The 57671-nt window shown below is 72.6% G+C and carries 44 protein-coding genes and 1 other RNA gene; 30 read left to right on the forward strand and 15 right to left on the reverse strand.

Annotation, left to right across the window (positions count from 1 at the left end):
• Positions 1 to 196 precede the first annotated feature (196 nt).
• Positions 197 to 646 (reverse strand): Rv3235 family protein, encoded by a 450-nt coding sequence (locus ACFY0D_RS36405; protein WP_373037100.1) that lies wholly within the window; start codon positions 644 to 646, stop codon positions 197 to 199.
• Positions 647 to 948: 302 nt separating this feature from the next.
• On the opposite strand from ACFY0D_RS36405, the gene ACFY0D_RS36410 reads away from it, so the two are divergent.
• The 3 genes from ACFY0D_RS36410 to ACFY0D_RS36420 all read left to right on the forward strand — a co-directional run bounded on the left by ACFY0D_RS36410 (position 949) and on the right by ACFY0D_RS36420 (position 7497).
• Positions 949 to 1467 carry a DUF6912 family protein gene (locus tag ACFY0D_RS36410; RefSeq protein ID WP_390802188.1) on the forward strand — a complete coding sequence of 173 codons (519 nt, stop codon included), beginning with the start codon at positions 949 to 951 and terminating at the stop codon, positions 1465 to 1467.
• Positions 1464 to 2165, forward strand: coding sequence for an HAD family hydrolase (locus tag ACFY0D_RS36415; protein ID WP_390802189.1), 702 nt, complete (start codon positions 1464 to 1466; stop codon positions 2163 to 2165). The genes ACFY0D_RS36410 and ACFY0D_RS36415 overlap by 4 nt, the downstream gene beginning before the upstream one ends.
• Positions 2166 to 2532: 367 nt before the next feature.
• Complete coding sequence (locus ACFY0D_RS36420) at positions 2533 to 7497, forward strand: NAD-glutamate dehydrogenase (RefSeq protein WP_390802190.1); 4965 nt, start codon at positions 2533 to 2535, stop codon at positions 7495 to 7497.
• Positions 7498 to 7651: 154 nt separating this feature from the next.
• Here the strand turns inward: ACFY0D_RS36420 and ACFY0D_RS36425 are convergent, their stop codons facing one another.
• Both ACFY0D_RS36425 and ACFY0D_RS36430 read right to left on the reverse strand, forming a co-directional pair.
• On the reverse strand, positions 7652 to 8440 hold the full coding sequence (locus tag ACFY0D_RS36425) for an ABC transporter ATP-binding protein (protein ID WP_390802191.1): 789 nt from the start codon (positions 8438 to 8440) through the stop codon (positions 7652 to 7654).
• On the reverse strand, positions 8433 to 9344 hold the full coding sequence (locus ACFY0D_RS36430; RefSeq protein WP_390802192.1) for an ABC transporter permease: 912 nt from the start codon (positions 9342 to 9344) through the stop codon (positions 8433 to 8435). Before ACFY0D_RS36430 ends, ACFY0D_RS36425 begins: the two co-directional genes overlap by 8 nt.
• Positions 9345 to 9479: 135 nt before the next feature.
• Here ACFY0D_RS36430 and ACFY0D_RS36435 point away from each other — a divergent pair, with 135 nt between their 5' ends.
• On the forward strand, positions 9480 to 10121 hold the full coding sequence (locus tag ACFY0D_RS36435) for a TetR/AcrR family transcriptional regulator (protein ID WP_390802193.1): 642 nt from the start codon (positions 9480 to 9482) through the stop codon (positions 10119 to 10121).
• A 49-nt stretch (positions 10122 to 10170) separates the two neighbouring features.
• On the opposite strand, the gene ACFY0D_RS36440 is transcribed toward ACFY0D_RS36435, so the two are convergent.
• The 6 genes from ACFY0D_RS36440 to ACFY0D_RS36465 form a co-directional block, all read right to left on the reverse strand.
• Positions 10171 to 11148 carry a 2-hydroxyacid dehydrogenase gene (locus ACFY0D_RS36440; protein ID WP_390802194.1) on the reverse strand — a complete coding sequence of 326 codons (978 nt, stop codon included), beginning with the start codon at positions 11146 to 11148 and terminating at the stop codon, positions 10171 to 10173.
• A gap of 164 nt (positions 11149 to 11312) precedes the next feature.
• Positions 11313 to 13583 (reverse strand): CDP-glycerol glycerophosphotransferase family protein, encoded by a 2271-nt coding sequence (locus ACFY0D_RS36445; RefSeq protein WP_390802195.1) that lies wholly within the window; start codon positions 13581 to 13583, stop codon positions 11313 to 11315.
• A gap of 142 nt (positions 13584 to 13725) precedes the next feature.
• On the reverse strand, positions 13726 to 14766 hold the full coding sequence (locus ACFY0D_RS36450; RefSeq protein ID WP_390802196.1) for a carbohydrate ABC transporter permease: 1041 nt from the start codon (positions 14764 to 14766) through the stop codon (positions 13726 to 13728).
• Positions 14763 to 16028, reverse strand: a complete 1266-nt coding sequence (locus ACFY0D_RS36455) for a carbohydrate ABC transporter permease (RefSeq protein WP_390802231.1) — start codon at positions 16026 to 16028, stop codon at positions 14763 to 14765. Before ACFY0D_RS36455 ends, ACFY0D_RS36450 begins: the two co-directional genes overlap by 4 nt.
• A gap of 82 nt (positions 16029 to 16110) precedes the next feature.
• Positions 16111 to 17469 carry an ABC transporter substrate-binding protein gene (locus ACFY0D_RS36460; RefSeq protein WP_390802197.1) on the reverse strand — a complete coding sequence of 453 codons (1359 nt, stop codon included), beginning with the start codon at positions 17467 to 17469 and terminating at the stop codon, positions 16111 to 16113.
• 128 nt (positions 17470 to 17597) lie between these two features.
• On the reverse strand, positions 17598 to 20498 hold the full coding sequence (locus ACFY0D_RS36465; protein ID WP_390802198.1) for an FHA domain-containing protein: 2901 nt from the start codon (positions 20496 to 20498) through the stop codon (positions 17598 to 17600).
• Between the two features lie 436 nt (positions 20499 to 20934).
• On the opposite strand from ACFY0D_RS36465, the gene ACFY0D_RS36470 reads away from it, so the two are divergent.
• Positions 20935 to 22722 carry a protein kinase gene (locus tag ACFY0D_RS36470; protein ID WP_390802199.1) on the forward strand — a complete coding sequence of 596 codons (1788 nt, stop codon included), beginning with the start codon at positions 20935 to 20937 and terminating at the stop codon, positions 22720 to 22722.
• A gap of 160 nt (positions 22723 to 22882) precedes the next feature.
• Positions 22883 to 24127: a serine/threonine-protein kinase gene (locus ACFY0D_RS36475; protein WP_390802200.1), complete on the forward strand. Its 1245-nt coding sequence runs from the start codon at positions 22883 to 22885 to the stop codon at positions 24125 to 24127.
• Positions 24128 to 24304: 177 nt separating this feature from the next.
• Here the strand turns inward: ACFY0D_RS36475 and ACFY0D_RS36480 are convergent, their stop codons facing one another.
• Entirely contained in the window at positions 24305 to 25306 is a 1002-nt protein-coding gene (locus ACFY0D_RS36480) for an isopenicillin N synthase family dioxygenase (protein WP_390802201.1), read from the reverse strand.
• Positions 25307 to 25622: 316 nt separating this feature from the next.
• Between ACFY0D_RS36480 and prfB the strand changes: the two genes are divergently transcribed.
• The gene (prfB, locus tag ACFY0D_RS36485; protein WP_390802202.1) at positions 25623 to 26732 is read left to right on the forward strand and encodes a peptide chain release factor 2; all 1110 of its coding nucleotides are present in this window, start codon (positions 25623 to 25625) and stop codon (positions 26730 to 26732) included.
• A 116-nt stretch (positions 26733 to 26848) separates the two neighbouring features.
• Here the strand turns inward: prfB and ACFY0D_RS36490 are convergent, their stop codons facing one another.
• Positions 26849 to 27040, reverse strand: coding sequence for a hypothetical protein (locus ACFY0D_RS36490; RefSeq protein ID WP_301370705.1), 192 nt, complete (start codon positions 27038 to 27040; stop codon positions 26849 to 26851).
• Between the two features lie 235 nt (positions 27041 to 27275).
• Between ACFY0D_RS36490 and ftsE the strand changes: the two genes are divergently transcribed.
• The 5 genes from ftsE (at position 27276) to ssrA (ending at position 31187) form a co-directional block, all read left to right on the forward strand.
• The gene (gene ftsE, locus ACFY0D_RS36495; protein WP_030011324.1) at positions 27276 to 27965 is read left to right on the forward strand and encodes a cell division ATP-binding protein FtsE; all 690 of its coding nucleotides are present in this window, start codon (positions 27276 to 27278) and stop codon (positions 27963 to 27965) included.
• 17 nt (positions 27966 to 27982) lie between these two features.
• On the forward strand, positions 27983 to 28954 hold the full coding sequence (gene ftsX / locus ACFY0D_RS36500) for a permease-like cell division protein FtsX (RefSeq protein ID WP_390802203.1): 972 nt from the start codon (positions 27983 to 27985) through the stop codon (positions 28952 to 28954).
• 67 nt (positions 28955 to 29021) lie between these two features.
• Positions 29022 to 30212, forward strand: coding sequence for a S41 family peptidase (locus tag ACFY0D_RS36505; protein ID WP_390802204.1), 1191 nt, complete (start codon positions 29022 to 29024; stop codon positions 30210 to 30212).
• 18 nt (positions 30213 to 30230) lie between these two features.
• On the forward strand, positions 30231 to 30716 hold the full coding sequence (gene smpB / locus ACFY0D_RS36510; protein WP_301370715.1) for an SsrA-binding protein SmpB: 486 nt from the start codon (positions 30231 to 30233) through the stop codon (positions 30714 to 30716).
• A gap of 82 nt (positions 30717 to 30798) precedes the next feature.
• Positions 30799 to 31187, forward strand: a transfer-messenger RNA (tmRNA) gene (ssrA, locus tag ACFY0D_RS36515).
• 64 nt (positions 31188 to 31251) lie between these two features.
• Here the strand turns inward: ssrA and ACFY0D_RS36520 are convergent.
• From ACFY0D_RS36520 to ACFY0D_RS36530, 3 genes are read right to left on the reverse strand one after another with little or no spacing between them, the layout of a single operon-like run.
• A complete protein-coding gene (locus ACFY0D_RS36520; protein WP_390802205.1) occupies positions 31252 to 31554 on the reverse strand; it encodes a type II toxin-antitoxin system RelE/ParE family toxin in 303 nt (100 codons plus the stop codon).
• Entirely contained in the window at positions 31551 to 31868 is a 318-nt protein-coding gene (locus ACFY0D_RS36525) for a type II toxin-antitoxin system Phd/YefM family antitoxin (protein ID WP_390802206.1), read from the reverse strand. Before ACFY0D_RS36525 ends, ACFY0D_RS36520 begins: the two co-directional genes overlap by 4 nt.
• A 20-nt stretch (positions 31869 to 31888) precedes the next feature.
• On the reverse strand, positions 31889 to 33136 hold the full coding sequence (locus tag ACFY0D_RS36530; protein ID WP_390802232.1) for an MFS transporter: 1248 nt from the start codon (positions 33134 to 33136) through the stop codon (positions 31889 to 31891).
• A 94-nt stretch (positions 33137 to 33230) separates the two neighbouring features.
• On the opposite strand from ACFY0D_RS36530, the gene ACFY0D_RS36535 reads away from it, so the two are divergent.
• The 8 genes from ACFY0D_RS36535 to ACFY0D_RS36570 all read left to right on the forward strand — a co-directional run bounded on the left by ACFY0D_RS36535 (position 33231) and on the right by ACFY0D_RS36570 (position 43456).
• Positions 33231 to 34196, forward strand: coding sequence for a LysR family transcriptional regulator (locus tag ACFY0D_RS36535; protein WP_390802207.1), 966 nt, complete (start codon positions 33231 to 33233; stop codon positions 34194 to 34196).
• 96 nt (positions 34197 to 34292) lie between these two features.
• Positions 34293 to 35663, forward strand: a complete 1371-nt coding sequence (locus tag ACFY0D_RS36540; RefSeq protein WP_390802208.1) for a nitrate/nitrite transporter — start codon at positions 34293 to 34295, stop codon at positions 35661 to 35663.
• A 95-nt stretch (positions 35664 to 35758) separates the two neighbouring features.
• Positions 35759 to 36934 (forward strand): uroporphyrinogen-III synthase, encoded by a 1176-nt coding sequence (locus ACFY0D_RS36545; RefSeq protein ID WP_390802209.1) that lies wholly within the window; start codon positions 35759 to 35761, stop codon positions 36932 to 36934.
• A gap of 30 nt (positions 36935 to 36964) precedes the next feature.
• Positions 36965 to 37492 (forward strand): GNAT family N-acetyltransferase, encoded by a 528-nt coding sequence (locus tag ACFY0D_RS36550; protein WP_390802233.1) that lies wholly within the window; start codon positions 36965 to 36967, stop codon positions 37490 to 37492.
• Positions 37493 to 37955: 463 nt separating this feature from the next.
• Positions 37956 to 38516, forward strand: a complete 561-nt coding sequence (locus ACFY0D_RS36555) for a CGNR zinc finger domain-containing protein (RefSeq protein ID WP_390802210.1) — start codon at positions 37956 to 37958, stop codon at positions 38514 to 38516.
• Positions 38517 to 38631: 115 nt separating this feature from the next.
• A complete protein-coding gene (locus ACFY0D_RS36560) occupies positions 38632 to 40938 on the forward strand; it encodes a HelD family protein (RefSeq protein ID WP_390802211.1) in 2307 nt (768 codons plus the stop codon).
• Between the two features lie 491 nt (positions 40939 to 41429).
• The gene (locus tag ACFY0D_RS36565; protein WP_373037128.1) at positions 41430 to 42833 is read left to right on the forward strand and encodes an NAD-dependent malic enzyme; all 1404 of its coding nucleotides are present in this window, start codon (positions 41430 to 41432) and stop codon (positions 42831 to 42833) included.
• 341 nt (positions 42834 to 43174) lie between these two features.
• Positions 43175 to 43456 (forward strand): HU family DNA-binding protein, encoded by a 282-nt coding sequence (locus ACFY0D_RS36570; protein ID WP_007264399.1) that lies wholly within the window; start codon positions 43175 to 43177, stop codon positions 43454 to 43456.
• Positions 43457 to 43908: 452 nt separating this feature from the next.
• Here ACFY0D_RS36570 and murA read toward each other — a convergent pair whose 3' ends face one another.
• A complete protein-coding gene (gene murA / locus ACFY0D_RS36575; RefSeq protein WP_390802212.1) occupies positions 43909 to 45252 on the reverse strand; it encodes a UDP-N-acetylglucosamine 1-carboxyvinyltransferase in 1344 nt (447 codons plus the stop codon).
• A gap of 263 nt (positions 45253 to 45515) precedes the next feature.
• Between murA and ACFY0D_RS36580 the strand changes: the two genes are divergently transcribed.
• The 10 genes from ACFY0D_RS36580 to ACFY0D_RS36625 all read left to right on the forward strand — a co-directional run bounded on the left by ACFY0D_RS36580 (position 45516) and on the right by ACFY0D_RS36625 (position 57667).
• Positions 45516 to 46076 (forward strand): YqgE/AlgH family protein, encoded by a 561-nt coding sequence (locus ACFY0D_RS36580; protein ID WP_390802213.1) that lies wholly within the window; start codon positions 45516 to 45518, stop codon positions 46074 to 46076.
• Positions 46077 to 46105: 29 nt separating this feature from the next.
• Complete coding sequence (locus ACFY0D_RS36585) at positions 46106 to 46390, forward strand: DUF3039 domain-containing protein (RefSeq protein ID WP_215018346.1); 285 nt, start codon at positions 46106 to 46108, stop codon at positions 46388 to 46390.
• A 179-nt stretch (positions 46391 to 46569) separates the two neighbouring features.
• Complete coding sequence (locus tag ACFY0D_RS36590) at positions 46570 to 48207, forward strand: beta-N-acetylhexosaminidase (RefSeq protein ID WP_390802214.1); 1638 nt, start codon at positions 46570 to 46572, stop codon at positions 48205 to 48207.
• Between the two features lie 226 nt (positions 48208 to 48433).
• Entirely contained in the window at positions 48434 to 49411 is a 978-nt protein-coding gene (locus ACFY0D_RS36595; protein ID WP_390802215.1) for an FAD binding domain-containing protein, read from the forward strand.
• Positions 49408 to 51492, forward strand: coding sequence for a (2Fe-2S)-binding protein (locus ACFY0D_RS36600; protein WP_390802216.1), 2085 nt, complete (start codon positions 49408 to 49410; stop codon positions 51490 to 51492). Before ACFY0D_RS36595 ends, ACFY0D_RS36600 begins: the two co-directional genes overlap by 4 nt.
• Positions 51493 to 51545: 53 nt before the next feature.
• Positions 51546 to 53834 (forward strand): xanthine dehydrogenase family protein molybdopterin-binding subunit, encoded by a 2289-nt coding sequence (locus tag ACFY0D_RS36605; protein WP_390802234.1) that lies wholly within the window; start codon positions 51546 to 51548, stop codon positions 53832 to 53834.
• A 168-nt stretch (positions 53835 to 54002) separates the two neighbouring features.
• A complete protein-coding gene (locus ACFY0D_RS36610; RefSeq protein WP_390802217.1) occupies positions 54003 to 54554 on the forward strand; it encodes a hypothetical protein in 552 nt (183 codons plus the stop codon).
• A 35-nt stretch (positions 54555 to 54589) separates the two neighbouring features.
• Entirely contained in the window at positions 54590 to 55999 is a 1410-nt protein-coding gene (locus tag ACFY0D_RS36615) for a hypothetical protein (RefSeq protein ID WP_390802218.1), read from the forward strand.
• 27 nt (positions 56000 to 56026) lie between these two features.
• Positions 56027 to 57196, forward strand: coding sequence for a type VII secretion-associated serine protease mycosin (mycP, locus tag ACFY0D_RS36620; RefSeq protein ID WP_390802219.1), 1170 nt, complete (start codon positions 56027 to 56029; stop codon positions 57194 to 57196).
• Between the two features lie 45 nt (positions 57197 to 57241).
• A complete protein-coding gene (locus ACFY0D_RS36625) occupies positions 57242 to 57667 on the forward strand; it encodes a hypothetical protein (protein ID WP_390802220.1) in 426 nt (141 codons plus the stop codon).
• The last annotated feature ends 4 nt before the right edge of the window (positions 57668 to 57671 follow it).

Raw genomic sequence — 57671 nt, forward strand, 5'->3', positions numbered from 1 at the left:
CGGGGGTGTTGCGCCCCCCGGGGGGGGGGGGGGGGGGGGGCCGGGGGGGGGGCGGGCCCGGGGGGGGGGCCCCCCCCCGGCCGCGTTGTGTCGGGTGCGGCGCCGCTGCTGGGGCTCCGCCCCAGACCCCGCGCCTCAAACGCCGGCGGGGCTGGAAGGGTGCGGCGGGGCTGGGAAGGGGCGGGGCTGGGCTGGGCTACGGGCGGGGGCCCTGGATTTCCACCGCTGCGCAGCGCCAGCGGAGGTCCGGGCCCTGTTCCAGGCGGAAGGCCATCGCGGTGAGGCGGTCGCCCGTGGCGATGCGGGCGAAGGCCTCGATGACTCCCGGGCCCGGGGTGAAGCGGCCGCACTGGCGGACGACCGGGCGGAGGCGGTCGCGGAGGGGGTCCGTGGGAGCCAGGGTGATCAGCTGCTGGTAGGCGGGGCCGATGGTGTGGCCGAGGAGCGAGTGGACCGGGCGCAGGCCGCTGACCACCGCGAGGAGGTGTTCGGCGAACCAGTGGTGCGGGCCGAGCCGCAGGGTGCGCGGGGGGCCGGCCGGGCGCCGCGGGTCGCGGCGGCCGGCGGGCCGGGTGCGGGTCCGGCCCGCCGGCCGCCGGCGGCTGCCGTCGTTGCCGGTCATCGTGCCGCGCATCGTGGTGTCCATCGCGAGCTGCCCCCGAACAGGCCGGGCCCGGAGCGGTACCGGGCGGTAACTTGATGGGGATCTTCTACGGCCGCCGAACACGCTCCGCAACCACGCCCGCGGCCCGCCCGGCCACCGGCCCGCTTCACCTATCCGGGTGGGCGGCAGCCGGTCCCCCGCCCCGGACGGGGCCCGTGCGCGTACCCGGGTGGACGGGCGCGGCTCCCGGTACGGCGCCCCGAAGGGGGACGGAGTCCATCACCCGCCCGGCCCCGTCCGAGTCGTATCCTGAGGGCGTTTCCGACTACCGAAAGCAGCCGGCCATGCGCGTGTACGTCCCCCTGACCCTCCCCGGGCTCGCCGAGGTGCACCGGGCGGGTGAGCTGGGCCCCGCCCCGCTGCCGGCGTACGCCGTCACCCCCGAACTCCGCGAGTGGTACGTGTCGGACGACATCGAGGAGCTGGAGTACGCGGCCCTGAACCGGGCCGCGCTCGCCTCCCTGCGGCTGGTCGCCGCGGACGCGGGCGCCCCCCGCCGGCGCGTCGTGGTCGCCCTCGACGTCGACGACAAGGCCGCCACCGCCGCCACCGCCGCCACCGCCGCCCCCGGGGCCGACGAGGCCGCTCTCGGCCTGGTGACCCTGGCCGCCGCCGTACGGCTCGCCGTGGCCGCCGCCGTGCACGTGGACGCCGATGACGCCGACGAGGACGTGGCAGCCGCCGCAGGGGCCCTGGAGGCCGCCGACGGCGGGGACACGGACGCGCAGCACACCGTCGACGCCGCCGAGGACCACGAACTGCTGTGGTTCGGCGTGCAGGAGATTCCGGGGCTGCTGAAGTGATCGGCACGACCGCCGCGACCGACGCCACCGCCACCACCCGCACGAACCACATCGTCTGGGACTGGAACGGCACGCTCCTGCACGACATCGACGCCGTCATAGCCGCGACCAACGCCTCCTTCGCCGAGCTCGGCTTCGCGCCGATCACCCTGGAGACCTACCGCGACCTGTACGTCGTACCGGTGCCGAAGTTCTACGAGCGCCTCATGGGCCGGCTCCCCACCGAGGAGGAGTGGCTGGTCATGGACGACACCTTCCACCGCCACTACTGGGCCGCCGCCGAGGACGCCGGGCTGGCCGAGGGCGCCCGGGAGCTGCTCCGGGACTGGCAGCTGGACGGGCTCACCCAGTCCCTGCTGTCCCTCGCGCCCCACGACAAGCTCGTCCCCCTGGTCCGGCTCCACCGCATCGACCAGCACTTCCTGCGCGTCGACGGCCGGATCGGCCCCTCGCACACCTCCAAGGCGGGACACCTCGTACGCCACCTGGCCGCCCTCGACGGGACGGGTGTGACGGCGGACCGTACGGTCCTCATCGGAGACGCCGTGGACGACGCCCTCGCCGCCGCCCACGTGGGTGCCCGGGCGGTTCTCTACACGGGCGGCTCGCACAGCCGCAGCAGTCTGGAATCAGCCGGAGTGCCGGTCGTGGACAGCCTGGCCGAGGCCGTCCGGACAGCTCGCGAGCTGTCCGGATAAGCACTGGACAGGCCGCTGCACGGACGGCCGGTCACGTCGCTGGCCAGAGTGTCAAAGTTCCACCCCAAGATTTGTACAGATGCAGCGAATGACGTCCTGGGGGTAGGTCGGGATAGCCTTGTACCCGTGATCAGCGCGATAGTCATCGGGGGCACTGAAGCCTCCGGCCTGCGCCCGGCGCACGACCGTGCCCGGGCCTTCGCTGATCCCCGCCCCCGGGACTTCCGGCCGATCATGGCTCATTCCCTCCCGGTCGGCTCTCTCGACGGCATAGCGTCGATCCCGAACGGACACCCCGCCTCGCGGCGCTATGTCATTCCTTCCTTCACCTACGTCACGCAATGGCGCGCGACAGGAGCCAGAGGACATGCAGACCAAGCTGGACGAAGCAAAGGCCGAGCTGCTCGCACGGGCGGCCCGGGTAGCTGAGCACAGCCCGGCCGGGGGGCTACTTCCGACTGGGTCCGAGCGGGGAGAGCGTCCAGACCAGGACACCGTTCTCTCCTACCTCCAGCGCTACTACCTGCACACGGCGCCCGAGGACCTCGCGGACCGGGACCCGGTCGATGTGTTCGGAGCCGCGCTCTCGCACTACCGGCTCGCCGAGAACCGGCCGCAGGGCACCGCGAACGTGCGCGTGCACACGCCCACGGTGGAGGAGAACGGCTGGACCTCCAGCCACTCCGTCGTCGAGGTCGTCACCGACGACATGCCCTTCCTCGTGGACTCCGTGACGAACGAGCTGTCCCGCCAGGGCCGCGGCATCCACGTCGTGATCCACCCGCAGGTCGTCGTCCGCCGTGACGTCACCGGCAAGCTGATCGAGATCCTCGGTCCCGACTGCGACGCCCACGGTCCCCGCACGGCGCGCCCCCACGACTCCCTCGTCGAGTCCTGGATCCACGTCGAGATCGACCGCGAGACCGACCGCGCCGACCTCAAGCAGATCAACGCCGACCTGCTGCGCGTCCTGTCCGACGTACGGGAGTCCGTCGAGGACTGGGAGAAGATGCGCGACGCCGCGCTGCGCATCGCCGAAGGCCTGCCCGAGGAGCACACCGCCCCCGACCTGCGCGAGTACGAGCTCGAAGAGGCCCGTGAGCTGCTGCGCTGGCTCGCCGACGACCACTTCACCTTCCTCGGCTACCGCGAGTACAACCTCGTCGACGGCGACTCCCTGGCCGCCGTGCCCGGCACCGGCCTCGGCATCCTGCGCTCCGACCCGCACCACAGCGGCAAGGACGACGGCCACCCGGTCTCGCCGTCCTTCAACCGGCTGCCGGCCGACGCCCGCGCCAAGGCCCGCGAGCACCGCCTGCTGGTGCTGACCAAGGCCAACAGCCGCTCCACCGTGCACCGCCCCTCGTACCTCGACTACGTCGGCGTCAAGAAGTTCGACGCCGACGGCAACGTCGTCGGCGAGCGCCGCTTCCTCGGCCTGTTCTCCTCCGCCGCGTACACCGAGTCCGTGCGCCGCGTCCCGGTCATCCGCCGCAAGGTCGTCGAGGTCCTCGACGGCGCCGGCTTCGCGCCGAGCAGCCACGACGGCCGCGACCTGCTGCAGATCCTGGAGACGTACCCGCGCGACGAGCTGTTCCAGACCCCGGTCGACCAGCTCCAGGCCATCGTCACCTCCGTCCTGTACCTCCAGGAACGCCGCCGGCTGCGGCTGTACCTGCGCCAGGACGAGTACGGGCGCTACTACTCGGCGCTCGTCTACCTGCCCCGCGACCGGTTCACCACCGGGGTGCGGCTGCGCCTGATGGACATCCTCCGCGAGGAGCTCGGCGGCATCAGCGTCGACTTCACCGCGTGGAACACCGAGTCGATCCTCTCCCGCATCCACTTCGTCGTCCGCGTCCCGCAGGGCACCGAGCTGCCCGCGCTGACCGACTCCGACGTCGAGCGCATCGAGGGCCGTCTCGTCGAGGCCGCCCGCTCCTGGGCCGACGGCTTCCAGGAAGCGCTGATCGCCGAGTGCGGCGAGGAGCGCGCCGCCGAGCTGCTGCGCCGCTACGGCACCTCCTTCGCCGAGGGCTACAAGGCCGACCACTCGCCGCGCGCGGCCGTCGCCGACCTGGTCCACCTGGAGCGGCTCGCCGCCAGCGACCGCCAGTTCGCGCTCTCGCTCTACGAGCCCGTCGGCGCGGGCCCCGGCGAGCGCCGGTTCAAGATCTTCCGTACCGGCGACCAGGTCTCGCTCTCCGCGGTCCTGCCGGTGCTGCAGCGCCTGGGCGTCGAGGTCACCGACGAGCGCCCGTACGAGCTGCGCCGCTCCGACCGGGTCAGCGCCTGGATCTACGACTTCGGTCTGCGGATGCCCGTCACCGGCAACGGGGACAACTACCTCGGCGACGACGCCCGCGAGCGTTTCCAGGACGCCTTCGCCGCGGTCTGGCAGGGCGACGCGGAGAACGACAACTTCAACGCCCTGGTGCTGAGTGCCGGGCTCACCTGGCGGCAGGCCGTCGTCCTGCGCGCGTACGCCAAGTACCTGCGCCAGGCCGGCTCCACCTTCAGCCAGGACTACATGGAGGACACCCTCCGCAACAACGTCCACACCACCCGGCTGCTGGTCTCGCTCTTCGAGGCCCGGATGGCGCCCGTGCGCCAGACCGCCGGCAGCGAGCTCGTGGACGCCATGCTGGAGGAGCTCGACGGGGCCCTGGACCAGGTCGCCTCGCTCGACGAGGACCGCATCCTGCGGGCCTTCCTCACCCTCATCAAGGCCACGCTGCGCACGAACTTCTTCCAGCTCAACGGCGTGGGCGAGCAGCACTCGTACGTGTCGATGAAGTTCGACCCGCAAGCCATCCCGGACCTGCCGGCCCCGCGTCCGGCCTTCGAGATCTGGGTCTACTCCCCGCGCGTCGAGGGCGTCCACCTGCGCTTCGGCAAGGTCGCCCGAGGCGGCCTGCGCTGGTCCGACCGCCGCGAGGACTTCCGTACGGAGATCCTCGGCCTGGTCAAGGCGCAGATGGTCAAGAACACCGTGATCGTGCCGGTCGGCGCCAAGGGCGGCTTCGTCGCGAAGAACCTCCCCGACCCGTCGGTGGACCGTGACGCCTGGCTCGCCGAGGGCATCGCCTCGTACAAGATCTTCATCTCGGCGCTGCTCGACATCACCGACAACATGGTCGCCGGCGAGGTCCTGCCCCCGAAGGGCGTGGTCCGCCACGACGAGGACGACACCTACCTCGTCGTCGCCGCCGACAAGGGCACCGCGACCTTCTCCGACATCGCCAACGGAGTGGCCGAGTCGTACGGCTTCTGGCTCGGCGACGCCTTCGCGTCGGGCGGCTCGGCCGGCTACGACCACAAGGGCATGGGCATCACCGCCCGCGGCGCGTGGGAGTCCGTCAAGCGGCACTTCCGCGAGCTGGGCCACGACACCCAGACCGAGGACTTCACCGTCGTCGGCGTCGGTGACATGTCCGGTGACGTGTTCGGCAACGGCATGCTGCTCTCCGAGCACATCCGCCTGGTCGCCGCCTTCGACCACCGGCACATCTTCATCGACCCGCACCCGGACGCGGCCATCTCCTACGCCGAGCGCCGGCGCCTGTTCGAGCTGCCGCGCTCCTCGTGGGCCGACTACGACACCTCGCTGATCTCGGCGGGCGGTGGCATCCACCCGCGTTCCGCGAAGGCCGTCCCGATCACCGCGCAGGTCCGTGAGGCCCTCGGCATCGAGGCGGGCGTCACCAAGATGACCCCCGCCGACCTGATGAAGGCGATCCTGCAGTCCCCCGTGGACCTGCTGTGGAACGGCGGCATCGGTACGTACGTCAAGGCCACCGCCGAGACGCACGCGGACGTCGGCGACAAGGCCAACGACGCCATCCGCGTCAACGGCTCCGACGTGCGGGCCAAGGTCATCGGCGAGGGCGGCAACCTGGGCCTGACCCAGCTCGGCCGGATCGAGTTCGCCCGCACCGGCGCCGGCGGCGAGGGCGGCAAGGTCAACACCGACGCCATCGACAACAGCGCGGGCGTGGACACCTCCGACCACGAGGTGAACATCAAGATCCTGCTGAACGCGGTCGTCACGGACGGCGACATGACCGTCAAGCAGCGCAACAAGCTGCTGGCCCAGATGACCGACGAGGTCGGCCACCTGGTGCTGCGCAACAACTACGCGCAGAACATCGCGCTCGCCAACGGCGCGGCGCAGGCCCCGAGCCTGCTCCACGCCCAGCAGCGCTACATGCGGCGGCTGGAGCGCGACGGGCTCCTCGACCGGGCGCTGGAGTTCCTGCCCACCGACCGGCAGATCCGTGAGCTGCTGGGCGGCGGCAAGGGCCTGACCCAGCCCGAGCTGGCCGTGCTCTTCGCCTACACCAAGATCACGGTGGCGGACGAGCTCATCGCCACCGAGCTGCCGGACGACCCGTACCTGCGCCGTCTGCTCTTCGCGTACTTCCCGGCCGCCCTGGCCGAGCGGCTCACCGAGCAGATCGACACGCACGCGCTGCGCCGGGAGATCATCACCACCATCCTGGTCAACGACACCGTCAACACGGGTGGTTCGACCTTCCTGCACCGTCTGCGCGAGGAGAGCGGGGCCTCCACGGAGGAGATCGTCCGCGCGCAGCTCGCCGCCCGCGAGATCTTCGGCCTGGCCGACGTGTGGGACGCGGTGGAGGCGCTCGACAACAAGGTCGCCGCCGACGTCCAGACCCGGGTGCGGCTGCACTCGCGGCGCCTGGTCGAGCGCGGTACCCGCTGGCTGCTGAACAACCGGCCGCAGCCGCTCCAGATCACCGAGACCATCGCCTTCTTCGAGGAGCGCGTGGGCCAGGTCTGGGCCGAGCTGCCGAAGCTGGTGCGCGGCGCCGACCTGGAGTGGTACCAGTCGATCATGGACGAGCTGACGGGTGAGGGCGTCCCGGAGGAACTGGCCGCCAAGGTGGCCGGCTTCTCCTCCGCCTTCCCGGCGCTGGACATCGTCGCGATCGCGGACCGCACGGGTGTGGACCCGCTGGAGGTCGCCGAGGTGTACTACGACCTCGCCGACCGCCTGGCCATCACCCAGCTGATGGACCGGATCATCGAGCTGCCGCGGTCCGACCGCTGGCAGTCGATGGCCCGCGCCTCCATCCGTGAGGACCTCTTCGCGGCGCACGCGGCGCTGACCGCGGACGTGCTGTCGGTGGGCAACGGCACGTCGACTCCCGAGGAGCGCTTCAAGGCGTGGGAGGAGAAGAACACGGCCATCATCGGGCGGGCGCGGACGACTCTGGACGAGATCCAGGGGTCGGACGACTTCGACCTGGCGAACCTGTCGGTGGCGATGCGGACGATGCGGTCGCTGTTGCGCGTGCACAGCTGATCGGTCGGCTTTGCCGAACGGGCCGGGCCCGGGACCAAGTGGTCCCGGGCCCGGCCCGTTGCGCCTCAAACGCCGGCGGGGCTGGATTTTCCAGCCCCGCCGGCGTTTGAGGCGCGGGTCTGGGCGGAGCCCAGGAAGGTCGGGGCGGGGCTGGTCAGCGGCCCGCTGTGAAGGCCTCGTAGGCGTCGCAGACCTCTGCCGAGGGGCCGTCCATGCGGAGGACTCCGGCCTCCAGCCAGATCGCGCGGTCGCAGGTCTCGCGGACCGTGTTGATGCCGTGGCTGACGAGGAAGACGGTGCCGGCGTGCTCGCGGAGTTCCTCGATGCGGGCCTGGCTGCGGCGCTGGAAGGCGGCGTCGCCGGTGGCCAGGGCCTCGTCGATCATCAGGACGTCGTGGTCCTTGGCGGCGGCGATGGAGAACCGCAGCCGGGCGCCCATGCCGGAGGAGTACGTCCGCATGGGCAGGGAGATGAAGTCGCCCTTCTCGTTGATGCCGGAGAAGTCGACGATCCCCTGGTAGCGCTCGCGGATCTGCTGCTTGGACATGCCCATCGCGAGGCCGCCGAGGACGACGTTGCGCTCGCCGGTCAGGTCGTTCATCAGGGCGGCGTTCACGCCGAGCAGGGACGGCTGGCCGTGCGAGTAGATCCGGCCGCGGGCCACCGGCTGGAGGCCGGCGATGGCGGCCAGCAAGGTGGATTTGCCCGAGCCGTTGGAGCCGATGAGGCCGATGGCCTCGCCCTTGTACGCGGTGAAGGTGACGCCCTTGACGGCGTGCACCTCCTTGATGCCGGGGGACGGCTTGCGGGAGAAGACCCGGCTGAGCGCCGCCGTGGCTCCGCCCTTGCGGGCGCCGGTGCCGTGGACCTTGTAGATGACGTGGACCCCGTCGGCGATGACGGTCGGTACCCGGGTGTCGTTCTTCGGGGCGGTGTCAGCCACGTCCGTACTCCTCTTCTGCCTTCCAGAACCAGATGAAGCCGCCGACGCCGGCCAGCAGGGCCCAGCCGATGGCCAGCGGCCACGCGTGGGGCGGGAGCGAGTGCGCCTGGAAGCTGTCGATCAGCGCGAAGCGCATCAGGTCGATGTAGACGGCGGCGGGGTTGAGCTTGAGCAGTGTCAGCACCCAGTGGTGCGGCAGGTGGTCCGACTTGAGCATCTGGTCGATCGACCACATGACGCCCGAGGAGTACATCCAGGTGCGCAGGACGAAGGGCATCAGCTGGCTGACGTCCGGGCTCTTGCTGCCGATGCGCGCCATGACCATCGCGCAGCCGGCGGCGAAGACGGCCATCAGCAGCAGGGCCGGGAAAGCCAGGAACCAGGACCAGGCGGGCCGCTGGCCGAAGGCCAGGAGCAGGATGACCAGGGCGCCCATGGTGACGAGCAGCTGCTGGAAGAGCTGGACGACGGTGGAGATGGGCAGGCTGGCGCGCGGGAAGTGCAGGGCGCGGACCAGGCCGCGGTTGCTGTGGACGGAGCGGGTGCCGGCGTTGACGGAGCTGCCGATGAAGTCCCAGACGAAGATGCCGGTGATCAGGAAGGGCACGTAGTCCGGCACCCCGTGGCTGGCCTTCATCACGATGCCGAAGATGAAGTAGTAGACGGCCGCGTTGAGGAGCGGGGTCACCAGGTGCCAGAGCTGGCCGAGCTTGGCGGTGCTGTACGTGGCCTGCATGCGGGCGGTCGCGTACGCGGTCACGAAGTGGCGGCGGTCCCAGAGTTCCGCGATGTAGCGGGGGAGCGTGGGGCGGGCGCCGCTGAGGGTGAGGCCGTGGGCGGCGGCGAGTCGCGCGAGGTCCGCAGAGGGCGCGGGCTCGGTCTTGGGGGCGGTCGCGGTGGTCACAGGTTCGCTTTCGACGGGGTCAGTACGTCACTGCCAAGGTCGGGACGGGTCCGTATCGTCGCTACGGCGAGGTTAGGGCGTGCCGCGTCGGAACGCAACCGTATCGTCGTGACGGGACGCGGCTATGCTCTCTGCATGACCCCGGACCCCGCCGCCACCGCTTCCGCCCCAGCCCCCGCCCGTAGAGCCCCCGCCGGGGCCGCCGTCCTGCGCGCGGACGTGACCGAGGCGATCCGCGACGCGGTGGTGGAGGAACTGGCCGCGGTCGGCTTCTCGAAGATGTCCATCGAGGGCATCGCCCGGCGGGCGGGGGTCGGCAAGACCGCGGTCTACCGGCGGTGGAAGTCGAAGCTGCACCTGGTGCTGGACCTGGTGGGGGCCTTCGCGGTGGACGGCCTGCCGGTGCCCGCGACCGGCTCCCTGTACGGGGACGTACGGGCCCTGCTGGAGGTCATGTCACACGTGCTGCGGCACCCGGTGGCCTCCGCGGTGATCCCCGACCTGCTCGTCGAGGCGGCGCGGAACCCGGAGATCGCGGACGCGGTGCGCGGCGCGCTGCTCGACGGGCAGCGCCGCATGGCCGAGGGGATCGTCTCCGGGGCGGTCGAGCGGGGCGAGCTGTCGGAGGGAACCGATCCGGGCCTGGCGCTGGATCTGGCCATCGGGCCGCTGTACTGGCGCCAGGTCGTCGTCCGCGACGCCGTGCCGGCGCAGTACCTGGACGACCTGGCCCGGTCGGTGGTGGCGGGCCTGACGGCCACGGCGTCCGCGCCCTGACGCAGCCGGGGGAGACGCCCGCTCCGATGACGCGTGGGGAGCCCCGGGCTCAGTTGCTCCCGTTGACGACGTAGGAGTCCTGCTCTCCCGACACCACGTTCACGATGGACTGGATGCACTTGACGGCCATGGCGTCGCGCGCGTCGTGGGTCAGCGATCCGATGTGCCCGGTGACCAGCAGCTTCGACGCGGGCAGCGCCAGCAGCTCCGCCGTCTCGGGGACGTCCGCGTCGTAGAAGCCGTCGAACGCCGCCGTGTGGATGCGTCCGCTCCGCAGGCCTTGGAGCAGCGCGGCGGGGCTGACCACGCAGGGCCGTGCCGTGTTGACGAGAGCGATCCCGCCGGCCGGCAGCAGGGCGACCTCGTCCGGGCCGATCATGCCGCGCGTCCCGGGGGTGTCCGGAACCATGACGACGAGGTTCTCGGCCCAGGACAGCAGGCCCGGGAGGTCCTTGTACGCGATGCCCAGACGCTCCTCGACCTCGGGCTTGCGGGTCCGGGAGTAGTAGGCCGTCTCCGTCGCCAGCCCCAGTGCGCCGATCTCGGCGATGCGGGTGCCGATCGCGCCGAGGCCGATGATGCCGAGCCGGTGCCCGGCGAGATCGTGCTGCTTCTCCTGCGCACCGGAGCGCCCGGAGCGGTAGTCGTCGGCGTACGAGGGAATCTGCCGGCGCTGGGCGAGGAGCAGGCCGACGGTGAACTCGGCGACGCTGTTGGTGAGCGTCCCGGGGGTGTTGGTCACGGCGATGCCGAGTTCGGCGGCGGCGGCGGCGTCGACGAAGGACTGGTATCCCACTCCGAGGAAGCCGACGACCTTCAGTGACTTGGCCCGGGTGAGCGCCGGGCGGGAGGCGAACTCATCCCCGCCCAGCAGGTAGGCGGTGCACGGTTCCAGCTCGGCGCCCAGTTCGTCCTCGCTGAGCAGGCCCGGGACGGTGCGCACCCGGAAGCCGGACTCGGACAGGCGATCGAGGTGCTTCTGGGCCACGCTGCTGCCCGTTACGAGGATCTTTCCCAGATCGGCCACGCGTTCCCCCCAACGTCGGATCGTGCGCGATCAGCTCGGATGCTATATGCGTGATGAGGTCGGAGTGCTCCGTTTCCTCACAGACGTCGGCGTTCGGGAATCGCCGTGCACGGCGAAGAGCGGATGCCGCTCGCCGCCGCTCCCGGGACCGGCGGACGGACCGGCTACTGCCAGAGGCTCGGTGTCGCCAGGGGGGCCAGGGAAGGTTCCGGGACAGTGGCCGGGGCCGCGGGCGTGGGACGGCGGTCCTCCAGGGGGATGACCGCCGGGATCGGGGCCGTCTGCCCCAGGAAGACCCGGCGCACCACGCGCTCCGCCGCGTGGCCGTCGTCGTGCGAGCAGAAGCGCGCGCGGAAGGCCGCCCGCAGCTGCGCGGAGCGCGAGCCCTGCCAGTGGCCCGTGCTGAAGATGTCCACCAGCTCGTCCTCGGTCCGGGCGATCGCGCCCGGCGGGCACGACCGCAGGTCGAAGTAGGTGCCCCGGGCCGCCTCGTACGCCTCCCAGTCGTCCGCGTGGATCACGATCGGCCGGTCCAGCGCCGCGTAGTCGAACATCAGGGACGAGTAGTCCGTCACCAGCGCGTCCGAGGCCAGGCAGAGCTCCTCCACCGAGGGGTGGGAGGAGACGTCGATCAGGCGCGGGTGCGTGTCCGGGGAAGGCGGGACGTCCGCGTACGTGAGGTGGGTGCGGGCCAGGATCGTGAAGCGCGGGCCCAGGTCCCGCAGCACCCGCTCGAAGTCCAGGTGGTCCGGCCGGCTGCGCCGGTAGTCGCGGTGCGTGGGCGCGTACAGGACGGCCGTCGAGCCCGCCGGGATGCCGAGGCGTTCGCGCAGCTCCAGCACCTCGGCCGGGCCCGCCCGGTGGAAGAGGTCGTTGCGCGGGTAGCCGTACTCCAGCGTCGTGTAGGAGGACGGGACGGCCTTCTCCCACACCAGGGTGGAGTGCCGGTTCGACGAGAGCAGGTAGTCCCACTGGTCGGCGCCGCGCAGCAGGCCCGCGAAGTCCGTCGTCGGTGTGGCCGCCGGGCGGTCCTGGAGGTCGAGGCCCACGCGCTTGAGCGGGGTGCCGTGCTGGGTCTGGACGAGGACCTGGCCCGGGCGCTTGACGAGGGTGCGGTCGAAGTTGACGTTCGTGACCAGGTAGCTGGCCCTGGCCAGGGCGGTCCAGTACGCCGCCGAGCCCGGGCGCAGCGCCGTCGTCTCGCGGGGCAGGGTCGGGGCGTGCTCCGGATCGCAGATCCATGCCGTGCGCATCTGCGGCGCGAGCTCCCGCAGTTTGGCCTCGATCGCCGCCGGGTTGCAGGCGTAGCCGCCGTGCCAGTACGCGGAGAAGACCGCGAGCTCCGGGCGCAGGGGCAGGAGGCGCTGGGTCCGGTAGTGCAGGCGCAGGGCTGATTCGCGCAGGCCCCGCCACAGGGCCGAGGCCGCTCGGCCCAGCGCCAGCCCGGCCGTGCGCAGCGCCGACAGCAGCCGGTAGGTGCGCCGGGTGCCCAGCCGCATCAGGGTGTGCCGGACCCGGTCGGTCCGCGACAGGGACAGCGGCAGGGCGCTGCTGCCGCCGGGGACGCGGTAGCGGCGCAGCAGGGCGCAGGCCCGGGCGAAGAACTCGGCCCGGGCGGCGCGCGGGAGGCGGCGCGGGTCGGCGTACAGGGCGCAGAAGTGCTCGGCCATCCGGCGGTGCAGGACGGGGCGCCAGCGCTCCAGCTCGGGGCGGCCGGCGAGGTAGCCGAAGACCCGGTCGTACTGGTCGAAGATGTCGAGGTGGCGGCGGCTGGTGGTGGTCAGGATCGAGCCGGTGCGCCGCTGCCGGTAGTGGACGCAGACCCGGTCCAGGACGGCGACGGACTCCGCGGCCAGCAGGGCCGGGTAGGTCCAGGGGGTGTCCTCGTAGAAGCCGGGCGGGAATGCGAGGCCCTCGCGCTCCACGTACTCGCGGCGGTAGGCCTTGTTCCAGACCACCATCAGCATGCCGAGGAGGGCCGGGCGGTCGGCGAGGCGGAAGCTGGCCGGGCCTTCCTCGGACAGCCGGTGGGAGAGGCTGTTGCGGACGCGTTCGCCCGTCCAGAAGGTGCGCGCGTAGTCGTAGACCAGGACGTCGGGGGAGCCGGTGGCCTTCAGCCGGTCGGTGATGGCCTGCAGGGCGCCGGGAGCGAGGGTGTCATCGCCGTCGAGGAAGATCAGGTAGTCGCCGCTCGCCCGCGCCAGGCCCGCGTTGCGGGCCGGCCCCAGGCCCAGGTTGTGTGCCAGGTGGACTGCCGTCACCCGCGGGTCACGCGCCGCGTACTCGTCGATGATCGAACCGCAGGCGTCCGGAGAGGCGTCGTCGACCGCGATCAGCTCCAGATCCGGGTACGACTGCGTCAGGACCGAGTCCAGACTCTCCTGGAGGTAGGCCTGGATCTTGTACGCGGGCACGATGACGCTGAACCGGGGCACGGCACATCCAGGGGTCGGCGCGGGCATATGGCCCAGGAACCCCCGGCGTGGCGATCGGGTTACGCGGTGTGTGGCATTCGGGTTACGCAGCGTCAACGGAGCACGTCATGTGCCGTGCGGAGGGGAAGTTGCTTCATCGAAGTCACTTGATCGCCCCGGCCATCACCCCCGAGACGAACTGCCGCTGGAAGGCGAAGAAGACGACGAGCGGGACCGCCATCGACAGGAACGCGCCGGGCGCGAGCACGTCGATGTTGTTCCCGAACTGCCGTACCTGCTGCTGGAGCGCGACCGTGACCGGCGGGCTGGCCGAGTCCGCGAACACCAGCGCCACCAGCATGTCGTTCCACACCCACAGGAACTCGAAGATGCCGAGCGAGGCGATCGCCGGCGCGCCGAGCGGCAGCACCACCCGTGCGAACAGCCGCAGTTCACCCGCCCCGTCGAGACGGGCCGCCTCCAGCAGCTCGCGCGGGATCTCCGCGAAGAAGTTGCGCAGCAGGAACACGGCGAAGGGCAGTCCGAAGGCGGTGTGGAAGAGGACCACGCCCGCCGTGGTCTCGAACAGCCCGATGGCGCCGAAGAGTTCGGAGACCGGGATCAGGGCCACCTGTACGGGGACCACGAGCAGTCCGACGACGAGGAGGAACAGCCAGTCCCGGCCGGGGAACTCCAGCCAGGCGAAGGCGTATCCGGCGAAGGCGCCCAGGACCACGACCAGCAGGGTGGCCGGCACGGCGATCGCGAACGTGTTGAGGAGGGAGCCGGTGATGGTGTCGTTCGCCAGCAGCCGCTCGTAGTTGTCGGCCGTCAGCCGCGAGGGCGCCGTGAGCACCTGCCACCAGCCGCCGCTGTTGAGGTCGGTGGGGGAGACCAACGAGGAGAGCAGCAGCCCGAGCGTGGGCAGCAGCCAGAAGAGCGCCGCCACGACCAGGAAGACGCGCAGGGCGCCTGCGGCGAACTTGGCGGAGACGAGGGTGGCGTACGAAGGCCTGGCGGGGGCGGGGGCGGGGGCGGGAGCGGGAGCGGAGCGGGCGGGCCTGGCGTGCGAGGGCCTGGCGTACGCGGGTTCGGCGTCCGCCGGCTCCGCCGTCGCCGGCCCGGCCACCGTGGGCCTCCCCGTGTGCGGATCGGCTCCCGCACTGCCCGCCGTCGGGTCCGGCGTCGCGTCGGTACCGCTCATCGGGACCCCTCCTTGCGCAGCCGACGGATGTTCACGAGCATCACCGGGATCACCAGCAACAGCAGCAGCACGGCGATGGCACTGCCCAGCCCCGGATCGGCGTCCGTGCCGAAGGAGGTCCGGTACAGCTGGAGCGCGAGCACGTTCGCGTCGTCCTGGACCGCACCCGGCGCGATCACGAAGACCAGGTCGAAGATCTTCATGACGTTGATGACGAGGGTGACGAGCACGACCGCCAGGACGGGCGCGAGCAGCGGGACGGTGATCCGCCGGAACACCTGCCACTCGTTCGCCCCGTCCACGCGCGCCGCCTCCAGCAGCTCACGCGGTACGGCGGCCAGCCCGGCCCCGATCAGCACCATCGCGAAACCGGCCCACATCCATACGTACGCCCCGATGACCGCCGGGGTGACGAGCGCCGGGCCGAGCCACTGCACCCCCGCGTACGCCTCCCGGAAATTGGCCGCGGGCAGCCGCAGCAGGGCCCCGTCGGCCTTCGCGGACAGGGTGAAGGTGCCGTCGCCGGCGGCCGTCGCCGTATCGACCACCCGGCCGTCCTTGACCGCCTCGATCCGCATCCCGGCGAAGCCCTGCTCGGTCGGGTCGACCACGTTCGCCGCACCGCCCCCGCCCCGGGTGAAGTCCTGCCAGACGGTGCCGGTGACCTTCCCCGGCACGGCGTCGGACCTGCCCGCGGTCCGGGTCCCGTCCGGCAGCGCCTCCGGTGCCACCCCGACCAGCGGGAGCAGCACCGGGGTACCCGCGCGGACGGGGTCGCGGGTGATGAAGGCGCCCCCGCCGGCGTCCGCGAGCGGCGAGTCCCGGCCCGGGCGGGCCTTGGGGAAGGCCGAGGACTCCGCGAAGGTGTCGTGGACCCCGACCCAGACCGCGTTGGCGACCCCGCGGTCGGGATCGTGGTCGTAGACGAGCCGGAAGATGATGCCCGCGGCCAGCATCGAGATCGCCATCGGCATGAAGACCAGCAGCTTGAACGCCGTTCCCCAGCGCACCCGTTCGGTGAGCACCGCGAAGATCAGGCCGAGGGCGGTGGCCGTGGCCGGGGCGAACACCACCCAGAGCGCGGTGTTCTTCAGGGCGGTGCGGATCGTGTCGTCGCTCAGGATCTCCCGGTAGTTGTCGCCGCCGACGAAGGTGTCGCCGGACCGGTCGAAGAAGCTGCGGTAGAGGGAGTAGCCGATGGGGTGCACGACGAGCGCACCGAGCAGCACGAGCGCCGGGAGGAGGAACGCCGCCGTGATCAGCCGGCGGCGCCGGGCCTCCGCGGAGACGACGCCCTTGGCGGCAGGGGCATGGGCAGCGGCCGGGGCAGGGGCCCGCACGGGATCAGTTCCCGTAGGCCTTGGCCGCGTCCGCCTCCAGTTTCGCCTGGGTGCCCGCCACGTCCGACGGGTTCGCCAGGAAGTCCTGGAGCGCCTTCCACTCACCCGCGCCCGGGGTCCCGCCGAAGGCCGCCGGGGCCTGGTCCGACATGTCGAAGCGGAAGTCGTCACCCGCGGCGATCAGCGCCTTGGCGATGTCCCGCTGGATGGCGTTGGGATACGCGCCCGGGTCCACCGCCTTGTTCGGGGAGACGAAACCGCCCTGACGGGCGTGGATCTCCGCCGCGTCCGCCGAGGCCAGGAAGGTCAGCAGCGCCTGCGCTCCCTTCGACGGCTTCAGGGCGACCGCCACGTCGCCGCCCGAGACCACCGGAGCCTTCTCGCCGACCGCCGGGAAGGGGAAGACGAGGGCGTCCTCGCCCACCTTCGCCTCCGTCTGCGCGATGTTCACCGCCACGAAGTCACCCTCGAACACCATCGCGGCCGCAGGCCGGTCACCGCCGGTGAAGGTCTGCGTCACCGACTTCGGGAACTCGGTGGCCAGCGCCCCGCTCACCCCGCCCGCCAGGAAGTCCTTGCGGCCGAACAGTTCGCCGAGCGTGGTCAGCGCCTGCTTGACGCTCTCGTCCGTCCACTTGATCTGATGTTTGGCCAGCTGGTCGTACTTCTCCGGCCCGGCCTGCGAGAGATAGATGTTCTCGAACCAGTCGGTGAGGGTCCAGCCGTCCGCACCCGCCACCGAGACCGCCGGGGTGCCGGAGGCGGACAGCGTGTCGGCCGCGGTGATCAGTTCCTTCCAGGTCTTCGGGGGCTTGACCCCCGCCGCCTCGAAGGCCTTCGCGTTGTACCAGATCAGCGACTTGTTGGCGGCCTTGTAGTACACGCCGTACTGGGTGTCGCCGACGGCGCCGAGCGTCCGCCAGCCCTTCGAGTAGTTCGCGTCGAGCTGGGCGGCGGCCTCCGGGCCCAGCGGCTGCGCCCACTTGTTCTCCACCGCCGCCTTCAGCGCCCCGACCTGCGGGAGCAGCGCCACGTCCGGCGGCGCACCGCCCGCGATCTTCGTGCCGAGGAAGGTGACGATCGGGTCCTGGGCCGGGACGAAGGTGACGGAGGCACCGGTCCGCTTCTCGAACTCCTTCAGGACCTTGGTGAAGTTCTCCTGCTCCGGGCCCGTCCAGACCGCGGCGACCTCCAGCTTCTCGCCGGGCAGCTTCGGTAACTGCACCCGGGGTACGGCCGTGCTGCCCTCGGGACCTTGCGGTTCCTCCGTCCCGCCGTCCCCGCACGCGCAGAGCGTGAGGGCGGCCGCCGCGGCGAGCGCCGTCCAGGTGAGTGTCGTACGGCTCGTTCCGTGCCTTCGCATGGCTCTGCCCCCGATGCCCGTGATGTGTCCCGGACCACAAGGTCTACGCCGAGCCGTGCGCCCCCGCAATACCGCCTCGCGGGGGCCAGGGGGTGTCCTGGGGTGTCCTGGGGTGTCCCGGCCGGGCGTCAGGGCGCGGGCGGGAACAGCACGGGTATCGCCGAGACCAGGTGCGAGGCCCGGTCCAGGGCGCTGGCCAGCAGCGCGAGGTCGGTGGGCCCGTTGCCCAGCTCACGGACCGGGCGGCGGGCCGGCGGATCACCCATCCGCTCCCACTCCACCGGGACCACGGTCGGCCGCTGGGTCGCCGTCCGGGGGATCCGGCCGGTGACCCGGCCCGCCTGGAAGGGGACCGTCCGGCCGTCGCCGAAGCGGAGCAGCCCGCGCCCCGGGCCCGGCTGGTCGGGTGCGTCGAGCTCCACGCGCAGGGTGGCCAGCCGGGCCAGTCCGGTGTCCGCCGTACGGTCCGGGCGGGCGCTGGTGGCCACCAGGTGCACGCCGAGCCGGGCGCCCTCGCGGGCCACCGCCTCCAGTGCACGGACCACCGAGCCCGCGGCGGGGCGGCCCGTGGCACCCAGCCCCGGCGCGACCAGCGCGTCCAGGTCGTCCACGAGCACCACCAGACGGGGCAGCGGGCTGGGCCCGGCCGGATCCGTACGGGTGGTCGCGGCCCGCAGCCGCAGCGTGCCGGTGCGCTGGGGGTCGAGGTCGCCGCGCTGCTCGCCCGGGGTGGGCCGGCGCGGCGCGACCATGCGGTCGGACACCTCGCGCTGCGCGTGCCACTCGGCGAAGGACAGCTCCTCCAGCAGTTCGGAGCGGCGCTTGAGCTCCGCGCCCAGGGCCTGCGCGAACTCCCGCATGCGCAGCGGATCGGAGGCGACCAGGTGGGCGCAGACGTGCGGGAGTTCGGTGCAGGGCAGCAGTCCGTCGCCGCGCTCGCCGCCGGCCCCGTCGAGGAGGAGCAGCCCGAGCCGGTCGGGCCGGGCGGCCGCGGAGAGCGACGCGGCCACCGAGCGCAGCAGCTCGGTCCGCCCGCTCCCGGCGGGCCCCTCGATGAGCAGGTGCGGGCCGTCGTGGACGAGCTCGGTGCCGACGGGCCCGCGGCGTCCGCTGCCCAGCACGATCTCGGCGAGGCCGCCCATGCCCTGCCCCTGGTCGGTGGCGGCGGCCCAGCGGGCCATCAGGGAGGCCGGGGTGGCCCGGGCCAGCCCCAGCTCGTCCAGCAGCCGCGCGGTGGCGGGCAGGGCGGCCGTGGTCGGCCGGTAAGGCTCGGCGGAACCCCCCTCGGCGGTGCGCAGCGGGGCCAGGGCCCGGGCGAAGCGCTCGGCCCAGGCGGCGGAGACGGCGTCGGCGGTGGCGGTGCCCCCGGACGGGACCGGCCTGCCACCGCTGATCGTGAAGGTGCGTACGGCCGTGGCCACATCGCCGCTGAGCAGGGCGACCGCGCCGCAGTCCCGGAAGGCGGGGGAGCTCGCGCAGGCGGCCTCGTACGTCTCTTCGACCGGCGAGGCGGGGGTGGCGGCCGGGGCCTCGGCGAGCACCAGCACGTGGATCCCGGCGGCCGGGCCGTGCGAGGCGAGCCGGCCGGTGACGTCGCGCAGCGGGCCGGCTCCGGGATCGCCGTCGAGGACGACGAGCGTGTACGGGCCCTCGTAGACGGCGGCGGCCCGCCGGACTTGTCCGGCGTCGGCGGCGGCCCAGTGCGTGCCGAGCGGCCCCTCGTCGAGCCGCCGGGTCAGCTCACCGGTGCGGGCGGCGGCCTGGTCGCGGTCGTACGCGAGCAGGAGCCGGCAGTCCTGGCCGTGCGCGGGGCGTACGTGGGGCAGCCAGCCGAGCCAGCCCCAGTCGCGCCGCCGGTCGGCGAGGCCGCGCGCCCGGTCGGCGGAGATGAGCACGATCTCCAGCTGCCCCGGCGCGTGCAGTGCCGCGAGCCGCGCGACCACCCAGCGGGCGGCCCCGGCCAGCCGGGGCCGCGGGCCCGCCAGCCCGAGGGCGCCGACGGCGGGCAGGGACACCCGGCTCCCGGCGCCGAGCCCCACGTCCAGTACGGCGGGATGCTCGGGCGTACGGGACCACAGGCGCTCGGTGGGGCCCAGCGCGGCCAGCAGCACCGCGGCGGGATCGTCGGGGTCGGGCGGGGCGGCCACCGGTTCCTGCGGGGCCTCGGCGGGCTCCTCGCCGCGCACCCACTTGCGGGCCCAGGCGCCGAGGCCCTTCCGCCGCCCGGGGCCGGGGCTCGGCGGTGCGCCCTCCGGCCCGGCTTCGCGGGAAGCGCCGGCGGCGCCGGGGAGGTCGGGGGCCTCCGGTGCGTCCGGCGCCGGCCCGGGTACGGCCGGATCCGCCCCGGGGAGCGGGCCGGGAAGCGGGTCGGGGGCGACGGGCCGGGCGGAGACCGAGAGGTGGCCCTGGAGGTCCGGGGTCACCGGCAGCGCGGGAGCGCCCGCGGGGGCCAGCCGCAGGGTGGACTCGCCGACCCGCAGCAGCGCCCCCGGGGGCAGGGCGACGGGCTGTGCCCCCACCGGGGCGCTGTCCAGCGTGGTGCCGTTCGTCGAGTTCAGGTCGGCCACCGCGACACGCCCGTCGGGGAGGACCGTCACCGCGCAGTGCAGCCGGGAGACGTCGGGGTCGTCGAGAGGGACGTCGGCGTCGGCGGAGCGGCCCACCCGGATCTGCCCGCTGTGCAACAGGTGCACTCCGCCCGCGTCGGGTCCGGCGACGACGTGCAGCTGGGCCGCGCCGAGGCCGTCCTCCGGCAGGACGTCCGGCACGGGCCCGTGCAGCGCCAGTACCGCGCCGTCCACGAGCGGCGGCTCGCCGAGCACCCGCCGCTGGAGGTCGAGGCGCTCGGAGCCGGCGTACAGCACGACGGTGCCGCCGGTGTCGGGTCCGCCGACGGTCGCCGCGAGCCCGGAGGCGACCGCGGCCAGCGCGGTCCCGACGGGTGCGGTGACGAGCACGTCACAGCTCGCGGGGGCGGTCGCGGTCTGGTGGCCGCTGCGCGACCCAAGGACGGTCAGCCGGATCTGCATCGCCGTCAGCGGTCCCTTCTGCGCGGTGCGCGGTGTATGCGCCCGGCAGGGGAATCCCGTGACATGACCGTCCGGTCGCCCCCCACCCGGCACGGACGCGTCGTCCGGTCAGGTCTGCCCGGAAGGCGGGGCTCCCGTCCCGTGCCGTCCGTACATGTGCATCCTCGCACCTGTCACGGACAACACGCCCGGCACCCGGCAACAAATGATCTTGATGTGCCGGGACCCGGGCCGGACCCCGGCCGGATCCGGACACCAAGGCGGCGGAAGACGGGGAAAATCGCCTCCGGCATACCCCGCAAACATCACCCTCCGTACATATGTGCGGCAACCAACCTCCGGGGACCGGCGTCTTCCCGGGGGACACCCCCTAGAGTGGGCCGGAAAACCAATCAGCGGATCGACCACATCCGACGACAGCAGGGGAGCGCGAGACGTGCGGCCAGTCGGCAGCAAGTACCTGCTCGAGGAGCCGCTCGGGCGCGGCGCCACGGGCACTGTCTGGCGTGCCCGCCAGAGGGAGGCCGCCGGCGCGGAGGCAGCCGTCGCGGGGCAGCCCGGGGAGACCGTGGCCATCAAGGTCCTCAAGGAGGAGCTGGCCCAGGATCCCGACATCGTCATGCGCTTCCTGCGGGAGCGCTCGGTCCTGCTGCGCCTGACCCACCCCAACATCGTGCGCACCCGCGACCTCGTCGTCGAGGGCGATCTGCTGGCCCTGGTCATGGACCTGATCGACGGCCCGGACCTGCACCGGTACCTCCGGGAGAACGGCCCCTTCACGCCCGTCGCCGCGAGCCTGCTGACCGCCCAGATCGCCGACGCCCTCGCCGCCAGCCACGCCGACGGAGTGGTCCACCGCGACCTCAAGCCGGCCAACGTGCTGCTCGACGAGCGCGGCGGACAGATGAAGCCGATGCTCACCGACTTCGGCATCGCCCGCCTCGCCGACTCCCCGGGCCTGACCCGCACCCACGAGTTCGTGGGCACCCCGGCCTACGTCGCCCCCGAGTCCGCCGAGGGCCGCCCGCAGACCTCCGCCGTCGACATCTACGGCGCCGGCATCCTCCTGTACGAGCTGCTCACCGGCCGCCCGCCGTTCGCCGGCGGCACCGCCCTCGAAGTGCTCCACCGCCACCTCAGCGAGGACCCGCAGCGGCCCTCGACGGTGCCCGAGCCGCTGTGGACGGTCATCGAGCGCTGCCTGCGCAAGGAGCCGAACGAGCGTCCCAGCGCCGAGAGCCTGGCCCGCGGACTGCGCGTGGTGGCCTCCGGCATCGGCGTGCACTCCTCGGCCGCCGAGGTGGAGGCCGCGCTCGGCGTGGGCGCGCTGCTCGCGCCCGACCCCTCGCCGGCCCCGGTCCCCGAGACCCCCGGCGCGGGCGCGCCCACGGGCGCGTACGACCCGAACGCCATGACGAGCGTCATGCCGCCGGTCGGCGCGGCCGACGCCACCTCGGTGCTGCCCATGGGGTCTCCCCGGCCCGGAGGGCCAGGGGAAGCCGCGGGCCCCGGGGCCGACCCGACCTCGGTGATGCCTCCGGTGCAGCGGCCCGACTCGCCGCACCCGTGGCAGTCGCAGATGCAGGCCGCCCGTGACCGCAACGAGCAGACGCAGATCCAGTACCTCGACCCGAACGAGGACCCGCTGCGCCGCCGTCCGCAGCGGCAGGCGCCTCCGCCGCCGCAGCACCGGCCCCAGCAGCAGCCGCCGCAGTACCGGCAGGGCCCGCCGCCCCCGCAGCAGCAGTACCAGCAGCCTCAGCAGCCGCAGTACCGCCAGCCGCAGCAGCCGCCTCAGCAGCAGTACGCGCCGCCCCCGCCGCCGCAGCATTACCAGCCGCAGCAGCACCAGCCCCAGCCGTACCAGCAGCAGCCTCAGCCGCAGCAGCCCCAGTACCGCCAGCCCCAGCCGCAGCAGCAGCCCCCGCAGCCCCCGCCGCAGCAGCGGCCGGCCCCCCGGGAACCGCGCGAGCCGCGCCGCCGCAGCGCCAACCCGGTGCGGATCCCCGGCCTCGGCTGCCTCAAGGGCTGCCTGGTGCTGATCCTGGTGTTCTTCGTCGCCGGCTGGCTGGTCTGGGAACTGACCCCGCTGCAGGAGTGGATCGGCACCGGCAAGGGCTGGTGGGACCAGGTCTGGACCTGGGGCGGCGACGCCGTCGACTGGGTCAGCTCGATCGGGGACTCCGCGAGCTCCTCGGGCTCGACGGGCTCCACCAAGCCCTGAGACGAGCCCCCGTAGCTCCGACTTCGTGGATTTGTCGACTTCTGGGACATGATTTCGCTCGCAGAAGTGAAGGTCGCCGCGAATCCGGACCCCTGCTGGCCTCCAATGCCCACCCGGCCGCGTAGCTTTGGTGCGTACGCCAGCCGCTGAGGGAGCAGTCGTGGCACGGAAGATCGGCAGCCGGTACACCGCGCACCAGATCCTGGGGCGCGGCAGCGCGGGCACGGTGTGGCTGGGCGAGGGGCCTGACGGGCCCGTCGCCGTCAAACTGCTGCGCGAGGACCTCGCGTCCGACCAGGAACTCGTCGGACGGTTCGTCCAGGAGCGCAGCGCGCTGCTCGGCCTGGAGCATCCGCACGTCGTGTCCGTCCGCGACCTCGTCGTGGACGGCAACGACCTCGCCCTCGTCATGGACCTGGTCCGCGGTACGGACCTGCGCACGCGCCTCGACCGCGAACGGCGGCTCGCCCCCGAGGCGGCCGTGGCGATCGTCGCGGACGTCGCCGACGCGCTGGCCGCGGCCCACGCGGCGGGCGTCGTCCACCGGGACGTCAAGCCGGAGAACGTCCTGCTGGACATGCAGGGCCGGCTCGGGCCCGGCGGCTCGCACCCGGCGCTGCTGACCGACTTCGGCGTGGCCAAGCTGATCGACTCCCCGCGGCGGGCCTCCGCGGGCCGGGCCTCGGCCCCGACGACCCGGATCATCGGCACCCCGGACTACCTGGCGCCGGAGATCGTCGAGGGTCTGCCCCCGCGGGCCGCGGTGGACATATACGCCCTGGCCACGGTCCTGTACGAGCTGCTGGCCGGCTTCACCCCCTTCGGCGGGGGCCACCCGGGCGCGGTCCTGCGTCGGCACGTGACGGAGACGGTGGTCCCGCTGCCCGGGATCCCCGACGAGCTGTGGCAGCTCATCGTGCAGTGCCTGGCCAAGGCCCCGGCCTCGCGGCTGCGGGCCTCGGAGCTGTCGGTCCGGCTGCGGGACCTGCTGCCGCTGCTGGCCGGAATGCCTCCGCTGGACGTGGACGAGCCGGACGACGCGGATCCGGACCCCGAGCCCTCGGAGGAGCCGGCGGCGGACCCGGTCCGGCGGCGGGGCGTGGTCCCGCTGGTGCCGGGCTCGGCGACCGACTCCAACCGGGACACCCACACTTCGATGCGCGTGCCGGGGCCGGACGAGCTGGCGGGCGGGGCGCTGGGCACCGCCCGCGTCCCGCGCCCCGCGGGCGGCCACCGCCCCGGCTCCGCCCGCCACCGCGCGGAGGCGGCCCGCAAGCGCCGCCTGGTCCTCTCGGCATCGGCCCTGGCCCTGGCCGCGGCCGTCGGTCTGGGCACGTGGCTGGTCTCGGGCGACGAGGCCCCGCCCCCGCAGGACAGCAAGCAGTCGGTTCCGCGGGTTCCGTAACGCAGTGCGGCGCCGCGGTCGGGGGCTCCGCCCCCGAACCCCCGGTCCTCAAACGCCGGACGGGCTGGAAAACCAGCCCGTCCGGCGTTTGAGGACCGGGTCCGGGCAGAGCCCGGGAAACGGCGGGGCGGGGAGAAAGCTCCGCGCAGCGGCCACGCGCGGCCGGTCCGGCAGGGGCTACACCGAGGCCAGTTCCGGGTGCCAGCGGCGGGCCACCGCGGGGTGCGCGCGGACCCAGCCCTTCAGTTCGTTGCGGCCGTACTCGGCGTGCAGCGGGTTCGACTCGTCGTGCGCGACACCGGGCGCGGAACGCAGGTAGTCGCCCGGGACGGTCTCGATCACCGCGTCCAGCCGCGGGTTGTAGAAGAACGGCACCGAGTACCGCTCCACCGCGCCGGGCGGGCTGACCACCCGGTGGTCCGTCGCCGTCAGGTAGCCCTCGGTCGCGATCTCCAGCAGCTCGCCCAGGTTCACCACGAAGGCGCCCGGCATCGGCGGTACGTCCACGTAGCCGCCGTCGCGCACCACCTGGAGGCCGCCCACCGAGTCCTGCAGCAGGAGCGTCAGGAAGCCGTAGTCCTTGTGCGCTCCGACCCCCTGGTCGGCGCCGGAGGGGGCCGATCCCGGGTAGCGGATCAGCTTGGTGTGCAGGTGCGGGCGGTCCGCGAAGGCCTCGTCGAAGAAGTCCGCCGGGGCGCCGATCGCCACGAGGAGCTCCTGGAGCAGGCGGTGGGCGACGGCCGCGAGCCGCGACTGCCAGTCCAGGACCACCGTACGGAGCTCCGGGAGGGCGGCGGGCCACTGGTTCGGGCCCTCCAGCCACAGGAACGCCGGGTCGTCCGGCCCCACGACCGGCGCCGGGCGCTCCGCGCCGACGTCCAGCTGGTCCCGCCAGTCGGAGGCGCCGCCGGTCAGCTCGTGGCCGATCCGGGTGTAGCCACGGAAGTGCGGGGAGTTCAGATTGCTGACGGCGAGCCGGTCGGCTTCCGGGAGGGCGAAGAAGGCCCTGGTCACTTCAAGGATGCGGGCGCTCTCGGCGGCGGTGACGCCGTGCCCGGTCAGGTGCAGGAAACCGGTGTCCCTGGCGGCTGCGTGCAGCTTCTTCAGGAAATCGGCCCGCTGGGCCGGGTCGTCGGCCTGGGAAAGGTCCAGGACGGGGAGAGTGTGCGCGGACGGCATGACGGCTCCGTTTCGGATGTCACGGGGTCCTGTTCCCCAGAGGTGGTGGGGGCCGCGGGCGGGGGGAGGGTCTCCGACAGGGGTGGTGCCGGGACCACGGGGGCCGCGTACAGGACCAAGTCGGATCGTGGTGGATCAGGCTTGGGTTCGGTCCGGCGGCGGACAGCTCGTCGTCGTGACACGCATGTGGTCGACATGGCGGCGCTTGACGAGGAGAACGGTCATACGGAGAGGGTACGCCCGTACGATCCATCATCAGAACGGGTGATTCGGCCTGCCCGGACGGCGTTGTCCGGGGACCGGCTACGCTGGACCCGTGGCAGTCGTCGATGTTTCCGAAGAGCTGAAGTCCCTCTCCTCGACCATGGGGTCGATCGAGGCCGTCCTGGACCTCGACAAGCTGAGGGCAGATATCGCCGTGCTTGAGGAGCAGGCCGCCGCGCCGTCCCTGTGGGACGACCCGGAGGCCGCCCAGAAGATCACGAGCAAGCTTTCGCACCTCCAGGCGGAGGTCCGGAAGGCCGAAACGCTGCGGGGGCGCATCGACGACCTCGGGGTGCTCTTCGACCTCGCCCAGGAGATGGACGACGCGGACACCCTGGCCGAGGCCGAGGCCGAGCTGGTCTCCGTCCGCAAGGCGCTGGACGAGATGGAGGTCCGGACCCTGCTCTCCGGCGAGTACGCCGAGCGCGAGGCCCTGGTCAACATCCGCGCCGAGGCCGGCGGCGTCGACGCCTCCGACTTCGCCGAGCGCCTGCAGCGCATGTACCTGCGCTGGGCCGAGCGGCACGGCTACTCGACCGAGATCTACGAGACCTCGTACGCGGAAGAGGCCGGCATCAAGTCGACCACCTTCGTCGTCAAGGCCCCGTACGCCTACGGAACGCTCTCCGTCGAGCAGGGCACCCACCGCCTCGTGCGCATCTCGCCCTTCGACAACCAGGGCCGCCGCCAGACCTCCTTCGCGGGCGTCGAGGTGCTCCCGGTCGTGGAGACCAGCGACCACGTCGAGATCGACGAGGCCGAGCTGCGCGTCGACGTGTACCGCGCCTCCGGCCCCGGCGGCCAGGGCGTCAACACCACCGACTCGGCGGTCCGCATCACGCACCTGCCGACCGGCATCGTGGTCTCCTGCCAGAACGAGCGCTCGCAGATCCAGAACAAGGCGAGCGCCATGAACGTCCTCCAGGCCAAGCTGCTGGAGCGGCGTCGCCAGGAGGAGAAGGACAAGATGGACGCCCTCAAGGACGGCGGCAGCTCCTGGGGCAACCAGATGCGGTCCTACGTCCTGCACCCGTACCAGATGGTCAAGGACCTGCGGACGGAGTTCGAGGTCGGCAACCCGCAGGCGGTGCTCGACGGCGAGATCGACGGCTTCCTGGAGGCCGGGATCCGCTGGCGCAAGCAGCAGGAGCAGACCGCGTAACCCCCCAGCACACGCGCACGCGCGGAAGGGCCCGGACACCAGGTGTCCGGGCCCTTCTCGCGTGTGTGATCGGTACGTGGCGCGGGGGGCTGCCGCGGGCACCGTGGCCGGGCGGTCTAGGCGGTGTGCTGGGCCACCAGTACCAGAGCCGTCACGAGGATCACCATGAGCACGATGAGCGTCACGGGGTTCAGGCCGGAGAAGGGGCCCTCCTGCTGGAGGCGCTCCCGGTTCGCCCGGCACACCGGGCAGCGGCCCTGGCTGACGGGTGCGGCGCAGTTCGCGCACACGAGCCGGTCATATGTCATGCGCTCCTCCTCTCATCCCCTCGGTCTTCTGCTGCCTATAACGGCGCGGGGAACCGGAGCGTTCCCCCTACCACTGTGCCAGCTTCGCCGACATTCGGCGCGGCCCGTCCGGGCAATCGCGGTCCCGGGCGCCCGCGCCCCGGGATAAAACGGGCAAGTCCGGAGGCAGGGTCCACACCTCGCGCCCGTTCGCGTATGGTCACGCACACCTACTCCCGGCGACCGTGGTGCACCCGTGATCCGATTCGACAGTGTCTCCAAGTCCTACCCGAAGCAGAGCCGACCCGCACTCAGAGAAGTCTCCCTCGACATCGCGAAGGGTGAGTTCGTCTTCCTGGTCGGCTCCTCCGGCTCCGGCAAGTCCACCTTCCTGCGGCTCATCCTGCGCGAGGAGCGGGCGAGCCACGGCCAGGTGCACGTCCTGGGCAAGGACCTCGCCAAGCTCTCCAACTGGAAGGTTCCGCAGATGCGGCGCCAGCTGGGGACCGTCTTCCAGGACTTCCGCCTGCTCCCCAACAAGACGGTGGCCGAGAACGTGGCCTTCGCCCAGGAGGTCATCGGCAAGCCGCGCGGCGAGATCCGCAAGGCCGTCCCGCAGGTCCTCGAACTCGTGGGTCTGGGCGGGAAGGAGGAGCGGATGCCCGGCGAGCTCTCCGGCGGCGAGCAGCAGCGCGTGGCCATCGCCCGCGCCTTCGTCAACCGCCCCGCCCTGCTGATCGCGGACGAGCCCACCGGCAACCTCGACCCGCAGACCTCGGTCGGGATCATGAAGCTGCTGGACCGGATCAACCGGACCGGCACCACCGTGATCATGGCCACCCACGACCAGCAGATCGTCGACCAGATGCGCAAGCGCGTCATCGAACTCGAACAGGGCCGACTCGTGCGCGACCAGTCGCGCGGCGTCTACGGCTACCAGCACTGAAAGGTCCCTGAGACGCAATGCGCGCCCAGTTCGTCATGTCGGAGATCGGCGTCGGCCTCCGTCGCAATCTCACCATGACCTTCGCGGTCATCATCTCGGTGGGCCTCTCCCTGGCCCTGTTCGGCGGCTCCATGCTCATGAGCGAGCAGGTGAGCAAGATGAAGGGCTTCTGGTACGACAAGGCCAACGTCTCGATCTACCTCTGCAACAAGCAGGACGCCGTGGAGGCGAGCGAGGCCGCCGCCAAGAAGGCCGACGGTTCGCCGGCGGTCTCCACGGGCGTCACCACCTGCGCCAAGGGCGCGGTGACCGACGAGCAGAAGAAGCAGATCGAGTCCGAGCTCAAGCAGATGTCCCTGGTGAAGTCCGTCGCCTACGAGTCGGCGGACGAGGCGTACAAGCACTACCAGGAGCGGTTCGGGAACACGGCGCTCGCCTCCTCCATCACCCCGGACCAGATGCAGGAGTCCTTCCGGGTCAAGCTGAAGGACCCGGAGAAGTACAAGGTCGTCACCTCCGCCTTCGTCGGCCGCGACGGCATCCACACCGTCGACGACCAGCGCCAGGCCATCGACGACCTCTTCCGGATCCTCAACTACCTGAACATCGCGGCGCTCGCCATCATGCTGATCATGCTGATCGTGGCGCTGCTGCTGATCGTCAACACGGTGCGCGTCTCGGCCTTCAGCCGACGGCGTGAGACCGGGATCATGCGGCTGGTGGGTGCCTCCAGCTTCTACATCCAGGTCCCCTTCATCATGGAGGCGGCGGTCGCCGGCCTCATCGGCGCGCTCTTCGCCTGCGGCATGCTCGTCTCCGGCCAGTACTTCGTGATCGACCACGGCGTCGGACTGCGGGACAAGATCCAGCTCATCGACTTCATGGGCTGGGGATCCGTGCTGGCCAAGCTCCCGTACGTACTCTTCATCGGCCTCCTGATGCCCTCCATGGCCGCCTTCATCGCCCTGCGCAAGTACCTGAAGGTGTGACAAGCGCCCCGCGAGCAGTCCGGTCAACCACCCGTACCGACGCGGGGCTTGTCCTAGACTCGGCGCCATGCTGGGCTTGCCGAGTATTCCCACCTTCTGTCTCCGGCCCCGCGACCTGCGTCGCGGGGCCGTTTTGACGATCGCCTTCCTCACCGCCGTCGGCGCCGGCGCGTACACCGGCTGCTGGGACCGCGAGGAGGGCGCCTCGGCCGCCGCGGCCCTGACCGGCGCCCCCGCGGCCGAGACCCCGCGCGAGGCGGGCACCGCCGACCGGGAGGCCGTCGCCCGCGCAGTCGCCGAGGCCGTCGCCGAGGGGAAGTCCGGCAAGAAGGCGGCCCAGGAGGTCGTCAGCCGCAGCGGCGACCGCTGGGGCACCGTCTACGACCAGGGCGAGTACGCCGCCTTCACCGAGGGCCTCGACGGCCACTGGACCGGCGTCGGGGTGTGGGCAGGGCGAGCCGCCGACGGCATGATCAAGGTCGACAAGGTCCAGCCCGGCAGCCCCGCCGCCCGCGCCGGACTGCGCGCCGGGGACCGGCTGCTGAGCGTCGACGGGCACGCGGTGACCGGCCTCGCCGTGACCGCCGTGGTCGCCCTGCTGCGCGGCGATGCCGGCACCCCCGTCGTGCTGAACCTGAGCCGGGACGGCGCCGACCTCACCGAGACCGTGCGCCGCGAGCAGCTGCGCACCGAACCGGTGACCGTACGGCAGCGCCCGGACGGGGTCACGGTCATCAAGGTCGTCTCCTTCACCCGCGGTTCCGGCGATCGCGTCAAGGCGGCCGTCCGCGCGGCCCCGCCAGGCGAGGGGGTCGTGCTCGACCTGCGCGGCAACCCGGGCGGGCTGGTCACCGAGGCCGTCACCGCCGCCTCCGCCTTCCTCGACGGCGGGCTCGTGGCCACGTACGACGTACGGGGCGACCAGCGGGTCCTGTACGCGGCCGAGGGCGGGGACACCACCCGGCCGCTGGTGGCCCTGGTCGACGGCGGCACGATGAGCGCGGCCGAACTGGTGACGGGCGCCCTGCAGGACCGGGGCCGGGCGGTGGCGGTGGGCAGCCGGACCTTCGGCAAGGGCTCGGTGCAGATGCCGACCGAGCTCCCGGACGGCTCGGTGGCCGAGCTGACGGTGGGCACGTACCGCACGCCGGCGGGCCGCAGCCTGGACGGCGCCGGCATCACCCCGGACGTGCCGGCCGGCGAGGCGGTCGAGGAGCGGGCCGTCACGGTATTGGGTGGCCTCGGGGTGGGTCCGTAGTGCGAAAATGACCGCACTATGGCTAAGGAAAAAGGGCGCAAGCTGATCGCCCAGAACAAGAAGGCGCGTCACGACTACGCGATCCTCGACACCTACGAGTGCGGTCTCGTGCTCACGGGCACCGAGGTCAAGTCCATGCGCCAGGGCCGGGCCTCGCTGGTGGACGGCTTCGTGTCGGTGGAGAGCGGGGAGGCCTGGCTCTACAACGTGCACGTGCCGGAGTACAGCCAGGGCACCTGGACCAACCACAGCGCCCGGCGCAAGCGCAAGCTCCTCATGCACCGCGAGGAGATCGACAAGCTGGAGCGCAAGGCGGACGAGTCGGGTCACACGATCGTGCCCCTCTCGCTGTACTTCAAGGACGGCCGGGCGAAGATCGAGATCGCGCTGGCGAAGGGCAAGAAGGAGTACGACAAGCGGCAGACGATGCGGGAGAAGCAGGACACCCGCGAGACGAACCGGACGATCTCGGCCATCCGTCGCAAGCAGCGCGGCACGGTTTAATCACCTGGCACGCGGTGGTCGACTTCGCGTACCATGGCGTCAGCACCGCCCCCCGGGGTGGAGCACTTTGTTAAAAAAACATGGGGATGATCGGTTTCGACAGCGGATGTCGATGCAGGGGAAGCGAGCCGAGGAAGCGGCAATGATCTCGCTAACCATATGTCGCAAACAATAATCGCCAACTCCAAGAGCGATAACTCCCGCTTCACCCTCGCTGCCTAATAACAGTGAGCTGAAGCCTCTGTGAGGAGCGTCAGCCCGGAAGTGGTCCCGGTCCGGATCCTGGCGTCAATTAGGGATCTAAACCTCTAGCCCCGGTCACGGGGGTTGGAGGGAAACCAAACAGTGACTGAGCCCGTCGGAGACTTGTCCGTGTGATCTCCGGGGCTGAGAAAAGCGCAGCGGACTGCGCTCGGAGAAGCCCTGCTTCTGCACCGTTGGACGCGGGTTCGATTCCCGCCATCTCCACTCATCCCATGTGGGCACAGGCCCCGCGGCCTCTCGGCTGCGGGGCCTTTGTCATGGGTGCATGCGGTCAGACGGTTCGGTAGATCTCCCGGCGGTGGCCGACGGCCACGACCCACACCGTGACGACGAGCGCACCGTCCGGTCCCTCGTCAAGCGTGTACACGGCGCGGTAGTCCCCGATGCGGAGCCGCCAGTGAGCCTGGTGCCCCTGGAGGGCCTTGATGTCGAACGCGTTCGTGTCGTCGGCGTCCAGAGCCTGTTGGAGCTCGGCGAGACGACGCAGGATCCGGATCGCGTCGGGCTGGGGGATCTTGCCGAGGTCGCGGCGGGCGGCGGTCCTGAACCGGGTCAGGTGTCGGCGTTCGGTCACGCATCGCCGCGCAGGATCTCGGCGGTCATTTCCTCGATGCTGAGCGAGGATCCGTCATCGTCGGCGCGGGCGGCGTCGACCAGCTTCGACAGCCATGAGTCCTCGGCTGCTTCCTCGATCGCCTTGAGGCGTCGGTACTCGTCGATGTCGAGGACGATGCCTTCTGCCTTTCCGCGTCTGGTGACGATGGTGGGGGTGTCTTCGCGGCGGGCGCGGTCAAGGACGTCGGCCAAGTGGGCACGCACCTCGGCCATTGATTCGATCACTGGCTCGCTCATGTAATGAATGTACTGCATGTACTGCATGTACTGCATGTACATGAGCGTCGGCCCGGCTACCGCGTCACTGGGCTCGGGGGGACCGCCACGGACAGGAGCAGGGCGACCGTGGCCGCCGCGGCCGGGAGGGCGTAGGCCGTCGACGGGCCCAGGTGGTCGACCAGGGATCCGGCCGCGGCCGCGCCCAGGGCGATGCCCGCGAAGATGGCGGTGACCGCGAGGGTCATGCCCTCGTTGAGGCGGCCCTCCGGGGTGAGCGCGTGGACCCGGGACATCGCCGTCACCATCGTCGGAGCCGTGGCCATGCCCGCCAGCAGCAGCGCGCAGGCCAGCGGGAGGAGCGCGCCCGTGCTCGCCGCGAGCCACGGCAGCGTCATCGCGGCGGCCATGGCGAGCAGGCAGGTGCGCAGGCCGCGCGGGCGCATCGTGCCGTAGAGCAGGCCGGCCGCGCAGGAGCCCGCCGCCTGGAGGGCCAGCACCGGGCCGGAGGCGGCGCCCAGGCCCAGGGCGTCGAGGTGCGCGATCGAGGAGATCTCCATCGAGCCGAAGACCACACCCGTGGCGAGGAACAGCGGCAGCAGCGGGCCGAGGGCGCGCAGCGGTGAGCCGCGGCGCGGACCGGCCGTCACCGGGGGCTGGGTGGCGCGGCAGGAGGTGAAGACCAGCATGCCGGTCAGCAGCAGGGCGGCCGCGGTGAGGGTGCCGGCCTCGGGGAGCACGACCGAGCAGAGGAAGGCCGCGAGGACCGGGCCGAGCATGTAGCAGAGCTCGTCGGCGGCCTGCTCGAAGGACATCGCGGTGTGGTGCGCGCCCGGGGAGTCCCGCAGCAGGTGCGTCCAGCGGGCGCGGGACATGCCGCCGATGTTGGGGGTGGTGGCGGTCGCGGCGTACGAGGCGAAGAGGGTCCAGGCGGGGGCCCCGGTCCGGACGCACACGACCAGGGACAGCGAGCCGAGGACTGCGACCAGGGTGGCCGGGACGGCGATCCGGGCCTGGCCGTGCCGGTCGATCAGCCGGGCCGTCCACGGCGCGACCAGCGCGGTGGCGGCCAGGCCGGTCGCCGTGACCGCGCCGGCGAGGGCGTACGAGCCGCGCTGGCCGGCGATCATCATGACCGCGCTGATCCCGAACATGCCCATCGGGAGACGGGCGAGGAGGTTCCCGGCGGTGAAGCCGCGGGCGCCGGGCAGCGCGAACAGGCGCCGGTAGGGGCCCTGCGGGCGCGGGGGAGTGCGGGCGGGGACGGGCGAGGCGGGCGAGGCGGGCGGGGCGGCCAGGACGAGGGTGCTGCCGGTGACGGCCATGAGGGGCATGACCACCACCCTCGGCCGGGACCGGGCGAACCGTCCAACACCTGTCCGGAGGCCATTCACGCCGATCTGTTGTTAGTCTCCCGGGATGATGCCCCGTGATGTGGATCCCCGGCTGCTGCGCGGGTTCGTCGCCGTGGCCGAGGAGTTGCACTTCACCCGCGCCGCCGCCCGGCTGTACGTCGCCCAGCAGGCGCTGAGCCGGGACGTACGGCGGCTCGAAGAGGCCCTCGGCACCACGCTGTTCGTCCGTACGACCCGCGCCGTCGAGCCGACCCCCGACGGGGAGCGGCTGCTTCCGCTGGCCCGGCGGGTGCTCGCCGCGCACGAGGCGGTCGCCGCCGCCTTCGCCGCGCCCCGGCCGCTGCTCGTCGACCTGAACACCGACGGGCCGAGCACCGCGCGCGCCGTGCTGGAGCGGGCCCGGGAGCTGGCCCCGGACTGCGAGCTGATGGCCCGCTGGGAGAGCGGCCTGACCCATGCCGCCGCCGAGATCGCCGCCGGGCGTCTCGACGTCTCCTTCGGGTACGCCGACGGGCTGGACCCGGTCACGCGCTCGCGTCTCGCGCACCGGCCCGTGCGCTACGAGCCGCTCGCCGTGCTGCTGCCCGAGGGGCACCCGCTGGCCCGGCGGGCGGCCGTACCACTGGACGCGCTGGCCGGGGAGACCGTGTACGCGGGCGCCGGGAACCCGCGCACGCTGGAGTGGACGGGGCTCGCCCGCGAGCTGTTCGCCGGGCGGGGGATCGTGATGGCGCCGCCCGCCCCGGTGGCCATCGGCAAGGACGAGTTCGGCCGGGTCATGGCCAAGACCGGCAATGCGGTGCTGGTGACCGTCGACTTCGTCGACATGCCCGGGTCCGTGAAGCGGCCGCTGGTCGACCCCGTACCGCTGTCCCCGCTGTCCATGGTGTGGCGCAAGGGTTTCGGCCACCCCGGACTCGAAGCGCTGCACCGGGCCGTGGCCGGGCTCGGCGGCGAACGCGGCTGGCTGGAAGTCCCCCCGGCGAGCTGGCGCCCGGCCGCGCTCACAGGTGTCCCCGGCGGCGGGTGAGAGCAAGGTTTCCCGGCGGTCATCAGGCGGTGACCGGGGCCGAAACGCGCCGTTCCTACGGTCGTGCCACGGACGCGAGAGCTGTGGAGGCGTGTGATGACCGGTACGACCGCACCGCGCAAGGGGGGCCGCTGGATCGAGCAGTGGGATCCCGAGGACGAGACCTTCTGGAAGGAGACCGGGGAGCGGACCGCCCGCCGCAACCTCGTCTACTCCGTGTTCTCCGAGCACATCGGGTTCTCCATCTGGTCGCTCTGGTCCGTGATGGTCCTCTTCATGGGACCGGCGTACGGGATCGACCCGGCCGGGAAGTTCTTCCTGATCGCCACCGCGACCTGCGTGGGCGCGCTCGTACGGGTGCCGTACACCTTCGCCGTGGCCCGCTTCGGCGGCCGGAACTGGACCGTCGTCAGCGCGCTGCTGCTGCTCGCGCCGACGGTCGCCGCGATCGTGGTGATGGAGCCCGGGACCTCCTACGGGACCTTCCTGGTCGTCGCGGCCCTCACCGGCGTCGGCGGCGGCAACTTCGCCTCCTCCATGACCAACATCAACGCCTTCTTCCCGCTGCGCAAGAAGGGCTGGGCGCTCGGCCTGAACGCCGGCGGCGGCAACATCGGCGTGCCCGTGGTGCAGCTCGCCGGGCTGCTGGTCATCGCCACCGCCGGGGCCGCGCACCCCCGGTACCTGCTGGCCGCCTACCTCCCGCTGATCGTGATCGCGGCGGTCCTGGCGGCCGTACGCATGGACAACCTGGCGCCCGTGCGCAACGACACCGGCGCGGTCCGCGAGGCGCTGAAGGACGCGCACACCTGGATCATGGCGTTCCTCTACATCGGCACCTTCGGGTCCTTCATCGGCTACAGCTTCGCCTTCGGCCTGGTGCTGCAGACCCAGTTCGGCCGCACCCCGCTCCAGGCCGCCTCGCTGACCTTCATGGGACCGCTGCTCGGATCGCTGATCCGGCCGGTGGGCGGGGCCCTCGCGGACCGGTTCGGCGGGGCGCGGATCACCCTGGGGACGTTCATGGCGATGGCGGCGGCCACCGCAGTGGTGGTGTTCGCCTCGCAGCGGTCCTCGCTGCCGGTCTTCCTCGTCGGCTTCGTGGCCCTGTTCGTCCTGAGCGGGCTCGGCAACGGATCGACGTACAAGATGATCCCGGGCATCTTCCAGGCGAAGGCACTGGCGCGCGGCATGAGCGGCGAGAGCGCGGCCGCGTACGGGCGGCGGCTCTCCGGCGCCTCGATGGGCCTCATCGGGGCGGTCGGCGCGCTCGGCGGACTCGGCATCAACCTGGTCTTCCGGGAGGCGTTCCGCACCTCCGGCTCCGGGACGGCCGCCTTCGTCACCTTCCTCGGCTTCTACGCCCTGTGCTGCGCGGTCACCTGGGCGGTATACCTTCGCCGCCCGGTGGCCCCGGTGATCCACACGGTCGGGGTCGAGACGAAACCGCAGCTCACGTCGGTGTAACCGGGGCGAAATACGGGTGAACCGAGTCCGACACGACGTGTGGGCAGACTCGGTCCACCCGTACCGCCCCCACATGCGTCACTAGGCAGGTCACGATGGACGACACGAACACCGGCCCGCTCGCGGGCTTCACCGTCGGGGTCACGGCCGCCCGGCGCGCGGACGAGCTCATCGCGCTGCTGCGCCGTCGCGGGGCGCAGGTGCTGCACGCGCCGGCACTGCGGATCGTGCCGCTCGCCGACGACAGCGAGCTGCTGGCCGCGACGAAGGAACTGATCGGCCGCGCGCCGGACGTGGTCGTGGCCACCACCGCCATCGGCTTCCGCGGGTGGATCGAGGCGGCCGACGGGTGGGGCGTCGGCGAGGAACTGCTGGAGCGGCTGCGGGCCGCCGAACTGCTGGCGCGCGGGCCGAAGGTGAAGGGCGCCATCCGGGCCGCCGGGCTCGTGGAGACCTGGTCCCCGGACTCGGAATCGCTCGCCGAGGTACTGCAACGGCTTCTGGCGGACGGGGTGGACGGCCGGCGGATCGCACTCCAGCTGCACGGGGAGCCGCTGCCCGGCTTCGTCGAGGCGCTGCGGGCCGGCGGGGCCGATGTGGTGGTGGTCCCGGTGTACCGGTGGATGGCGCCGGAGGACCTCGCGCCGCTGGACCGGCTGCTGGACGCGATGATCGGCGGCGGGGTGGACGCCGTCAGCTTCACCTCGGCTCCGGCGGCGGCCTCGCTGCTGTCCCGGGCCGAGGAGCGGGGGCTGCGGGAGGCCGTGCTGGACGCGCTGCGCGGCAGGCTGCTGTCGGCGTGCGTCGGGCCGGTGACCGCGCTGCCGCTGCAGGCGCACGGGGTGGACACGGTGCAGCCGGAGCGGTTCCGGCTGGGCCCGCTGGTGCAGTTGCTCTGCCAGGAGCTGCCCGGCCGGGCCCGGGTGCTGCCGGTGGCCGGGCACCGCGTGGAGATCCGGGGGCACGCGGTCCTGGTGGACGCGCACCTGCGGCCCGTACCGCCCGCCGGAATGGCCCTGCTGCGGGCGCTGGCCCGGCGGCCGGGCTGGGTGGTGCCCCGCGCGGAACTGCTGCGGGCGCTGCCGGGCGCGGGGCGGGACGAGCACGCGGTGGAGACGGCGATGGCCCGCCTCCGGGTGGCCCTCGGGGTCCCGAACCTGATCCAGACGGTGGTCAAGCGGGGGTACCGGCTGTCGCTGGACGCGGGCGGGGAGGCCAAGTACGGGGAGCTCCCGGCCGACGCCGTGACGGCCAGGGGCGTCCTCGGCTAGCGTGCCGGGGTGATCATTGACGGGGTGGAGATGAGGGGCGTCGTGCTCCGCGACGCCGCCGGGCTGGCCGAGGCGTTCGCACGGAACCGGGCCTACATGGCGCGCTACGAGCCGGTCCGGCCGGACGCCTTCTACACGGAGGACGGCCAGCGGGAGCGGCTTGAGGGCGTGCTCGCGGAGCGGGACGCGGGGCGCATCGTCCCGTACGTGTTCGTCGAGACGGCCACGGGGACGCCCGTCGGCGCGATCAACCTCGGCTCGATCGCGTACGGGCCGCTGTGCAGCGGCGGTCTGGGGTACTGGGTCGACCGGGCCTGGCACGGCAAGGGGCTGGCCACCGCGGCCGTGGAGGAGGTCTGCCGGGTCGCGCGCGACGAGCTGGGCCTGCACCGGGTGGAGGCGGGCACGCTGGTCGACAACCTGGCCTCGCAGCGGGTGCTGACGAAGGCGGGCTTCGAGCCGTTCGGCCTCGCGCCGCGCTACCTGCACATCGACGGCGCCTGGCGCGACCACCGCCTCTTCCAACGCCTCCTCCACGACAACCCTCCTGGGGCCTAGGGCGTGTTTTAAAAGTCCCGCCTGGCTCGCGGCGTCTGGCACCGCGCCTCGCCGCGTTGTCGGAACGCCCGCTTACGTCCAGTAGGCGGGCGATCCTCCGCCTTGCGATGCACGGCACCAGACGCCGCGAGCCGCGCCCTTCGGGCGCCCGGCGCTACTTTTAAAACACGCCCTAGCCAATCCCGCCTCGCCGCCACTTGCAGCCTCGCCGGCGTTTGAGGCGCGGGGTCTGGGGCGGAGCCCAGGAAACCCGGCTCCGCCGGGCACCGGGCTCCGCCCGGACCGGCGCCTCGAACGCCGGCGAGGCTGGAATGGGCCGGCGCAGCCCGAAATGGCCGACGGGGCAGAATCGGGCCGGCGCGCGCAGCGCGGGCGGGAGGACGACCCACCGGTTCGGGGGCTTCCGCTGTGACCCGCCGGGCGGCAATCTGGTACGGCACCCCCACGACGGGAGGCTGACGGCATGCGGTTCGATTCCGGGCGGGTCTGTCTGGACCTGGTGGCCACCTTCGCCCCCTACGAGGGGATCCCGGACGGTGACGAGCTGCGGCTGTGGCTCGCCGGCGCCGGCCTGGTACCCGACCGGACGCCCCTCGCCCGGGTGGGGCCCGACTGGGCCGCGGCCTTCCGGTCCCTGCGCGCCGACGTGGAAACCCTCGTACGGGCGGAGCTGCTCGGCACCGACACGGACGAGCACGCCCTCGCCCGGGTCAACGCGCTGGCCGCCGGACCACCCCCGGGGCTGTGCGCCGTCCGGGACCAGGAGGGCCACCTCGTACGGGAGTTGTGCGGCGGCGTGGAATGCGGTGCGCTGCTCGCCGCCGTCGCCCGGGACGCCGTCGAGCTGCTGACCGACCCCGGCGACCGGGCGCTGCTGCGGGCCTGCGCGGGCGACGGCTGCACCCGCGTCTACCTGGACACCTCCCGCGGCCACCGCCGCCGCTGGTGCTCCAGCGAGCGCTGCGGGAACCGGGAGCGCGTGGCCCGGCACCGCCGCCGGGTCCTGGCGGCCGGGGCAGGGTAAGGGTCCCGGTGAGAGGCGTACCACCCTGCGAGACCGGTTCCGGAACGGGCGTGCGGACAGGGGGCCGATTCGCGTACCTTTGACGGTCGCCCATGCACGTCAGAAGGGGGCCTTGGTGGCCGCGCAGAATGCCGCTGTCGACAGCACGGCGGATTCCGTCCGCGATCGGGAGATCGCGGTCGAGCAGACGCATCTCGACCAGGTGTACCGACGCCTTGAGGAGAAGATCCACGAGGCCGAGTTCCTCATGAACGACGCCGCCAAGCGCGGCCAGGTGGGTACGCCCGGCGCGCTCGCCGAGCGCGACGCGCAGGTCTTCCGGGCGGGTATCCACCTGAACCGGCTGAACAACGAGTTCGAGGACTTCCTCTTCGGCCGCATCGACCTGGTGCTCGGCAAGGACGGGGAGCGCGGCGCCGACGGCGCGTACACCTCCGTCGAGCCCGCCGACGACGCGATCCGCGAGGACCTCACCGCCGACATCGCCGAGACGCTGCACATCGGCCGCATCGGGGTCCTGGACTCCGACTACGCGCCGCTCGTCATCGACTGGCGCGCGCCGGCCGCCGCACCGTTCTACCGCTCCACGCCCAAGGAGCCCGGCCGGGTCGTGCGCCGCCGCGTCATCCGCTCCAAGGGCCGCAAGGTGCTGGGCGTCGAGGACGACCTGATGCGCCCCGAGGTCACCGCCTTCCTCGACGGCCGGGAGCTCCCCGCCATCGGCGACGGCGCCCTGATGGCCGCCCTCGGGCGGGCCCGTACGCACTCGATGCGCGACATCGTCTCCTCCATCCAGGCCGAGCAGGACCTGGTCATCCGGGCCCCCGCCGCCTCCGTCGCCGAGGTCGCGGGCGGCCCCGGCACCGGCAAGACCGCCGTCGCCCTGCACCGCGCCGCCTACCTGCTCTACCAGGACCGGCGCCGCTACTCCGGCGGCATCCTGATCGTCTCGCCGACCCCGCTGCTCGTCGCGTACACCGAGGGCGTGCTGCCCTCGCTCGGCGAGGAGGGCCAGGTGGCCATCCGGGCGCTGGGCTCGCTCGTCGACGGCGCGGAGGCCACCACCTACGACTCCCCGGCCGTGGCCCGCGTCAAGGGCTCCTCCCGGATGCTCAAGGTGCTCCGCAAGGCCGTACGCGGCGCACTGGAGCTGGGCGGTGCCCCCGACCGGCTGCGCGTGGTGGCCTTCGGCCGCCGCCAGGAGCTGGAGGCAGACGAGCTGAACCGGATCCGGCAGAACGTGCTCAGCGGCACCGCCCCGGTCAACCTGCTGCGCCCGCGCGCCCGCAAGCTGCTCCTCGACGCCCTCTACGCGAAGTCCGGCGGCGCCGGCCGGCACAGCGACCCGGAGCTGGCCGCCGAACTGCGCTCCGCCTTCGACGAGGACATCTCCACCGAGGACGCCTTCATCGGCTTCCTCGACGCCTGGTGGCCCGAGCTGACCCCGCGGGCGGTGCTCGCCGCGCTCGCCGACGAGCGCCACCTCGGCCGCTGGTCGCGCCGCGACCTCAACCCGCGCGAGAGCCGCCAGCTGGCCCGCTCGCTGCGCCGGGTGGGCCCGGACGGCAAGGGCCCCCTGTCGGTGCACGACGTGGCGCTGCTGGACGAGATCCAGCTGCTGCTGGGCGCCCCGGCGCGGCCCAGGCGCAGACGGGAGATGGACCCGCTCGACCAGCTCAGCGGGCTGGAGGAGCTGATGCCGACCCGCGAGGAGACCCAGTGGGAGCGGGCCGAGCGGCTCGCGGCGGAGCGCACCGAGTACGCGCACGTCATCGTGGACGAGGCCCAGGACCTGACGCCGATGCAGTGGCGGATGGTGGGCCGCCGCGGCCGGCACGGCACCTGGACGGTGGTCGGCGACCCGGCGCAGTCCTCCTGGACGGATCCGGAGGAGGCGGCCGCGGCCCGCGACGAGGCCCTGGGCTCCCGCCCGCGCCGGCGCTTCACCCTGACGGTCAACTACCGCAACCCGGCCGAGGTCGCCGAGGTCGCCTCCCGGGTGCTGCGCCTGGCGATGCCCGGCATGGAGCCGCCGTCGGCGGTGCGCTCGACGGGCCTGGAGCCGCGCTTCACGGCCGCCGGCGGCGATCTGGGCACCGCGGTCCGGGAGGAGACCCGGCGGCTGCTGGACCAGGTGGACGGCACGGTCGGCGTGGTCGTGGCGATGGACCGGCGCGCGGAGGCCGCGGGCTGGCTCGCGGACCTCGGCGAGCGGGCGGTGGCGCTGGGCAGCCTGGAGGCCAAGGGCCTGGAGTACGACGCCACGGTGGTCGTCTCCCCGGCGGAGATCGCGGACGAGTCCCCGGCGGGCCTGCGGGTGCTGTACGTGGCGCTGACGCGCGCGACACAGCAGCTGACGGTGGTCTCGGCCGACCGGGACAAGCCCGACGCGCACGGAGTGCCGGAGCTGCTGCTGCCCTGAGGGGTGTCTGTCGATCGGCCCGGCGGTGGCGGTTCATCGCCGGGGTCCCGGCCCGCTCAGGGCCCCGTACGGCCGGATGGGCGGCGGCCGGGAGCGTGGTGCTCGGATACGAGCGCGAGCAGGGGGATCACTTTCGGCGATCCTTTGTTAGCCTGGTTACGGCACCGACTCGATCCAAGCCCCCGGGCCCAACCTTCGTCGCTCAGAGCGACCACTTGCCGCGAGGCGAGCATGGCGGGTCGGTGTCGTCAGCGTATGAATCACCAGGTCCGCGTCCCCCACCAGTGGGGGGCGCGGACCTGTTTCGTATGACCCCACCATTCCGAACGCCCCTGGTATCTCGTATGGTGGAAGAGTCTTTCCGAATTTTGTAGCTGGTTACCTTGTACTGGCTGGTAGGTGGGACGATCGGACAACAGGTCCTGCCGCACCTGCTGTGCAGCGGGGCTCTGTGTGTTACAGCGAACCAGGGACAGAAGAGGAACACGGCCATGGCAACGGCGCCCAGCGTCTCGTATTCGATGACGGTCCGTCTGGAAGTGCCCGCGAGCGGAACCGCGGTCTCCCAGCTCACCACCGCCGTGGAGTCCTCCGGCGGATCCGTCACCGGCCTCGACGTGACCGCATCCGGCCACGAGAAGCTCCGGATCGACGTCACCATCGCCGCGACCTCCACCGCGCACGCGGACGAGATCGTCGAGAAGCTGCGCGGCATCGAGGGCGTCAGCCTCGGCAAGGTCTCCGACCGCACCTTCCTGATGCACCTCGGCGGCAAGATCGAGATGTCGTCCAAGCACCCCATCCGCAACCGTGACGACCTCTCGATGATCTACACCCCGGGCGTGGCCCGCGTGTGCATGGCGATCGCCGAGAACCCCGAGGACGCGCGCCGCCTCACCATCAAGCGCAACTCCGTCGCAGTCGTGACCGACGGCTCCGCCGTACTGGGTCTCGGCAACATCGGCCCGATGGCCGCACTGCCCGTCATGGAGGGCAAGGCGGCCCTCTTCAAGCGCTTCGCCGGCATCGACGCCTGGCCGATCTGCCTCGACACCCAGGACGCCGACGAGATCGTCGCGATCGTCAAGGCGATCGCCCCGGGCTTCGCGGGCATCAACCTGGAGGACATCTCCGCGCCGCGCTGCTTCGAGATCGAGGCCCGGCTGCGCGAGGCCCTCGACATCCCCGTCTTCCACGACGACCAGCACGGCACCGCGATCGTCGTGCTCGCGGCGCTCACCAACGCACTGCGCGTGGTGGGCAAGGCAGTTGGCGATGTCAAGGTCGTCATGTCGGGTGCCGGCGCGGCCGGTACCGCCATCCTCAAGCTGCTCCTGGCGGCAGGCGTCAAGAACGCGGTGAGCGCCGACATCCACGGCGTCGTGCACGCGGACCGCCCCGACCTCGTCGACGCGGCCGCGGACTCCCCGCTGCGCTGGATCGCCGACAACACCAACCCCGAGGGCTACACGGGCACGCTGAAGGAGGCCGTGGTCGGCGCCGACGTGTTCATCGGCGTCTCGGCCCCGAACGTGCTGTCCGGCGAGGACGTCGCCGCCATGGCCGAAGGCGCGATCGTGTTCGCGCTCGCGAACCCGGACCCCGAGGTGGACCCGGCCATCGCCCGCCAGACCGCCGCCGTCGTGGCCACCGGCCGCTCCGACTTCCCGAACCAGATCAACAACGTGCTGGTCTTCCCGGGTGTCTTCCGCGGTCTGCTGGACGCTCAGTCCCGCACCGTGAACACGGAGATGATGCTGGCCGCCGCGAGCGCGCTGGCGGACGTCGTGGGCGAGGACGAGCTGAACGCGAACTACATCATCCCGTCGGTGTTCAACGACAAGGTCGCGGGTGCGGTCGCGGGCGCCGTCCGCAAGGCGGCCTCGGGGGCCTGAGCCCCGCTGTGACGGCCCTCACGGCGCTCCGATACCGGCGCGTCGCGAGATGCGGGCCCGACGGGCCGCCTCTAGGGTTTGCGGGGATGCCCGCGAGGTCCGCGGTCCGCGGCGGCGCGTGAGCGAAGGCGTGGACGGAGCGTCACCGCGGCGTGACTGTGGCGCTTTTCGTGTGACCCCGACGGGTGCCGGATTGGCTTTCCCGCCGCTGGTGGGGGCAGGATGCGTAACCGGGCGAGAGGGTCTGACGTTCAGACCCGGGTCCGGGGACTGTCCTAGGGCCCTGGCAGCATCGGCTTCGATCTCACGCCTCTAAGGCAAGTTGAACACGGGAGTACAACATGAACCGCAGTGAGCTGGTGGCCGCTCTGTCCGAGCGCGCCGAGGTGACCCGCAAGGACGCCGACGCCGTTCTGGCCGCGCTCGCCGAGACCGTCGGCGAGATTGTCGCCAAGGGCGACGAGAAGGTCACCATCCCCGGCTTCCTGACCTTCGAGCGCACCCACCGTGCCGCTCGCACCGCGCGCAACCCGCAGACCGGCGACCCCATCCAGATCCCGGCCGGCTACAGCGTGAAGGTCTCCGCGGGCTCCAAGCTCAAGGAAGCCGCCAAGGGCAAGTAAGTCCTGCCCCGGCGCCGAGGGCCGCACAGGCCTTTGGAACGGCAGTAGTACGCAGAACGACGATGGGCGGTCACCCCCGGGCGGGGTGGCCGCCCTTCGGCATGTCCGGGGCCGGACGCGGCCCGGTGGGCCCGGACGGGCGGGGGACCGCCCCCGGGCCGCCCGGCGGGCCTGGCAGGCCCTGTGAGGGCCCGTCAGGGGCCTGGCGGGGCCCAGGTATGCCACCGGCACGTCCCGCCGGACCCCCGTGCGGCTCCGTACGGCTCCGTGCGGCTCCGTACGGGCCTGCGCGGGCCGTGGTTGGGCCTGGGCGGGCCTCGGCCGGGCATCCGGTCGGGCAGCGGGTCGGTCGGGGTCTTGTCCCGGGCCTCGGCCGGGGCACGGGAAAGCCCCCCGGGCCCTGTGCGGGGCCCGGGGGGCTTTCTGCGTACGTCCGGGTGTCCGGGTACGGCTCAGGCGAGGTCGCCGCCCGGGAGCTCGACCTTCGCGCCGAGTTCCACGAGCTTCTCCATGAAGTTCTCGTAGCCGCGGTTGATCAGGTCGATGCCGTGGACCCGCGAGGTGCCCTCGGCGGCCAGGGCCGCGATCAGGTACGAGAATCCGCCGCGCAGGTCGGGGATGACCAGGTCGGCGCCCTGCAGCTTGGTGGGGCCGGAGACGACCGCCGAGTGCAGGAAGTTGCGCTGGCCGAAGCGGCAGGCGCTGCCGCCCAGGCACTCGCGGTACAGCTGGATGTGAGCACCCATCTGGTTGAGCGCCGAGGTGAAGCCGAGCCGGGACTCGTAGACCGTCTCGTGGACGATCGACAGGCCGGAGGCCTGCGTCAGGGCCACGACGAGCGGCTGCTGCCAGTCGGTCTGGAAGCCGGGGTGGACGTCCGTCTCCAGCGCGATGGCGTTGAGCGGGCCGCCCGGGTGCCAGAAGCGGATGCCGTCGTCGTCGATCTCGAACGCCCCGCCGACGCGGCGGAAGGTGTTCAGGAACGTCATCATCGAGCGCTGCTGGGCACCGCGCACGTAGATGTTGCCGCCGGTGGCAAGCGCCGCGGAAGCCCAGGAGGCGGCTTCCAGACGGTCCGGGAGGGCCTTGTGGTTGTAGCCGCCGAGGCGGTCGACGCCCGTGATCCGGATGGTCCGGTCGGTGTCGACGGAGATGATCGCGCCCATCTTCTGCAGGACGCAGATGAGGTCCTCGATCTCCGGCTCCACCGCGGCGTTGCTGAGCTCGGTGACGCCCTCGGCCAGGACGGCCGTCAGCAGCACCTGCTCGGTCGAGCCGACCGACGGGTAGGGGAGGCGGATCTTGCAGCCGCGCAGGCGCTGCGGGGCTTCCAGATACTGGCCGCCCTCGCGCTTCTCGATGGTCGCGCCGAACTGGCGGAGCACGTCGAAGTGGAAGTCGATCGGCCGACCGCCGATGTCGCAGCCGCCCAGGCCCGGGATGAAGGCGTGGCCGAGCCGGTGCAGCAGGGGGCCGCAGAACAGGATCGGGATGCGCGAGGAGCCCGCGTGGGCGTCGATGTCCGCGACGTTCGCGCTCTCGACGTGGGTGGGGTCGAGCACGAGCTCGCCCGGCTCCTCGCCGGGACGGACCGTCACCCCGTGCAGCTGGAGCAGCCCGCGGACGACGCGCACGTCACGGATGTCGGGAACGTTGCGCAGCCGGCTGGGTCCGCTGCCGAGCAGAGCGGCGACCATGGCCTTGGGCACGAGGTTCTTCGCACCACGGACACGGATCTCGCCCTCGAGCGGGGTACCGCCGTGGACAAGCAGTACATCGTCACTGATGCCGGTCATGAATCTCGCGTTCCGGAGAGGGGTGGGCAGGGGGCCAGGGAAAAGGGTAAGGGCCACCACCCCCTTGTTCGTAAGGCCGACGTGGCCGTAGGACTGTCATGAATTCGGCACAACACCCTCCGTATCCACCACATGGCGGAGTGTTGCGTTCCGCCTACGCCGTCCGTGCGCGCTCCTCGCTGCTGCCGTGCGCCCTGAGCTGCGATCGATCCGATCTTCCCGCCCGCTCCCCGGAATCGGCCGATGTGCGGGATCATGGCGGCATGACCGAGGTGTCCTCCCTCACAGGGCGGCTGCTCGTGGCCACCCCCGCCCTCGCGGACCCGAACTTCGACCGCGCGGTCGTGCTGCTGCTCGACCACGACGAGCAGGGCTCCCTCGGCGTGGTCCTGAACAGGCCGACGCCCGTGGGCGTCGGTGACGTCCTGCTGTCCTGGGCGCCCCTGGCCGGCGACCCCGGGGTGGTCTTCCAGGGCGGCCCGGTGGCCATGGACTCGGCCCTGGGCGTGGCGGTGATCCCGGGCGAGGAGGGTCCGCTCGGCTGGCGCCGCGTGTACGGGGCGATCGGACTGGTCGACCTGGAGACGCCGCCGGAACTGCTGGCCGCCGCCCTGGGCGGGCTGCGGATCTTCGCGGGCTACTCCGGCTGGGGCCCGGGTCAGCTGGAGGCGGAGCTCGGCGAGGGCGCCTGGTACGTGGTGGAGTCGGAGCCCGGGGACGTGTCCTTCCCGGATCCGGAGCGGCTGTGGCGGGCGGTGCTGCGCCGCCAGCGCAGCGAGCTCGCGATGGTCGCCACCTATCCGGACGACCCGTCGCTCAACTGACGGGCGCGGGGTTAAGTACCCTGGGTTCCATGAGCACTCTTGAGCCCGAGCGCGGGACTGGCACGGGGACCCTCGTAGAGCCGACGCCGCAGGTGTCGCACGGTGACGGCGACCACGAGCGCTTCGCCCACTACGTCCAGAAGGACAAGATCATGGCGAGCGCGCTCGACGGGACCCCCGTCGTCGCGCTCTGCGGCAAGGTCTGGGTACCGGGCCGGGACCCGAAGAAGTACCCGGTCTGCCCCATGTGCAAGGAGATCTACGAGTCCATGGGCCCCGGCGGGGACAAGGACAAGGGCGGCAAGGACAACTAGTCCACCCGGCCCTCCGTCTTCCGCGGGACCGAGACCGACCGAGACCCCCGGTGCGCCACAGTGCGCCCGGGGGTCTTTGCCGTGCCGGTGGGGCGCGTTAGGGTCGGCGCGACGAGCGCCCTGCGGAACGAGCGTTGCGCAGGGCGCAACACGCGCACGCCGTCGTGAAGGGCTGACGCATGGACCTGATCCCCGCACCCCTGGTCGCCGTTCCCGACGGGGGCGGGCGGCGCTTCGCGTTCGGGCCCGAGCCGGTCCTGGACGCCGGGCCGGGAGCCGCGGCGGTCGCGCGCTGGCTGCGGCGCGAACTGGGCGCGGCCACCGGCTGGGAGCTGCCCGCCGCCCGGGCCGGCGTGACCGCCGAGCTGCGGCTGCGCGTCGACCCGGACGGCGCCGGAGACCTGGGCCCGGAGGCGTACCGCATCGAGATCGGCCCGGACGGGGCGGAGCTGACGGGCGCGACGGCGGCCGGGCTGTTCTGGGGCGCCCAGACGCTGCGTCAGCTGCTGGGGCCCGACGCGTACCGCAGGGCGCCGCTGCCCGGCCGCGCGTGGAGCCTGCCGTACGCCTCCGTCGTGGACGGCCCGCGGTTCGGCTGGCGCGGGATGATGCTGGACGTGGCCCGGCACTTCATGCCCAAGGACGGCGTGCTGCGCTACATCGACCTGCTCGCCGCGCACAAGCTCAACGTGCTGCACCTGCACCTGACCGACGACCAGGGCTGGCGGATCGAGATCGAGCGCTACCCGCGGCTGACCGGGGTCGGCGGCTGGCGCCCGCGCAGCCGGTGGGGCCACCGGGCCTCGCCGCTGTGGAACGAGACCCCGCACGGCGGCTTCTACACGCAGGACGACATCCGCGAGATCGTCGCGTACGCCGCCGAGCGGCATGTCCGGGTGGTCCCGGAGATCGACGTACCGGGGCATTCGCAGGCCGCGATCGCCGCGTACCCGGAGCTGGGCAACACCGACGTCGTCGACACCGCCGCGCTCGGGGTCTGGGAGGACTGGGGGATCACCGAGAACGTGCTCGCGCCCACCGAGGCCGTGCTGCGCTTCTACGAGGGGGTCTTCGAAGAGCTGCTGGAGCTGTTCCCGGCCGAGGTCTCACCCTTCGTGCACGTGGGCGGGGACGAGTGCCCCAAGGCGCAGTGGAAGGCCTCCGCGGTCGCCCAGGCGCGGATCCGCGAGCTGGGCGTGGACGGGGAGGACGGGCTGCAGTCCTGGTTCGTCCGGCACTTCGACGGCTGGCTCGCCGCGCGCGGGCGGCGGCTGATCGGCTGGGACGAGATCCTGGAGGGCGGGCTCGCGGACGGCGCCGCCGTGTCCTCGTGGCGCGGCTACGCGGGCGGGATCGCCGCCGCCGAGGCCGGGCACGACGTGGTCATGTGCCCCGAGCAGCAGGTCTACCTCGACCACCGGCAGGCGGGCGGCGCGGACGAGCCGATGCCCATCGGGTACGTGCGCTCGCTGGAGGACGTCTACCGCTTCGAGCCGGTGCCGCCGAAGCTGTCGCCGGAGGCCGCCGCCCGGGTGCTGGGGGCGCAGGCCAACGTGTGGACCGAGGTGATGGAGAACCAGGGCCGGGTCGACTACCAGGTGTTCCCGCGGCTGGTGGCCTTCGCCGAGGTGGTGTGGTCACGGCAGCCGGCACCCGAGGAGCGCGACTTCGCGTGCTTCGAGGGGCGGATGGCCACGCACTACGCGCGGTTGGCCGCGCAGGGGGTCGATTACCGGCCGCCGGGCGGGCCGTTGCCGCGGCAGCGGCGGCCCGGTGTGCTCGGGCGTCCGATCGAGGGCGCGCCCCCGAACGTGTGACAAGTGGATGACGGCGCCGACCCGAACCGAAAGGGAACGGGAGTGGAACTCTGCCTCAATTTCCCCCGATACAGGGAAAATCGGGCAATCGGGGAGGAGAGTCGCCGAAGGCGGTGCGACAGGGCCGTACGGCCCGTACGGGGCACCGCGCCCGGGGCGGGCCGCAGCGGGCGGACCCTCGCGCCGGGCGGCCCGGAAGATGTGCCAGAGTTGCCACGTCCCGGCGGTGAGGACGTACCGTACGGCGGAACAGGCGCGAGCGCCGGAACCGGGACATCGGGAAGGGGCAGCTGGGTTGACCACGCACGCACCGCACGCACTGGATTCACCTCAGGGGCCGCAGGGCCCGCAGGCGGCGCAGTCCGTGACGCTGCCGGCCTCGCTCGACGAGGCCGTGGCGGCGCTCACCGCCATGCCCGCCGCCGTGCCGGTCGCGGGCGGCACCGACCTGATGGCCGCCGTCAACGCCGGGCTGCTGCGGCCCGCCGCCCTGGTGGGCCTGGGCCGGATCAACGAGATCCGCGGCTGGCAGTACCAGGACGGCCACGCACTGCTCGGTGCGGGCCTCACGCACGCCCGGATGGGACGGCCGGATTTCGCCGCTCTGATCCCCGCGCTCGCGGCCGCGGCCCGGGCCGCCGGCCCCCCGCAGATCCGCAACGCGGGCACCCTCGGCGGCAACATCGCCACCGCCGCGCCCACGGGTGACGCACTGCCCGTGCTGGCCGCGCTGGAGGCCGTACTCGTCATCGTCGGCCCGGGCGGGCAGCGGGAGATCCCGGTGTCGTACCTGCTGGCCGGGCGGGAGATGCTGCGGCCCGGTGAGCTGATCGGCTTCGTGCGGGTGCCGCTGCTGCACGCACCGCAGGTGTTCCTGAAGGCCACGGGCCGTACCGGGCCGGGGCGTGCCGTGGCCTCCGTGGGGCTCGTCCTGGATCCCGCGCGCCGGGGCGTGCGCTGCGCCATCGGCGCGGTCGCCCCGATGCCGCTGCGGCCGCTGGAGGCCGAGCAGTGGGTGGCCTCACTGATCGACTGGGACGGCGGGCGGACCCTGGCCCCCGAGGCGCTGGAGGCCTTCGGCGAGTACGTCGCGGCCGCGTGCGTGCCCGACCAGGGCGAGCCGGTGGCTCCCGGAGTACTGCATCTGCGGCGGACGGTGGCCGTGCTGGCGCGCAGGGCCCTCGGGAGGGCGCTGACCTCATGAGCGAGAACGAGAACGAGAACGTGACCCAGGGGAACGGCACGGCGGGCTGGGGCTGGGAACCGGTCCCGCAGGGCGGCGAGTACGACTCGGACGCCACGGCCTTCGTGAAACTGCCGCAGGACATGCTGGACGCGCTCGGCACCGGGGAGCCGCTCGCGGCGCCCGGGCACGGCTACGTGCCGCCGCCGATGATCGTGCCGCTCGGCTCGGCCAGTACGGATCCGGCGGCCACGGGGACGTGGGCGATTCCGGTGCAGTGGCCGGAGGCGGGCGGCCCGGCGGGTGGTGCCGGTGCAGGCGCTGCTGGTGCTGCCGGTCAGGGCCCGGGCCCGGGTCAGGGCCCGGGCTCCGGGTCGGTGGGCGGGCCGATCCCGGCGTCGATCCCGATCCCGGCGTCGGTCGCGGCGGCGTTCGCCGAGGCCGAGCCGGAGCCGCCGGTGACCGATCCGAGCGCGACGGCCGAGTGGCGGTTCCCGGAGGCGGCGCAGGAGCCCGAGCAGGCCGGTCCGGCGACCGGGCAGTGGGCCGTGCCCGAGTTCAACGAATTCCCCGAGCAGTCGAACGACTACCGGCCGGGCGCTCTGGACGCCGACTGGAGCCAGGCCCCGGCGACGCTGCCGGGCGGCGCCCCGGCGCCCTGGGCGTACCTGACGCAGCAGCCGGCCGGGGACCCAGACGCGGCCGCCGCCGGTGCCGCCGGTGCCGCTGCCGGCGTGCTGCCCGGCACGGACGAGGCCGCCGCCGCTTCGGCCGCCGCCGCCGCGACCGCGCATGCCGCCGGACGGCTGGTCGGCGGCCCCGGAGTGGGCGCCGCGGGACGTGGGCCGCGCGTGCTGGGCGGGCCCGGGGTGGGCACCCCCCTGCCCGAGGGTGAGCCGGTGCACCCGGCCCCGCACGACATCGAGGCCGCGCACGGCCCGGCGGCGGAGCACGCCGAGGGCGCCAGGGCCACGGACCACGCGGGACAGGGCGAGTACGCCGGGCAGGGCGAGTACGCGGGGCAGGGCGAGCACACGGGGCACGCCGGGCACGCAGGCCACGCAGGCCACGGGGAGTACGCCGGGCAGGGCGAGTACGCCGGGTACGCAGAACAGGCCGCCACCTCCGCCGCTTCGGCCGCGCCCGTCGCCGCCGCCCAGCCGCCGGTGGCCCCCGCCGACCTGGATCTCTTCGGCGGGATCCGTCTCCAGGCACCGGCCGCCGAGCCCGCGCAGCCCGCCGGCACCGACGGCCACGGATTCACCGCGTTCGGACACGCGCCGGAGCCCGGCCCCGAGGCCGCGCACGGGCCCGCGCACCAGGCGGAGCCCGCCGCCGCGGAGTCCGACTCCGGGAGCGGGGACGGGCCGGCCGCGCAGAAGCCCCCGGCCGACCCCACGCCGACCGATGGCACCGCCGACAGCGGGGACGCACTCCCGGACGAGGGCACCACCGAAGGTTTCCCGGCCGAGGTGGCGACGTACGAAGAAGCCGCGACCGCCGGGGCCGTCGCCCATCACGAGCACCCGTCGGCCTCCTACGTCCTGCGCGTCAACGGCGCCGACCGGCCCGTCACCGGCGCCTGGATCGGCGAGTCCCTCCTGTACGTGCTGCGCGAGCGCCTCGGCCTCGCGGGCGCCAAGGACGGCTGCTCGCAGGGCGAATGCGGTGCCTGCGCCGTACAGGTCGACGGCCGGCTCGTCGCCTCCTGCCTGGTACCGGCCGCCACGGCCGCCGGCAGCGAAGTGCGTACCGTCGAGGGTCTCGCGACGGACGGGGAACTCTCGGACGTCCAGCAGGCGTTGTGCAGGTCGGGTGCGGTGCAGTGCGGGTTCTGCGTACCCGGCATGGCCATGACCATCCACGACCTGCTGGAGGGCAATCACGCCCCCAGCGAGCTGGAGACCCGTCAGGCCCTGTGCGGCAACCTCTGCCGCTGCTCCGGCTACGCGGGCGTCGTCGACGCCGTGCGCGAGGTCGTGGCCGAGCGCGAGGCGGCCGCCGCGGAGCCCGCGGCCCCGGGCGCAGGTGCACCGGAGCCGCGCATCCCGCATCAGGCAGCGCCCGGCGAGGGCGGCATCCACCACGGAGGCACGGCGTGAGCGGGCAGGACGCGGCGACGGCGACCACAACGGTCAACACCACGGTGACGGCCATGGCCGCCCCCGGTTCCGAGGCCTCCGAACAGCAGGCCCCGCGCGGAATCGGAGCCTCCGTCCCGGCCGCGGACACCCGCGCCAAGACCGAGGGCACCTTCCCCTACGCCGCCGACCTGTGGGCCGAGGGCCTCCTGTGGGCCGCCGTGCTGCGCTCCCCGCACGCCCACGCCCGGATCCTCTCCATCGACACCACGGCCGCCGCCGAGATGCCCGGCGTCCGCGCCGTCGTCACCCACGCCGACGTGCCCGGCGCCACCACACACGGCCGCCGGATCGCCGACCGGCCGGTATTCGCGCACGACGTCGTACGCCACCACGGCGAGGCCATCGCCGCCGTCGCCGCCGACCACCCCGACACCGCACGGCTCGCCGCCGCCGCGATCGCGGTCGAGTACGAGCTCCTCGACCCCGTCACCGACCCCGAGCAGTCCTTCGGCGCCCCCGCCCTGCACCCCGACGGCAACCTGATCCGGCACATCCCGCTCCGCTACGGCGACCCGGAAGCCACCGGCGACGTCGTGGTCGAGGGCCTGTACCGGATCGGCCGCCAGGACCCCGCCCCCATCGGCGCCGAGGCCGGACTGGCCGTGCCGCGCCCCGACGGCGGCGTGGAGCTCTACACCGCGTCCACCGACCCGCACACCGACCGCGACCTGGCCGCCGCCTGCTTCGGACTGGATCCGGACCGCGTGCGCGTGGTCGTCACCGGCGTGCCGGGCGCGACGGCCGACCGCGAGGACGCCGCCTTCCAGCTCCCGCTCGGCCTGCTCGCCCTGCGCACGGGCTGCCCGGTCAAACTGGCCGCCACCCGCGAAGAGTCCTTCCTCGGCCACACCCACCGGCATCCGACCCTGCTGCGCTACCGCCACCACGCGGACGCGGAGGGTCGCCTGGTCAAGGTCGAGGCACAGATCCTGATGGACGGCGGCGCCTACGCCGACTCCTCCTCCGAGTCCCTGGCGGCGGCGGTGGCCTTCGCCTGCGGCCCGTACGTCGTCCCGCACGCCTTCGTCGAGGGCTGGGCGGTACGCACCAACAACCCGCCGTCGGGCCACGTCCGCGGCGAGGGCGCCATGCAGGTGTGCGCCGCGTACGAGGGCCAGATGGACAAGCTCGCGGCCGCCCTCGGCATCGACGGGGCCGAGCTGCGCCTGCGCAACGTCCTGGCGACGGGAGACCTGCTCCCCACCGGCCAGACGGTGACCTGCCCGGCCCCGGTGGCGGAGCTGCTGCGCGCGGTCCGCGACTTCGAACTGCCCGCCCTGCCCAAGGACGCCCCGGAGGACGAGTGGCTGCTGCCCGGCGGCCCGGAGGGTGCGGGCGAGCCGGGCGCGGTACGGCGCGGGGTGGGCTACGGCGTCGGCATGGTCCACATGCTCGGCGCCGAGGGGGCCGACGAGGTCTCCACGGCCACGGTGAAGGTGGTGGGCGGCGCGGCCACGGTCATCTGCGCGGCCGTCGACACCGGCCAGGGCTTCGCCACGCTGGCCCGGCAGATCGTCCAGGAGGTCCTGGGCGTCGACGAGGTCGCCATGGCCCCGGTGGACACCGACCAGCCGCCGGCCGGGCCGTCGGCGCACGGCCGCCACACATGGGTGTCGGGTGGCGCGGTGGAGCGGGCGGCCAAGATGGTCCGCACCCAGCTCCTCCAGCCGATGGCCCACAAGCTGGGCATGTCGACGGAACTCCTGCAGATCCAGGACGGTCGCATCACGTCGTACGACGGCGCGTTCTCGATGTCGGTGGCGGAGGCGATGGTCGGCAAGGAACTCTGGGCGACGGCCCAGTGCCGCCCCCACCCCACGGAGCCCCTGGACGCGGACGGCCAGGGCGACGCCTTCGTGGGCCTCGCCTTCTGCGCGATCCGCGCGGTGGTGGACGTGGACATCGAACTGGGCTCGGTCCGGGTCGTGGAACTCGCGGTGGCCCAGGACGTGGGCCGCATCCTGAACCCCCGTCAGCTGGAGGCCCGTATCGAGGCGGGGGTCACCCAGGGAGTGGGCGCGGCCCTGACGGAGAACCTCCGCACGGTCTCCGGCCTGATCCGCCACCCGGACCTGACGGGCTACGCGCTGCCGACGGCGCTGGACGCCCCGGCGGTCCGCATCGTCAAGCTGGTCGAAGAGCGCGACGTGGTGGCCCCGTTCGGCGCGAAGGCGGCGAGCGCGGTCCCCGTGGTGACGACCCCGGCGGCGGTGGCCTCGGCGGTCCGCGCAGCCACGGGCCGCCCGGTGAACCGCCTGCCGATCAGGCCTTCCGCGGCGGTGGGTACACCCAACTCGTGACCGTGTGACCCGCATTGCACGTGCAACCCCGGACTTGGGCCTGTCGGTACCGGTCGCTAGAGTGATCGGTACCGGTGTGCGTGTACGTGCGGACACGGGTGCGAACGGGGACGGGGAGCGGCGGAAACGCCGCGACCACGGGGATGACGGGGAGTCGGGGAGGCCAACGTGGCAGACGACAACGGGGCGGGCCAAGTAGCAACGGCCCTCACACTGGGGATCGCGGGCCCGATGGGCGCGATCGCAGGGATGGCCTACAACGCTGCCACTGCGGCGCTGCGGATCGAGTTCGACTCGATGACCGAGTACAAGAAAATGGTGGACGGCCTCCTGGACGACCTCACCGGCTCGGACGCGGACCACAAGAAGCTGGCGGACGACAAACTGCCGTCCAACAAGCTCGGCAAGGGCTTCGCGGAGGTCGACGCGCTGTTCAAGTCGTACGACACGGTCATTACGGAGTTGCAGAAGCTCTCAAAGGGGCTGGCGGGGCAGATCGAGGCCCTGGGCATCGCGGTCCTGACGGCGGGCAAGGGCTACGACGGCGTGGACGAGGAGACGAGGCGGCGCATGGCGTCCATCGCCAAGGAAGCGACGAAGGAGTACGTGCCGGACCGTGACCCGTGGCCGGAGGAACAGCGCCGCCTGGCGGCGTCCAACCAGCCGACGACGCCCACGACTCCGACTCCGTCGCCCAGCACGTCGGGAGTTACCTACTGATGGCAACGTCATTCGAAGGCTTCACGCACCAGCAGATGCGCGACATGATCGCTTCGCTGGACCCTGCCTCGGTCCAGGCGCGGGCCGACCAACTGGCGGCGGCCGCCAAGAAGATCGAGGCGATCGGCGACGCGCTCAAGCGCCACGTCGTGTCCGGCTGGGAGGGCGAAGGAGCCGACGCCTTCCAGCAGTGGGTGGGCCGCGCGGGCAACGCGACGCTGCGCCTGGGCGAGTACAGCGCCAAGGGCGGGGAGTGGATGGGCAAGGTCGTCCAGACGATGACCGAGGCCACGAAGATGACCGCCGTCGACGCGACCGCGACCAAGAACCTCGCGGCGGCGATCGAGCACCACAACGACCCGGACGCGGCGACGGTCCGCTCGGAGGCGCAGACGATTCTGGACGCGGACCACCGCGAGGCGGTGCGGCTGATGACGAACCTGGCGCAGTCGTACCAGCAGTCGACAGACGAGATGAACAAGGCGGAGATCCCGACGTTCCCGCCGCCGCCGGAGAAGTTCCTGCCGCCGGATCTCGGTGGTACCACAGACTTGGAACGGTCCGGCGGAGGCTCCGGAGGAGTCGGCTCTGGCGGTTCGTCGTACCCGATGACAGGTCCTGGCGGCAGTGCGCCCGCGAACGAGCCAGGTTTTGTTCAGGGACGTCAATCGCAGCCGGACAACACTCTGCCGACGACGACTCTGCCCGCGCCGGTGACCCCCGACCGTGACGTGGAGGTGGACCTCGACACCGTCGGCACGCTGCCTCCGAACCAGACACTGCCTCCAGTGACGACGACGCCCGGTGGCCCGCTGCCCACGAGCCCCGGCGGTCCGACCCCCGGCCCCTTCGTGCCGCCCATGGCCGTCCCCCCGATCAGCGGGGTGAAGGGGCCGGGTCTCCCCGGCGTCTTCGGCCCCGGCATCCCTGGCCCGGGCACGACCGGTCCCCTCGGCAAGGGCGGCGGCCTGCCCGGCATGCTCCCGCGTGACAGCGGCATCATGGGTGGCCGTCAGGTGTCCTCCACCGGACCCAGCTCGAGTATCCCGCGTGGAACGGTCATCGGTGAAGGCGCCCAGGCAGGCCGTCCCATGGGGGGCGGAGGTATGGGCCACGGTGGCGGTGGCGCCCACGGCAGCAGTCAGGGAGGCTTCTCTGGCGGACGTCGACTGGCCTCGGAGCCGGGAGGCGTCGTCGGAGGGCGTCAGACCGGTGCGGTCGGTCGCCCCGTCGCGGGTGGGCAGCCGTTCACTCCAGGCGGTTCGGGTCTCGTGCGCAATGGCGCCGGCGGCGCGGGCATGGGTCCCGTGGGCCACGCGGGCGCCGGCACGCAGGCTCCGGGTAAGCGACGGAACGACCAGGGGGGCGAACGCCCTGACTACCTGGCCGAGGATGAAGAGACCTGGCAGGGCAGCCGTCGTGTTGTTCCGCCGGTGATCGACTGAGCAGAACGGACATGGCGCGGGATGCACATGCGTAAGGCGACCTCGGCCCTGGTGGGTCTGCTGTTGGCCGGGGTCGCCGCGACCCCGGCCCACGCGGCGACCATTCGATCGCAGCAATGGCATCTCGACGCCATGAAGGTCGACGACCTTTGGAAGGTCAGCACCGGTAAGGGCGTCACCGTCGCTGTCATCGACGGTGGGGTCAAGGACGTTCCTGAGCTGGAGGGCCAGGTCGTCTCTGGAAAGAATTTCGCAACGTCGCTCCCAGGGGACGAGCGCACTTCCTCCGGCTCACACGGCACCGCTATGGCCGCGATCATTGCCGGCACGGGCAAGCACCCGACGGGTGACGGCGCTTACGGACTCGCACCGGCTGCCAAGATTCTGCCCATCCGAGTCTCTGATGTTGAAGGGTTGGCGACCCCGCCCTGGGTTGCGGCCATCAGGTATGCGGCAGACTCGGACGCCAAGATCATCAATATTTCCCTCGGGATCGCCGGTAAGCCGGAGGACGATCAGGCGAGGGCCGAAGCGGTGAAGTATGCGCTCTCGAAGGGGAAACTGGTCTTCGCGGCCGTAGGGAATTCCGGGGACGCAGGCAACGAGGTTCAGTACCCGGGTGCGACCCCTGGGGTGGTCGGCGTAGGCGCAGTAGATGCCAAGGGCAAGGCGACCGAGGAGTCGCAGCACGGGCCCCAGGTGGACATGGTCGCACCCGGCGTAGACATTGTCTCGGCATGCGGCGGCAAGACGGGGGTATGCAAGCAGCACGGCACAAGTGACGCGACAGCCCTCGCCTCCGCATCCGCTGCCCTCATTTGGTCCGCCCACCCTGACTGGACCAACAACCAGGTCCTGCGCGTCCTCCTGAACACCGCGGGCAAGCCCACCGACGGTGTCGAGCGCAACGACTACGTCGGCTACGGCATCGTCCGCCCCCGCGTCGCGCTGACCAACCCCGGCGACCCCGGTCCGGCCGACGTCTACCCGCTGCCCGATCTCGCGGCGGCGGACGCGGCCAAGAAGCCCTCCGCGTCGCCCGACGGCAAGGCCCCCGACGCGGCCGCGTCCACGCCCGCCGCGCAGGCCGAGGAGAAGAAGAGCGGCAGCGCGCTTCCCTGGATCGGGCTCGGTCTGGCAGCCTGCGTGCTGATCGGTGGAGCCGTGACCGTGGTCGTCGTACGACGTAACCGCTGACCCGGGGCCGATCTGACCTGCACCCTGCCTTCGGGAGTTCCCGCGATGTCGTTCGACGAGGAATGGTCGGCGGCTCGCGCCACGGCCACCGCCCATGTCACCATGCGCCTCAATCAGGCGCCCGCCGATCCCGGCGGTGGTGGTGGTGGCGGTGACCTCGACCTCAATCAGGACCACATCGGTGCGATCGGCTCCGAGGCGTACAAGCTGCACACGCGCCTGCAGACCGACGGCAAGCACGCCGTCACCGCCACCGCCGAAGCCGCCGGGGCCCTCACGAAGGAGGCCTTCGCCAGCGGGGCGGCGCTCCTCAGGGCCAACGGCGTCTGGGAGAGCCAGGTGAAGACCCTCGTGGCCGCCTGCGCCAACATCTCCAACGGCCTGAACTACTCGCTCGCCTCCCACGCCAAGGACGAGCAGCAGCTCCAGGCGGACTTCGCGGCGTCCGCAATAGACAGATACCTCAAGTAGGCGC

Origin of the sequence: Streptomyces sp. NPDC001502, from assembly GCF_042894785.1 — a bacterium.
In the GTDB taxonomy this organism is placed as follows: domain Bacteria; phylum Actinomycetota; class Actinomycetes; order Streptomycetales; family Streptomycetaceae; genus Streptomyces; species Streptomyces kutzneri.

Excerpts from the sequence above, each read along its gene's own strand:
- ACFY0D_RS36405 (WP_373037100.1), bottom strand. The coding sequence starts at position 646 with ATGGACACCACGATGCGCGGCACGATGACCGGCAACGACGGCAGCCGC.
- ACFY0D_RS36410 (WP_390802188.1), top strand. The coding sequence starts at position 949 with ATGCGCGTGTACGTCCCCCTGACCCTCCCCGGGCTCGCCGAGGTGCAC.
- ACFY0D_RS36420 (WP_390802190.1), top strand. The coding sequence starts at position 2,533 with ATGCAGACCAAGCTGGACGAAGCAAAGGCCGAGCTGCTCGCACGGGCG.
- ACFY0D_RS36435 (WP_390802193.1), top strand. The coding sequence starts at position 9,480 with ATGACCCCGGACCCCGCCGCCACCGCTTCCGCCCCAGCCCCCGCCCGT.
- ACFY0D_RS36450 (WP_390802196.1), bottom strand. The coding sequence starts at position 14,766 with ATGAGCGGTACCGACGCGACGCCGGACCCGACGGCGGGCAGTGCGGGA.
- ACFY0D_RS36460 (WP_390802197.1), bottom strand. The coding sequence starts at position 17,469 with ATGCGAAGGCACGGAACGAGCCGTACGACACTCACCTGGACGGCGCTC.
- ACFY0D_RS36465 (WP_390802198.1), bottom strand. The coding sequence starts at position 20,498 with ATGCAGATCCGGCTGACCGTCCTTGGGTCGCGCAGCGGCCACCAGACC.
- ACFY0D_RS36480 (WP_390802201.1), bottom strand. The coding sequence starts at position 25,306 with ATGCCGTCCGCGCACACTCTCCCCGTCCTGGACCTTTCCCAGGCCGAC.
- ACFY0D_RS36490 (WP_301370705.1), bottom strand. The coding sequence starts at position 27,040 with ATGACATATGACCGGCTCGTGTGCGCGAACTGCGCCGCACCCGTCAGC.
- ftsX (WP_390802203.1), top strand. The coding sequence starts at position 27,983 with ATGCGCGCCCAGTTCGTCATGTCGGAGATCGGCGTCGGCCTCCGTCGC.
- ACFY0D_RS36505 (WP_390802204.1), top strand. The coding sequence starts at position 29,022 with ATGCTGGGCTTGCCGAGTATTCCCACCTTCTGTCTCCGGCCCCGCGAC.
- smpB (WP_301370715.1), top strand. The coding sequence starts at position 30,231 with ATGGCTAAGGAAAAAGGGCGCAAGCTGATCGCCCAGAACAAGAAGGCG.
- ACFY0D_RS36525 (WP_390802206.1), bottom strand. The coding sequence starts at position 31,868 with ATGCAGTACATGCAGTACATGCAGTACATTCATTACATGAGCGAGCCA.
- ACFY0D_RS36530 (WP_390802232.1), bottom strand. The coding sequence starts at position 33,136 with ATGGCCGTCACCGGCAGCACCCTCGTCCTGGCCGCCCCGCCCGCCTCG.
- ACFY0D_RS36535 (WP_390802207.1), top strand. The coding sequence starts at position 33,231 with ATGATGCCCCGTGATGTGGATCCCCGGCTGCTGCGCGGGTTCGTCGCC.
- ACFY0D_RS36540 (WP_390802208.1), top strand. The coding sequence starts at position 34,293 with ATGACCGGTACGACCGCACCGCGCAAGGGGGGCCGCTGGATCGAGCAG.
- ACFY0D_RS36545 (WP_390802209.1), top strand. The coding sequence starts at position 35,759 with ATGGACGACACGAACACCGGCCCGCTCGCGGGCTTCACCGTCGGGGTC.
- ACFY0D_RS36550 (WP_390802233.1), top strand. The coding sequence starts at position 36,965 with ATGAGGGGCGTCGTGCTCCGCGACGCCGCCGGGCTGGCCGAGGCGTTC.
- ACFY0D_RS36555 (WP_390802210.1), top strand. The coding sequence starts at position 37,956 with ATGCGGTTCGATTCCGGGCGGGTCTGTCTGGACCTGGTGGCCACCTTC.
- ACFY0D_RS36565 (WP_373037128.1), top strand. The coding sequence starts at position 41,430 with ATGGCAACGGCGCCCAGCGTCTCGTATTCGATGACGGTCCGTCTGGAA.
- ACFY0D_RS36570 (WP_007264399.1), top strand. The coding sequence starts at position 43,175 with ATGAACCGCAGTGAGCTGGTGGCCGCTCTGTCCGAGCGCGCCGAGGTG.
- murA (WP_390802212.1), bottom strand. The coding sequence starts at position 45,252 with ATGACCGGCATCAGTGACGATGTACTGCTTGTCCACGGCGGTACCCCG.
- ACFY0D_RS36580 (WP_390802213.1), top strand. The coding sequence starts at position 45,516 with ATGACCGAGGTGTCCTCCCTCACAGGGCGGCTGCTCGTGGCCACCCCC.
- ACFY0D_RS36585 (WP_215018346.1), top strand. The coding sequence starts at position 46,106 with ATGAGCACTCTTGAGCCCGAGCGCGGGACTGGCACGGGGACCCTCGTA.
- ACFY0D_RS36590 (WP_390802214.1), top strand. The coding sequence starts at position 46,570 with ATGGACCTGATCCCCGCACCCCTGGTCGCCGTTCCCGACGGGGGCGGG.
- ACFY0D_RS36600 (WP_390802216.1), top strand. The coding sequence starts at position 49,408 with ATGAGCGAGAACGAGAACGAGAACGTGACCCAGGGGAACGGCACGGCG.
- ACFY0D_RS36605 (WP_390802234.1), top strand. The coding sequence starts at position 51,546 with ATGGCCGCCCCCGGTTCCGAGGCCTCCGAACAGCAGGCCCCGCGCGGA.
- ACFY0D_RS36615 (WP_390802218.1), top strand. The coding sequence starts at position 54,590 with ATGCGCGACATGATCGCTTCGCTGGACCCTGCCTCGGTCCAGGCGCGG.
- mycP (WP_390802219.1), top strand. The coding sequence starts at position 56,027 with ATGCGTAAGGCGACCTCGGCCCTGGTGGGTCTGCTGTTGGCCGGGGTC.
- ACFY0D_RS36625 (WP_390802220.1), top strand. The coding sequence starts at position 57,242 with ATGTCGTTCGACGAGGAATGGTCGGCGGCTCGCGCCACGGCCACCGCC.